Origin of the sequence: Streptomyces sp. NBC_01622, assembly GCF_045209635.1 — a bacterium.
Taxonomy (GTDB): Bacteria; Actinomycetota; Actinomycetes; order Streptomycetales; family Streptomycetaceae; genus Streptomyces.
On the sequence record NZ_CP109293.1, the window covers coordinates 4,296,826 to 4,352,204 of the forward strand.

Annotated in this window: 58 protein-coding genes and 3 pseudogenes (2 of these 61 only partly in view); 17 read left to right on the top strand and 44 right to left on the bottom strand. The window is 69.1% G+C overall.

Annotated elements, in window-relative coordinates:
• The 3 genes in view from OH768_RS19210 to OH768_RS19220 are tightly spaced (at most 54 nt apart) and all read right to left on the bottom strand, a layout consistent with a single transcriptional unit that may run on beyond the window.
• On the bottom strand, positions 1-764 hold the 5' portion of the coding sequence (locus tag OH768_RS19210) for an LLM class flavin-dependent oxidoreductase (RefSeq protein WP_406455212.1). 109 nt of this gene lie to the left of the window's left edge; 764 of the gene's 873 nt are visible here — the first part of the coding sequence; its start codon is at positions 762-764; its stop codon lies off the left edge, out of view.
• 40 nt (positions 765-804) lie between these two features.
• The gene (locus OH768_RS19215; protein ID WP_406455214.1) at positions 805-1,377 is read right to left on the bottom strand and encodes a dihydrofolate reductase family protein; all 573 of its coding nucleotides are present in this window, start codon (positions 1,375-1,377) and stop codon (positions 805-807) included.
• 54 nt (positions 1,378-1,431) lie between these two features.
• Complete coding sequence (locus tag OH768_RS19220) at positions 1,432-2,205, bottom strand: prepilin peptidase (RefSeq protein WP_406455216.1); 774 nt, start codon at positions 2,203-2,205, stop codon at positions 1,432-1,434.
• A gap of 123 nt (positions 2,206-2,328) precedes the next feature.
• Here OH768_RS19220 and OH768_RS19225 point away from each other — a divergent pair, with 123 nt between their 5' ends.
• Positions 2,329-2,694: a DUF192 domain-containing protein gene (locus OH768_RS19225; protein ID WP_406455218.1), complete on the top strand. Its 366-nt coding sequence runs from the start codon at positions 2,329-2,331 to the stop codon at positions 2,692-2,694.
• 78 nt (positions 2,695-2,772) lie between these two features.
• Here the strand turns inward: OH768_RS19225 and OH768_RS19230 are convergent, their stop codons facing one another.
• The 8 genes from OH768_RS19230 to OH768_RS19265 form a co-directional block, all read right to left on the bottom strand.
• Positions 2,773-3,339: a hypothetical protein gene (locus tag OH768_RS19230; protein WP_406455220.1), complete on the bottom strand. Its 567-nt coding sequence runs from the start codon at positions 3,337-3,339 to the stop codon at positions 2,773-2,775.
• Between the two features lie 19 nt (positions 3,340-3,358).
• The gene (locus tag OH768_RS19235) at positions 3,359-5,236 is read right to left on the bottom strand and encodes a hypothetical protein (protein ID WP_406455222.1); all 1,878 of its coding nucleotides are present in this window, start codon (positions 5,234-5,236) and stop codon (positions 3,359-3,361) included.
• A 326-nt stretch (positions 5,237-5,562) separates the two neighbouring features.
• Positions 5,563-6,267, bottom strand: coding sequence for a hypothetical protein (locus OH768_RS19240; RefSeq protein WP_406455224.1), 705 nt, complete (start codon positions 6,265-6,267; stop codon positions 5,563-5,565).
• Between the two features lie 22 nt (positions 6,268-6,289).
• A complete protein-coding gene (locus tag OH768_RS19245; protein ID WP_406455226.1) occupies positions 6,290-6,562 on the bottom strand; it encodes a hypothetical protein in 273 nt (90 codons plus the stop codon).
• A gap of 98 nt (positions 6,563-6,660) precedes the next feature.
• A complete protein-coding gene (locus tag OH768_RS19250) occupies positions 6,661-8,871 on the bottom strand; it encodes a glycoside hydrolase domain-containing protein (protein WP_406455227.1) in 2,211 nt (736 codons plus the stop codon).
• A 129-nt stretch (positions 8,872-9,000) separates the two neighbouring features.
• Positions 9,001-9,519 carry a hypothetical protein gene (locus tag OH768_RS19255; RefSeq protein WP_406455229.1) on the bottom strand — a complete coding sequence of 173 codons (519 nt, stop codon included), beginning with the start codon at positions 9,517-9,519 and terminating at the stop codon, positions 9,001-9,003.
• Positions 9,520-10,087: 568 nt separating this feature from the next.
• The gene (locus tag OH768_RS19260) at positions 10,088-10,276 is read right to left on the bottom strand and encodes a hypothetical protein (protein ID WP_406455231.1); all 189 of its coding nucleotides are present in this window, start codon (positions 10,274-10,276) and stop codon (positions 10,088-10,090) included.
• A 95-nt stretch (positions 10,277-10,371) separates the two neighbouring features.
• The gene (locus OH768_RS19265; protein WP_406455232.1) at positions 10,372-10,866 is read right to left on the bottom strand and encodes an ATP-binding protein; all 495 of its coding nucleotides are present in this window, start codon (positions 10,864-10,866) and stop codon (positions 10,372-10,374) included.
• Between the two features lie 222 nt (positions 10,867-11,088).
• Between OH768_RS19265 and OH768_RS19270 the strand changes: the two genes are divergently transcribed.
• Both OH768_RS19270 and OH768_RS19275 read left to right on the top strand, forming a co-directional pair.
• Positions 11,089-11,940 (top strand): helix-turn-helix domain-containing protein, encoded by an 852-nt coding sequence (locus OH768_RS19270; RefSeq protein ID WP_406455234.1) that lies wholly within the window; start codon positions 11,089-11,091, stop codon positions 11,938-11,940.
• Positions 11,941-11,949: 9 nt separating this feature from the next.
• Positions 11,950-12,141, top strand: a complete 192-nt coding sequence (locus OH768_RS19275; RefSeq protein WP_406455236.1) for a hypothetical protein — start codon at positions 11,950-11,952, stop codon at positions 12,139-12,141.
• Positions 12,142-12,148: 7 nt separating this feature from the next.
• Here OH768_RS19275 and OH768_RS19280 read toward each other — a convergent pair whose 3' ends face one another.
• The 14 genes from OH768_RS19280 to OH768_RS19345 all read right to left on the bottom strand — a co-directional run bounded on the left by OH768_RS19280 (position 12,149) and on the right by OH768_RS19345 (position 23,847).
• Complete coding sequence (locus OH768_RS19280; RefSeq protein ID WP_406465335.1) at positions 12,149-12,736, bottom strand: OmpA family protein; 588 nt, start codon at positions 12,734-12,736, stop codon at positions 12,149-12,151.
• Between the two features lie 55 nt (positions 12,737-12,791).
• Positions 12,792-13,373: a hypothetical protein gene (locus OH768_RS19285; RefSeq protein ID WP_406455238.1), complete on the bottom strand. Its 582-nt coding sequence runs from the start codon at positions 13,371-13,373 to the stop codon at positions 12,792-12,794.
• A gap of 34 nt (positions 13,374-13,407) precedes the next feature.
• Positions 13,408-14,010 carry a pilus assembly protein TadG-related protein gene (locus OH768_RS19290; protein ID WP_406455240.1) on the bottom strand — a complete coding sequence of 201 codons (603 nt, stop codon included), beginning with the start codon at positions 14,008-14,010 and terminating at the stop codon, positions 13,408-13,410.
• The gene (locus tag OH768_RS19295; RefSeq protein ID WP_400978850.1) at positions 14,007-14,240 is read right to left on the bottom strand and encodes a Flp family type IVb pilin; all 234 of its coding nucleotides are present in this window, start codon (positions 14,238-14,240) and stop codon (positions 14,007-14,009) included. The genes OH768_RS19290 and OH768_RS19295 overlap by 4 nt, the downstream gene beginning before the upstream one ends.
• A gap of 211 nt (positions 14,241-14,451) precedes the next feature.
• The gene (locus OH768_RS19300) at positions 14,452-15,321 is read right to left on the bottom strand and encodes a response regulator (protein ID WP_406455242.1); all 870 of its coding nucleotides are present in this window, start codon (positions 15,319-15,321) and stop codon (positions 14,452-14,454) included.
• A gap of 54 nt (positions 15,322-15,375) precedes the next feature.
• Entirely contained in the window at positions 15,376-16,566 is a 1,191-nt protein-coding gene (locus tag OH768_RS19305; RefSeq protein ID WP_406465337.1) for a sensor histidine kinase, read from the bottom strand.
• A 389-nt stretch (positions 16,567-16,955) separates the two neighbouring features.
• Positions 16,956-17,846, bottom strand: coding sequence for a DUF5936 domain-containing protein (locus OH768_RS19310; protein WP_406455244.1), 891 nt, complete (start codon positions 17,844-17,846; stop codon positions 16,956-16,958).
• Positions 17,847-17,860: 14 nt separating this feature from the next.
• Positions 17,861-18,802, bottom strand: coding sequence for a type II secretion system F family protein (locus OH768_RS19315; protein ID WP_406455246.1), 942 nt, complete (start codon positions 18,800-18,802; stop codon positions 17,861-17,863).
• Between the two features lie 11 nt (positions 18,803-18,813).
• On the bottom strand, positions 18,814-20,154 hold the full coding sequence (locus OH768_RS19320) for a CpaF family protein (protein ID WP_019072776.1): 1,341 nt from the start codon (positions 20,152-20,154) through the stop codon (positions 18,814-18,816).
• Between the two features lie 49 nt (positions 20,155-20,203).
• On the bottom strand, positions 20,204-20,560 hold the full coding sequence (locus OH768_RS19325; RefSeq protein WP_406455248.1) for a TadE/TadG family type IV pilus assembly protein: 357 nt from the start codon (positions 20,558-20,560) through the stop codon (positions 20,204-20,206).
• A 1-nt stretch (position 20,561) separates the two neighbouring features.
• Positions 20,562-20,945: a TadE/TadG family type IV pilus assembly protein gene (locus OH768_RS19330; protein ID WP_406455250.1), complete on the bottom strand. Its 384-nt coding sequence runs from the start codon at positions 20,943-20,945 to the stop codon at positions 20,562-20,564.
• 5 nt (positions 20,946-20,950) lie between these two features.
• Positions 20,951-22,201 (bottom strand): CpaE family protein, encoded by a 1,251-nt coding sequence (locus tag OH768_RS19335; RefSeq protein ID WP_406455252.1) that lies wholly within the window; start codon positions 22,199-22,201, stop codon positions 20,951-20,953.
• 9 nt (positions 22,202-22,210) lie between these two features.
• Positions 22,211-22,924: a Flp pilus assembly protein CpaB gene (gene cpaB, locus OH768_RS19340; protein ID WP_406455254.1), complete on the bottom strand. Its 714-nt coding sequence runs from the start codon at positions 22,922-22,924 to the stop codon at positions 22,211-22,213.
• Between the two features lie 113 nt (positions 22,925-23,037).
• Positions 23,038-23,847 (bottom strand): hypothetical protein, encoded by an 810-nt coding sequence (locus tag OH768_RS19345; RefSeq protein ID WP_406465339.1) that lies wholly within the window; start codon positions 23,845-23,847, stop codon positions 23,038-23,040.
• A gap of 374 nt (positions 23,848-24,221) precedes the next feature.
• On the opposite strand from OH768_RS19345, the gene OH768_RS19350 reads away from it, so the two are divergent.
• Complete coding sequence (locus OH768_RS19350; protein ID WP_406455256.1) at positions 24,222-25,910, top strand: chitinase; 1,689 nt, start codon at positions 24,222-24,224, stop codon at positions 25,908-25,910.
• A 60-nt stretch (positions 25,911-25,970) separates the two neighbouring features.
• Here OH768_RS19350 and OH768_RS19355 read toward each other — a convergent pair whose 3' ends face one another.
• A complete protein-coding gene (locus tag OH768_RS19355) occupies positions 25,971-26,171 on the bottom strand; it encodes an antitoxin (protein WP_406455258.1) in 201 nt (66 codons plus the stop codon).
• 72 nt (positions 26,172-26,243) lie between these two features.
• Complete coding sequence (locus OH768_RS19360) at positions 26,244-26,744, bottom strand: SMI1/KNR4 family protein (protein WP_406455260.1); 501 nt, start codon at positions 26,742-26,744, stop codon at positions 26,244-26,246.
• A 152-nt stretch (positions 26,745-26,896) separates the two neighbouring features.
• On the opposite strand from OH768_RS19360, the gene OH768_RS19365 reads away from it, so the two are divergent.
• The 3 genes from OH768_RS19365 (at position 26,897) to OH768_RS19375 (ending at position 30,252) form a co-directional block, all read left to right on the top strand.
• Entirely contained in the window at positions 26,897-27,415 is a 519-nt protein-coding gene (locus OH768_RS19365) for a SigE family RNA polymerase sigma factor (RefSeq protein ID WP_406455262.1), read from the top strand.
• Between the two features lie 52 nt (positions 27,416-27,467).
• Entirely contained in the window at positions 27,468-28,712 is a 1,245-nt protein-coding gene (locus OH768_RS19370) for a hypothetical protein (protein ID WP_406455264.1), read from the top strand.
• Between the two features lie 175 nt (positions 28,713-28,887).
• The gene (locus OH768_RS19375; RefSeq protein WP_406455266.1) at positions 28,888-30,252 is read left to right on the top strand and encodes a M14 family metallopeptidase; all 1,365 of its coding nucleotides are present in this window, start codon (positions 28,888-28,890) and stop codon (positions 30,250-30,252) included.
• Between the two features lie 4 nt (positions 30,253-30,256).
• Here the strand turns inward: OH768_RS19375 and OH768_RS19380 are convergent, their stop codons facing one another.
• The 6 genes and pseudogenes from OH768_RS19380 to OH768_RS19405 form a co-directional block, all read right to left on the bottom strand.
• Positions 30,257-30,934 carry a hypothetical protein gene (locus tag OH768_RS19380; protein WP_406455268.1) on the bottom strand — a complete coding sequence of 226 codons (678 nt, stop codon included), beginning with the start codon at positions 30,932-30,934 and terminating at the stop codon, positions 30,257-30,259.
• Positions 30,935-31,009: 75 nt separating this feature from the next.
• Positions 31,010-31,206, bottom strand: a pseudogene (locus OH768_RS19385) (hypothetical protein); the annotation flags it as partial.
• Positions 31,207-31,304: 98 nt separating this feature from the next.
• Entirely contained in the window at positions 31,305-32,780 is a 1,476-nt protein-coding gene (locus OH768_RS19390; protein WP_406455270.1) for a GntP family permease, read from the bottom strand.
• A 109-nt stretch (positions 32,781-32,889) separates the two neighbouring features.
• Complete coding sequence (locus OH768_RS19395) at positions 32,890-33,294, bottom strand: RidA family protein (RefSeq protein WP_406455272.1); 405 nt, start codon at positions 33,292-33,294, stop codon at positions 32,890-32,892.
• A gap of 10 nt (positions 33,295-33,304) precedes the next feature.
• On the bottom strand, positions 33,305-34,066 hold the full coding sequence (locus tag OH768_RS19400) for an IclR family transcriptional regulator (RefSeq protein ID WP_406455274.1): 762 nt from the start codon (positions 34,064-34,066) through the stop codon (positions 33,305-33,307).
• Positions 34,063-35,109, bottom strand: a complete 1,047-nt coding sequence (locus OH768_RS19405; protein ID WP_406455276.1) for a sugar kinase — start codon at positions 35,107-35,109, stop codon at positions 34,063-34,065. Before OH768_RS19405 ends, OH768_RS19400 begins: the two co-directional genes overlap by 4 nt.
• A gap of 138 nt (positions 35,110-35,247) precedes the next feature.
• Here OH768_RS19405 and OH768_RS19410 point away from each other — a divergent pair, with 138 nt between their 5' ends.
• Together OH768_RS19410 and OH768_RS19415 are read left to right on the top strand one after the other, a co-directional pair.
• Positions 35,248-36,531, top strand: coding sequence for an amino acid deaminase (locus OH768_RS19410; RefSeq protein WP_406455278.1), 1,284 nt, complete (start codon positions 35,248-35,250; stop codon positions 36,529-36,531).
• A gap of 20 nt (positions 36,532-36,551) precedes the next feature.
• Complete coding sequence (locus tag OH768_RS19415) at positions 36,552-38,174, top strand: amidohydrolase family protein (protein WP_406455280.1); 1,623 nt, start codon at positions 36,552-36,554, stop codon at positions 38,172-38,174.
• A 1-nt stretch (position 38,175) separates the two neighbouring features.
• On the opposite strand, the gene OH768_RS19420 is transcribed toward OH768_RS19415, so the two are convergent.
• Together OH768_RS19420 and OH768_RS19425 are read right to left on the bottom strand one after the other, a co-directional pair.
• A complete protein-coding gene (locus OH768_RS19420) occupies positions 38,176-39,012 on the bottom strand; it encodes a trypsin-like serine peptidase (protein WP_406455282.1) in 837 nt (278 codons plus the stop codon).
• A gap of 162 nt (positions 39,013-39,174) precedes the next feature.
• Positions 39,175-39,810 carry a hypothetical protein gene (locus tag OH768_RS19425; protein WP_406455284.1) on the bottom strand — a complete coding sequence of 212 codons (636 nt, stop codon included), beginning with the start codon at positions 39,808-39,810 and terminating at the stop codon, positions 39,175-39,177.
• Positions 39,811-39,936: 126 nt separating this feature from the next.
• Between OH768_RS19425 and OH768_RS19430 the strand changes: the two genes are divergently transcribed.
• Complete coding sequence (locus tag OH768_RS19430; RefSeq protein WP_406455286.1) at positions 39,937-41,148, top strand: pyridoxal phosphate-dependent aminotransferase; 1,212 nt, start codon at positions 39,937-39,939, stop codon at positions 41,146-41,148.
• Between the two features lie 102 nt (positions 41,149-41,250).
• Complete coding sequence (locus OH768_RS19435) at positions 41,251-41,649, top strand: hypothetical protein (RefSeq protein ID WP_406465340.1); 399 nt, start codon at positions 41,251-41,253, stop codon at positions 41,647-41,649.
• A 192-nt stretch (positions 41,650-41,841) separates the two neighbouring features.
• Here OH768_RS19435 and OH768_RS19440 read toward each other — a convergent pair.
• Positions 41,842-43,011 (bottom strand): annotated as a pseudogene (locus OH768_RS19440) (RNA-guided endonuclease InsQ/TnpB family protein); the annotation flags it as partial.
• Between the two features lie 143 nt (positions 43,012-43,154).
• Here OH768_RS19440 and OH768_RS19445 point away from each other — a divergent pair.
• Positions 43,155-43,502 (top strand): annotated as a pseudogene (locus OH768_RS19445) (hypothetical protein); the annotation flags it as partial.
• A gap of 6 nt (positions 43,503-43,508) precedes the next feature.
• Here OH768_RS19445 and OH768_RS19450 read toward each other — a convergent pair.
• The 7 genes from OH768_RS19450 to OH768_RS19480 form a co-directional block, all read right to left on the bottom strand.
• Entirely contained in the window at positions 43,509-44,678 is a 1,170-nt protein-coding gene (locus OH768_RS19450; RefSeq protein WP_406455288.1) for a hypothetical protein, read from the bottom strand.
• Complete coding sequence (locus OH768_RS19455) at positions 44,675-45,466, bottom strand: PP2C family serine/threonine-protein phosphatase (protein WP_406455290.1); 792 nt, start codon at positions 45,464-45,466, stop codon at positions 44,675-44,677. The genes OH768_RS19450 and OH768_RS19455 overlap by 4 nt, the downstream gene beginning before the upstream one ends.
• Positions 45,467-45,469: 3 nt before the next feature.
• Positions 45,470-46,231, bottom strand: a complete 762-nt coding sequence (locus OH768_RS19460; protein WP_019072805.1) for a VWA domain-containing protein — start codon at positions 46,229-46,231, stop codon at positions 45,470-45,472.
• A gap of 26 nt (positions 46,232-46,257) precedes the next feature.
• Entirely contained in the window at positions 46,258-47,166 is a 909-nt protein-coding gene (locus OH768_RS19465; protein ID WP_406455292.1) for a hypothetical protein, read from the bottom strand.
• 80 nt (positions 47,167-47,246) lie between these two features.
• Complete coding sequence (locus tag OH768_RS19470; protein ID WP_406455294.1) at positions 47,247-47,708, bottom strand: hypothetical protein; 462 nt, start codon at positions 47,706-47,708, stop codon at positions 47,247-47,249.
• On the bottom strand, positions 47,695-48,678 hold the full coding sequence (locus OH768_RS19475) for a serine/threonine-protein kinase (protein WP_406455296.1): 984 nt from the start codon (positions 48,676-48,678) through the stop codon (positions 47,695-47,697). Before OH768_RS19475 ends, OH768_RS19470 begins: the two co-directional genes overlap by 14 nt.
• Before the next feature lie 216 nt (positions 48,679-48,894).
• The gene (locus OH768_RS19480) at positions 48,895-50,739 is read right to left on the bottom strand and encodes a phosphoenolpyruvate carboxykinase (GTP) (protein WP_406455298.1); all 1,845 of its coding nucleotides are present in this window, start codon (positions 50,737-50,739) and stop codon (positions 48,895-48,897) included.
• Positions 50,740-51,057: 318 nt separating this feature from the next.
• Here OH768_RS19480 and OH768_RS19485 point away from each other — a divergent pair, with 318 nt between their 5' ends.
• From OH768_RS19485 to OH768_RS19505, 5 genes are all read left to right on the top strand, one after another.
• Positions 51,058-51,771 (top strand): hemolysin III family protein, encoded by a 714-nt coding sequence (locus OH768_RS19485; protein WP_406455300.1) that lies wholly within the window; start codon positions 51,058-51,060, stop codon positions 51,769-51,771.
• Between the two features lie 113 nt (positions 51,772-51,884).
• Positions 51,885-53,465: a DHA2 family efflux MFS transporter permease subunit gene (locus tag OH768_RS19490; RefSeq protein ID WP_406455302.1), complete on the top strand. Its 1,581-nt coding sequence runs from the start codon at positions 51,885-51,887 to the stop codon at positions 53,463-53,465.
• The gene (locus OH768_RS19495; RefSeq protein ID WP_406455304.1) at positions 53,462-54,094 is read left to right on the top strand and encodes a TetR/AcrR family transcriptional regulator; all 633 of its coding nucleotides are present in this window, start codon (positions 53,462-53,464) and stop codon (positions 54,092-54,094) included. Before OH768_RS19490 ends, OH768_RS19495 begins: the two co-directional genes overlap by 4 nt.
• Positions 54,095-54,124: 30 nt before the next feature.
• Positions 54,125-54,406 carry a type II toxin-antitoxin system Phd/YefM family antitoxin gene (locus OH768_RS19500; RefSeq protein WP_359602912.1) on the top strand — a complete coding sequence of 94 codons (282 nt, stop codon included), beginning with the start codon at positions 54,125-54,127 and terminating at the stop codon, positions 54,404-54,406.
• Positions 54,407-54,410: 4 nt separating this feature from the next.
• Complete coding sequence (locus tag OH768_RS19505) at positions 54,411-54,686, top strand: type II toxin-antitoxin system RelE/ParE family toxin (protein ID WP_406455306.1); 276 nt, start codon at positions 54,411-54,413, stop codon at positions 54,684-54,686.
• 60 nt (positions 54,687-54,746) lie between these two features.
• On the opposite strand, the gene OH768_RS19510 is transcribed toward OH768_RS19505, so the two are convergent.
• On the bottom strand, positions 54,747-55,379 hold the 3' portion of the coding sequence (locus OH768_RS19510; RefSeq protein WP_406455308.1) for a galactose oxidase-like domain-containing protein. The gene runs 1,782 nt beyond the window's last position; 633 of the gene's 2,415 nt are visible here — the last part of the coding sequence; its start codon lies beyond the right edge, outside the window; it ends in the stop codon at positions 54,747-54,749.

Here is a 55,379-nt window from a genome sequence, read left to right on the forward strand (position 1 = left end):
AGGCGCTGGACGGCCTTCGCGACGGCGTCCGCGTCACCGGCGACACCGAGGTCGGGTACCGACTCCAGGCCCTCTTCGGCGAGTTCGGCGCGGAGTCGGGCGGCGGCGCCCGGTCCGGTCGCGGTGAGGAGATAGACGACGACCTTGTGCACTTCGGTACGACCCGCCGACTCCCGTCCCTCGTCGATGAGTTGGCGGGCCCGTCGGACGCCGTCCGGGGCGGTGGACGCGGTCAGGACCGTGCCGTCCGCCGCCGCGCCGGAGAGGCGGAGGGTGCGCGGGCCGCCGGCGCCGGCGAGGATCTCGACGGGACCCGCCGGCGGCCAGTCGAGGCCGACGTCGTCGAGCCTGACGTAGCGTCCCTGAGTCGTGAGCCGCTCCCCGCGCAACAGGGCGCGCAGCGCGTCGAGATGCTCGCGCAGCAGGGTCACCGGGGACTCGGCGCGTGCGCCGACCTGGCCCATCCAGTCCTGTACGCCGTGTCCGACGGCGAGGACCGGGCGCCCCGGGAACAGCCGGTACAGCGTGGCGGCTTCCATCGCGGTGATGGCCACGTTCCGCAGCGGGACCGGGAGCAGTCCGACCCCGATCCGCACCCGCTCGCTCCAGGCGAGCGCCGCCGCGGCGGCCGAGATCCCGCCCTCGCGGAAGCAGTCCTCCCACAGCCAGAGCTCTTCGAGCCCCGAGGCGTCGGCGAGTTCGACCACCGCACGGAGTCGCTCGGGGGGCAGTTGGGGACGGAACACCGCGCCGAGTCCAGTCATGGGTTCTTCCTATCCGGTGAGAGCACGGCGGACAACGGATTTACGGGGCGGCCCGCTCGTAGCGCAGCAGGACGACCCCGTTGCCGAAGGTGTGGGTCTCGACGAGGCGGAGCGCGGTGTGGGTGTCGGCCTCGGGGAACATGCGTTTGCCGCGGCCGATGAGGACCGGGTGGACGTACACCTTGATCTCGTCGACGAGGTCGAGCCGGAAGAAGGTGGCGGCGAGATCGGCGCCGCCGAGGCAGAGGTCGCCGCCGGGCTGTTCCTTGAGGGCGCGCAGCTCCTCGGGGACCACCTCGGACACGATGGTCGTGTTCCACTCGGCGGGACCGCCGGGCAGGGTCCGCGAGTACACGATCTTCGGCTTGTCCCGCCAGATGGCGGCGAACTCGGCGGTGACCGCGGAGGCGTCCGGGTCGGCGTCGGCGGTGGGCCAGAAGGCGGCCATCAGTTCGTGGGTGACCCGGCCGTCGACGAAGGCGCCCATGGGCCTGAGGGTGTCGTTCATGTGCTGGTGGAGTTCGTCGTCGACCAGATGCCAGCTGATGTCCCGGTCGGGGCCCTCCAGGAAACCGTCGAGAGACACGGACATCATGTAGGAGATCTTCCGCACGGGTACGTCACCTCGTTCGTCGCCGGCCCCCTGGCTCCCGGGTTCACCACCGTCTCACGCCACCGCGAACGCTCCCAGCACCACACCCGTGAACGCGCCGCCGAGCATGAACGGCCCCAGCGGAATCGCCGTCTTACGGCCCGCCCGGCGCAGCGCGACCATGCCGAGGCCGTACAGCGCGCCGTACAGCACCCCCGCGAAGGCCCCCGTGACGAGCACCGGCCAGCCGTACCAGCCGAGGGCCGCGCCGAGGGCGAGGGCGAGCTTCACATCGCCGAAGCCCATGCCGGCGGGGTTGATGAGATACAGCGCCAAGTACCCGGCGCCGAGGGCGAGTCCACCGAGCAGGGCGGTGAGCCAGGAGCCGGCGCCGGCGGGCAGCAGGGCCGCGACGCCGAGGAGAGCGAGGGTGGCGGCGCCGAGGGGGAGGGTGAGGACGTCGGGGAGGCGGTGCACCCGGTGGTCGACGAGCGCGAGCAGAACGGCCACGGGGGCGGCGAGCAGCCAGACGACGAGTTCGGGGTGGGGGCCGGTGGCCGCGGCGAGGGTCGCGCAGACGAGGGCGGTGGCGGTGGATACGGCGGGGGTGCTGGGGCCGTAGGGGCCGCACCGGCGTGAGCCGTTGATGTCGGTGTCGGTGTCGGCGGTCTCGGTGCAGCGGGCGCGGCCCAGCCAGCCGTCGGAAGGGCCCGTGATCGGGTGGCCGTCGGGGCAACGCCCGTTCCAGGGTTCCTCGGCCTCGACGGAGAGGCGGTGGGCGGCGCGGGGCACCAGCAGGCCCGACCACGCGCCCCACAGGGCACCTACGACGATCAGAATCAGGCGCACGCGGGGACGATATCCGGATGGCGGCGGGCGCGGCATGGGTCCGTGGGCCCATGTGGGGCCCAGTCCGGGGTGGATACGGTCGGTCGGCATCGGATCCGGAGTGGTGCAGGAGGGTGACCTGGCATGGGACGACGTTGGAGTGACGGGCGGGGGAAGCTGGTCGTGCGGGGGACCGCGGGCGCGGTCGCCGTTCCGCTGGAGTTCGCGACCTCCTACCGGGCGCGGACGAAGGGGCTGCTCGGCCGGGACGGGATCGACGGGGCGATGCTGCTCTCGCCGGCGAGCAGTGTGCACACGTTCCGGATGCGCTTCCCGATCGATGTGGCTTACCTGAACCGGAAGTTGGAGGTCGTCGCCGTCCACACGATGAAGCCGGGGCGGCTGGGCCTGCCGCGGATCCGGTCCCGGCATGTGCTGGAGGCGGAGGCGGGGGTCATGGCGGAGTGGGGGGTGGGGGTGGGGGTTCGGGTGACGCTGGAGACGGAGTAGCGGGAGCAAGGGAAGCAGGGGGCAGGTCCGGCAACGGGTGTTCTCCCGGCTCCTCCAACTTCCGCTTCCTTTCCCGGGTCAGGTCGTTCCGGGGTGGCGGGTCCCCGCGTTCCGGCCGGAGTGCTCCCCGTACTCCGACTCCCAGCGGCGCATGTCCTCGGCGTTGCCGACTCTGATGCCGAACGGCCACGTCGGATCGAAGAAGAGCCAGTAGCGGGACTCCAGTTCGAGGGCGAGGCACTTGACCACACCCGCCTCGGGGTTCGAGCCGGCGTCCGTGAAGGGGCGGACCGCCGTGCAGCGGAGGCGGTCCCAGCTGTCGCCGAAGAGCTGTTCGCCCTGGGAGGCCAGGGCGAGTTCGTCCCCTTCCTCCTCGATGGCCGCGAAGAGGTCGACGCCGGCCAGGGTGACCCTGTCCACCACCCGGACCTCCAACTGGCCGTAGCCGCCGACCGATTCCAGACGCAGGGCCCCGTCGTCGAGGAGGACGAAGACGACGAGCGGCTGGGGGACGAACCGGGACATCGTCTCGTCCCGGTCGATCCGGCCCGGCACCAGGACGTCCGTGACGCGGCGCCGGCGGAGCACGTCCTCCGCGGTGCTCCAGGGAGTCGGGCCCGAAGGGGACGGGCTTGCAGGCGGCACAGCTGCTCCTGTCATTCGGTCACTCGGCCTTCTTGGTGATCTGGAGGGACGTGTCCAGGCCCTCGCCGGACTTCAGGACGGTCCAGAAGTCGCCGTTCTCGTGCAGGACGACGGTCACGCCCTTGCCACGGTAGATGAGGCCCTCCGCCTCACCCTTCTTCAGCGTGCCCTTGCCGACGAGCTTGAACGTGCCGTTCTTGATGTTGGCCTCGATGTCCTGCAGGAAGCGCGGGCCGTCCTCCTTGAGCTTCTTGTACTTGGTGCCCAGCGCGTCCTCCAGCAGCTTCTTGTGGCGCAGGAAGTGGTCCTTGAACTTCTTTGGGTCGCCCTGCCGCACGGTCGGCTTCTTGGCCGCCTCCACCTCTTCCTTGGTCATCCGCCCGGCCGCCTCGTCGGCCTCGTCCGCCTGTTTCCGGGCCTCCTCGGCCTCCTTCTCGGCGTCCTCGTCGCAGTCCTCGCCCTGAGCGAGTACGACATACGGCGAGCTGCCGGCGGCCAGGACCGTGGTGCCGGTGCCGCTGCCTCCGAACGTGGGGCCACCGCTGTCGCCGTACGGGATGCGGCGGCCGGGCGCGCCGACCAGGCAGCCGGTCTGCCGGGCCTTCTTCTCCGTTGCCCCGGCCGCTTCGTCGGCCTCCTTGGCCGCCCTCTCGGCGCCTGCCACGTCCCCGGCCTTGGCCGCCTTCTTCGCGTCCTCCGCCGCCTTGGCCGCCTTTTCGGCGAGTTCGCCGAGCTTCCCCAGCTTGCCGATCTTGCCGAGGTCGCCGACCTTCTCGACGATCTTGGCGCCGTCGTAGCCCGGGATGAAGAGGGAGCCGACGTTCCACAGGACGTGGGTGACGGCGCGGGTCTTGTCGCCGTTGTTCCAGTCCTTGGCGACGTCATCGCCGATGAACAGGTCGTAGAGGACCGTGCCGCCCGTCTTGACGGAAGCGCCGGTCCAGTCCCACAGGGCGCCGCCGTAGTCGCCGTCGGACCACTTCTTTCCGGCGTCCTTGGAGTTCTTGGACCAGTCGTCGCCGAGCTGTTTGCCGTAGTCGCCGATGCCCTTCACGGTGTCGATGGGGTGGCGGACCATGCCGTAGATGCCGGTGAGGTCGCCCCAGACGCCGTCGACGAAGAGGCCCTGGCCGACCTGCTTGACCTGGTCACCGGCGCAGCCGAAGAAGGCGCCTACGCCGGAGAAGCAGCCGTCGTTGTCGCCTGCCTGGTCGTCTGTCTGGCCGTCCGTCTTGCCATTTGTCTTGTTGTCGGCGGGGGCGGGCTCGTTGTCGGCGGGGGTGGGCTTGTCGGCGCCCGTTGTGCCGGTCTCGGTGGTGGTAGTGGTCGTGCCGGTACCGCAGGCCATGCCGGTGACCTTGCAGACCTCCGACTGGATGCCGCCGAAGATCTGGGTGCCGAGGCCGGTGACCAGCAGGGCGGTGATGATGGCGGCGACGATGGCGATGAATCCGGCGTACTCGACCGCCGTCTGTCCCTCGTCCCGGCGCCAACGGATCAGCCGGGCAAGGGAGAACGGGCGGCGCTCGACGCGTTCCAGTCCGGCGAGGCCGTACCACTGACGGCTCTCCGGGCGGAACAGGAGGAAGAGGATGACGATCGGGAGGAAGAGCTGGAGGCCGCCGCGGGCGGACCCCGAGACGAGGTTGACGACACCGCCGAGGATCAACCAGCCCTGTACGGCGACGAGTCCGAGCCGGACCCGGGTCCCGCCCTCCCAGCTCCGCCGGGCCAGCCACCAGCCGAGGACGCCCGGCGCGGCGGCGTAGGCGACGAGGGCGACGACCTGGCCGTCGAGCGTGTCGTACGACGCGGCGGTCAACAGCACGCCGAGCCCGCCGACGACGGTGACCGCGAACAGGATGTGCACCAGCGTCAGTGCGGTGGCGAGCGGCACGGGCAGCTCCCGCCGCCCGCTCGGCCCGCTGCCTGGCCCACCAACTCCCCCGCCTGTTCCCCCGATCGAGGCCATGTTTCCCCGTCCCCCGCTGTCTGTCGCTCAACACCACTGGAGCTTCCAGAGGTTAGGGACGAGGCGGATGCCCGAGATGGGCCCGTGGGCCCAAATCGATACCCAGACTCCTGGTGGGCCCGGCTCAGTACGACGCTGTCGGCGGCCGAAGGGGCCCGGAGCCGCACGAGCGAGTGCGGCTCCGAGCCCCTTCCTGTCATCACCTCAGCGAGAGGCCACCTTGTGAGAGCCCGGTCGGCTCAGGTTCGGGTTCAGGCCGCGGTCTCCTGTTGGCGGCTCTCCAGTGCCTTCGCGGCCTTCCGCCTCCCGGAGGCCCGGACGTCGACCGGAGTGCCGGCGCCCTTGCCCGGGGTGTCCTTCCAGACACGGATCTTCTCGACGACCGCGGTGAGACGCGCGTCCCCGGGTTTCACGTCGATGGAGAACAGCGACTCGTCCGGCCTGCTGTCGTCGCCGCCCCATCGGACCACACCGTCGAGTTCGGCCAGGATGTCGCGGATCACCATGAGTTGGAGGGAGAAGAACCCGCCCTTCGACCCGGCCGGGTAGAAGCCCGGGCGGATCTGTACGGCCGTGCCCGAGGCCTGGTTGGACTCCGTCAGTCCCTTCTCGACCTCGCTCGGGGCGCGCCAGCCGATGACATCGCCCTTGCGCAACGCGTCGACCTCGTAGTGGAAGCGGCGGATCACGTGGACCAGGACCGCTTCCACGTCCCCGACGCAGACGTCGATGGAACATTCCGTGCCGGGGACCGGGCGCGTCCACACCGTGGAGATGTCGTTGGTCTTCTCCACCAGCTCCCACCCGTTGAGAGAGGTGGGCCGCGCGGTGTCCTCGGCGTCCGGGGCGGTCTCCTCGGCGGCGGCGGGCGCCGTCGGCAGGAGCCCGCCGGTGAAACCGGCCAGGCCCAGAACTGTCGTGCCCTTTACCGCCGTGCGTCTCGTGATGTGAGCCATCCCGCTGAATCTCCCTTTCGTTTCACTTGTTCTCGATGAAGAACATCAACGCCACCGTGGGAAGGAGGACCAGCAGTGAACTGGCCGTCCAGTAACGCCGTTTGGCGGCGTCCCGCTTTCGGCGCATCGCGAGGTTGACCGGAATCCACAGCCCCAGGAACGCCGCCCACACCGGTACCAGCACCAGCAGCCACGGCAGCATGCCGTCGTTCTCCGTGGGCTCCCGATGCGTGATTCCCAGGCCCGCGAGGGGGTAGTTCACCGCGAACAGCACGAGGGCCCAGACCGGGATCACGGCGACAATCCCCAGGAGGAGATTGACGACGACGGGGGCTGTCCAGGTCCGGCGGGCCGCAGGTGTTCGGGCGGAAGTTCCGGGAGCGGTGCGGGAGTTCATAGATTTCGCACGATCTTGTAGTACTTCTCCAGTACCTGGTACAGGCCGCCGACTTGTCTGCCGTACTCCTGGGCGGCGTCGTTGGTTCCGTTGTAGCGCGCCAGGATCGCCTGGGAATCGGCGTCGCTCGTGTCCAGGCCGGGCCGGGAGAGGCCGATCTGGTAGGCGTTGTAGATCGTCAGGTAGGCGGCCGTCTTCACGTTGTACACCGGATCGTCGTGCAGTTGGGTCCATACGTCCGTGAGGTTCCCCGCCGTTCCCGGGACCAGCAGCGTGCCGTTGATGATTCCCTGCTGAACGCAGTAGTTCCGCGCCTCGATGGCGACCCAGCCGAAGATCTGTCCCCACCCGGTGCTGCAGTCGTCCTTCAGCCCGTTCTGTACGGCGAGATCCGCGACGGGGTCCAACGGGTTGAACTTGCGCAGCTCCCAGAGCATCGGGGCCTGGATCAGTGCCTTGCGCAGTTTGAGCTGGCGGGCGAGTGAGGTGAAGAGCCAGTCCGTGCCGACGACCACATCGAACGCCTTGCTGTTGGATATTCCGCCCAGCGTCGCCCAGTCGCTGTCGGTCCAGCCGTCTCCGCCGGTTTCGGGGACCCCGATGGATTCCAGGTAACCGCGCACTTCCTGCAGCATGGCGTCGCGGTAGGTGTCGTCGAACTCGGTGTCCAGCCCGTCGGTGTACGAGCCGGGGTCGAAGGTGTTCTGGCCCGTGTCCCGGCCGGACGCGACGTTCTTGTCGATCTCGATATAGCCGGTTCCCGATCCGACGCCGACGGTGGCGATCTGGTCGAAAGCCCAGTTGTTGGACAAGGGGTAACCCAGGTTCCCCGAGAAACCGCTCGACATGTCCGAGACGAAGCTGGCGTCGGCGTAGCCCGCCACCATGGCTCGTGAACACACGTTCCGCGGACCGTAGATGCCGACCAGGTACCGGGAGTTCTCCTGGATCACCCGGTAGATCCCGCGGAAGTGCGGAAGGACGTAGTCGGTCACGTCGGCGTCGAGCGCGTCGTAGTCGACGGCGAAGTAGATGCGGGTCCCGTCCTTGAAGCCGTGGTACTTCGCCCACTCGATCGCGTCGTAGGCGTCGTACGTCCCCTGCGGATAGTTGAAGTACGCGTTGCTGCCGCCCCAGGTCTGGTAGATCGGGAAGCAGCTCAGCCCGGCGTCGGCGATGGTCGCCAGTTCGCCGGGCTTGATCACCTTGTCCACGGTCGTGTTGGGAACGTTGGACAGGTAACGGCCGACGTATGTGTAGCCGGCCGCTTTGAGCGCCGCCGCTCTCTCGGCGGTGACGGTGGTGATGCAGTCGCAGGCGGTGCCAGGACGGGACTGGTCACCGTAGGAGACCAGCAGGGACGCCCAGGTGGGGAAGTCGGCGTTTCCGGTCCGGGGAAGACCGACGTAGGCCTGGAAACTCGTCGACTCCGCCGCCAGCGCGGAGGTGTACGAACTTGAGAACACGACACTGGTGCGCTGGTTGAGGATCAGGGCGGCCGAATAGAGGGACACCCAGGCACCCGAGCTTCCCACCGTCAGTGTGTGGGTCTTGATACCCGCCTGGGTCGCCGGGCCGAAGACCCCGTTGGCCACTCCGTCCGCCAGGCCGATCTCGTACTGGATCGCGTACAGCATGGACTTCGCGACATCTCGGGAGTGATGGCCGTCGCAGGGGATGATGAAGAAGTCCGCGCGGTTGACGTAGCGCCCGTTCAGCCACTGCTGGATCGAACGGATACCGGCGCTGCCCACGCTGTCCCCGTAGTCCACCAGCACATAGGGGTCCATGTTGAGCAACGCCTTGAACACCTTCGGCGTCACGTCGCTTCCGGTGTAGACCCCGTCCACACCCATGTCGGCCTTCAGCTTCGTCACGGCGGCCTCGACGCGCGAGTTGTAGGTGCCGTCGATCTCACCGCCGTCGTAGCCCTTGCAGTAGAGGCCAGACTGGATGATCCGGCAGAAGTTGGCGGAAGGGACCGTCGAGGCGTTCAGTTTCGGATACTTCGACGTGAGCGTGCTCAGAGTGGTGGGACCGAAAGTGTCGGACAGTGCGGTGATTCCCAGCTCGTACTGGAGCGCCCGCGTGAGGGCGTACATCGTGTTCCAGCCGGTCTTGCCGTCCTCGTCGACCGTCATGCCGATGACGCTGCCGTACGTTTCGTTCACGAATCTCTGCGCGCGCTCCACTAATTCGTCAGCCATGAGTCCACTTCTCCTGTGGTCGCTTCTGCGATGGGGCAACAAAAGGAGAGGCGTAAGCCGCACGTTCGCTGTGGCCGTTCGACCGCTTTGAACGAGATCGGCTCACGCCTCGTTTCGGTACAGCCGGCGCTAGCAGCTGTAGCTTTCCTTGCCGTTGACGAGATAGCCGGTTTCGGCCTCGGTCTCCAGCAGATACGCCACGGTGAAGCACCCACCCGAGCCGGTCGTTATGTACACAGGGCCGGCATACGAGCTGAAGGTTCCGGAGTCATAGCCGCAGGCGGTGCTGGTCGTGGTGCCCGGACAGGCCTGCAGATACATCCAGTTGGCGCCGCCGGGAGTCTGGTTGTAGAAGACGATGCAGAGGTACCCGCCGCCCACGTAGGCGGCCATGCTGCCGCTGACCGCCCCCGTGTCGCCGGGCAGGGAGGCGTCGATGTAGGCCAGGGTGTTGTAACTCCCGCCGCACACCGTCGAAGCGGCGGCGACGGCCTGCGGGTTCGACGCGGCGGCCTCGGCGGTGGCGGTGTCGGCCCCCGCCGCCAGCCGGACCGCGACGCCGTCGCTGCGGGTCGCGACGGCGGAACCCGTCGGTCCGGGGCTCTGGGCCAGCGAAGCCTGAGTGGTCAGGCCCAAAAGAACCAGCACCGCGAAGGACACGGTCGCTAAACGCCGTATCATGAACAGGGAACGCACAGATTCCACTCCTGTCGTGTTCCACCGCGCGGCATCCCGGTTATACGGTTGGTAGCCTGGGCCGGGATGCCCGCAGTTGAGGTGATATCGCATTCGGAGATCTTGATGTCATCCGTGGGAGTACCGGCGGATGATTTTCTCAGGCGGTAAGGGAACGGACCAAGTCCGGTGCGCGCCGAAACATCCCGATTAGTTCGTTGCAAGCGGTTACTTGGAACGCACTCGTGATTGCATCGGTATGAAATTCGTGCACAACCAAAAGCGGCGTTCAAGCGTCTCGGGGCAGTTTCTTCGGCGGTGTACGCGCGCTGTCTACCAGAGCTGTTTCAAAGTCCGGTCGGTCAGGTGAAGTTCAGAACCGGAGCCTCGATGTGCCGTCAGCCTGTCACCCTCCGCCTCGTCAAGTCGCCTGTGCCGGCCGGGCGTTCGGGCTGTCGCCGGCGGAGAGGCCGGTCGGGCTGCCGGACCCGCGCCATCGCCGGAGCGTGCGTCACCCGCTCCTGGCTCCGCGTCCGGATCGTCAGCGGTTCAGATCCATGACACCCACTCCGAGCCCGTCATAGGCCTCGGGAGCGACAGTTGCCACCAATGCGCCCTCGGGCAGCGCCAGGTTCGGCCGCGCGACATGTATGGCTGCCGCGATGCCGAAGGCAACACCGTCGCGACAGAGTTCGGCGACCGTCCCGGGGCGCTCGCACTCGGCCTCCAAGGGCACAGGACAGGCACCCACAGACATACGTCGTCACCGGCCGCCGCCGCATGGATGAGCGCGGAAACCTGCTTGTTGCCGCACGCCGGGCACCTTCACCCGTACGTCCGCCCGCCCGCCGGATACGCACAGGCCCCCTCACGCGGCAGCATCGCCCACATCCGTGTTCCGCCACCGGGTTCGCGCGCGTCACCGAAGCCCCACTCGCCGACACAGGCCCGGACCACACAGGACAGGACCCGCAGGTTGGCGCGACGGCGGGTGTCGCAGGCGGCTGCGAGGCGGGGGTTGGTGTGGCGGGGGTGCGCGTCGTAAAGAATCACCCGGAGGGCGCCGTCGCGGTAGCGGAGCGATACGTAGACCTCGGCGGCGGGGGTGAAACGGCAGGCACAGGCGGCCAGTTCGCTCACTGTCTGCACGGCCGCGTCCGTCATGTCGGCGAGGCCGTGCGCCTGGAGGATCGTTCGGGTCGCCGCGCGGGCGACGGCTGGGCTCTGCGGGGCCGCGGGGAGGGTGAGGCTGTACGAGAGGGTTTCGGGGGCGGGGGGTACGGGTGGCGGGTCGGCGAGGGTCGGGGTCGAGCAGGTCATGGCAACTCCCTTGGTCAGAGGGCGAGTCGGGCTCCGCGCGGTGGCCTGTCCCACGCCGGGATGCACTTCCGCGGGGCGGAGGGGTCGTAGTCGATCCGTCACTGACGGTAGAGCAGAAAGTGACACTCGTGCCACCCAGTCATGAATATTGCCTCCGACGAGTTGGACCAGTGGGGCGAACGCGAGGCAGACTGATCCCGATCGAACGGGGAGGAAGGTGCGATGCCGACACGGCCCACGCCGACGGAGCGTCAGCAGCGCCTGGGTGCCGAGTTGCGGAAGATGCGGCTCGCAGCGGGCAGGACCACGGAGTACGCCGCTGGACTGCTCGGGCTGGACCGCACGAAGGTGTCGAACATGGAGTCGGGCATTCGCGCGACGTCACCCGAGCGCATCCGGATACTCGCCAGCAACTACGACTGCGCGGACCAGGCCTACGTCGAGGGACTGGTGGCCATGGCCGACTTCCGGAAGCGGGGCTGGTGGGAACAGTACCGAGGAAACCTTCCCCAACGGCTCCTGGATGTCGCCGAACTGGAGTGGTTCGCCACTCGGTTGCAGACACTGCAGACCGTGCATGTCCCCGGGCTGCTCCAGTTGAGCGGATACGCTCGCGCGATCTTCGACGCCGCGTTGCCCGCGCTGCCCAAGTCGGAGGTCGAGTTGCGGGTGGCCCAGCGCGCCCAGCGGCAACAGGTCCTGGAGCGCGAGAACCCCGTCGAGTACTTGGCATACGTCCACGAGCTGGCTCTGCGTATGCAGTTCGGCGGACCACGGGCGACCCGAGAGCAACTCCAGTACGTCTGCAAGATGTCCGAGCGCGAGAACATCGACGTCCGGGTCCTCACCGTCGAGGTCGGCGCCTTCCCGGGAGCGGGCCACGCCGTGATGTACGCCAACGGCGCCGTGGCCGAACTCGACACCGTGCAGTTGGACTCCGCCCACGGCGGCGAGTTCACTCACTCCGAGGCCCAACTCGCCAAGTACCGGGCGCATATGGACTGGTGGCACACCAAGTCGCTGGACTCGCACGCATCACGGGACTTCATCCAGTCCATCGCCCGTCAACTCTAGGGAGCCACCATGGCTGACATCACCTGGGAAGAGCCCTTCTGCGCCGAAGGCAACAACTGCTTCCGCATAGGCACCGATGACGACGGCAACGCCTACATCGCGGTCGCCGGACAGGAGCACCAGTACCTGACCGACAGCCGCGATGCGCTCCGTACCCTCATCCGGGACATCAAGGCGGGGAAAGCGGACCACCTGTTGTGAACGTGACTCAGCTCGACGTGCGCGGGAAGGTCACCTCGACCCTGCGGTTCTTCTTGCGGCCGGCCTCCGTGGAGTTGTCGGCGATCGGGTACTGCTCGCCGTAACCGCGTACTTCGAAGGTGATGTTCGGGTCGTTCAAGTCAGCGTCCAGGACGGCCTGTACAGCGTCGGCGCGCTGCTTGGAGAGGACGTCGCCGTGGGCGGAGGAGCCGAGGTTGTCGGTGAAGCCGAAGACGCGGACCGTGGTCGCGTTCTGCTTCTTGATCTCCGCGGCGATCGCGTCGATACGGGACTTCGACGCGGCGCTCAGCTTCGCGCTGTCCTTGCTGAAGAGGACCTCGGCCTGGAGGGCGAAGGTCACGTCCGAGTTGGTGTCCTCGCGGCGTTCCTCGCCGCCCTGGTCCTCCACGACGGACTTGATGTCCAGGACCTTGGGGGCGGCGAGCGTGGCGCCTTCGGGGAGCTTCAGGTCGGGGTCGTTCGGGTCGACCTGCACCGGGGCGGAGGCGGAGACCTCGGTGCCCGGGGGGACGCTGGGGCTCGGGGTGTCGTCGGCGTGGGCCGCGACGGCGCCGACGAGGTTCGCGGCGACCATGAGGGTGGCGGCGGTGACGACGAGGGGGAGGCGGAGAGTGGTGGTCACTGTGGCCTCACCCGGAGATCTTGATGGTGCCGCTGGCGAAGGTGGGCAGTTGCAGGGTGACTTCGGACGTGCTCGACGGCGGCGCCGGGAACTGCATGAAGACCGGAAGGGTCTGACCGGCGTTGAGGGTTCCGAAGTCCGTTGTCGTCAGTGGCCGTCCGTCCGTGTCGCGCAGCACGTAGTAGCGCTTCTTCGCCGTGGAGTCCACGAGGGTCGCGCCACCGAGCGACGTGCCGTGCCGCAGGATCTCGGTCTCGTCACCCCGCAACGCCACTGGAATCACGACGGACTTGTCGCCGTCGTTCTTCATGACGCCGTTCACGGTGAGGAAACCGCCCGCATCGCGATTGGCGGAGGTGATCTGGAGCGACAGCCCGTCCGGGCCGGTGAGTTCGGCCAGAGGTGCCTCGGACTGCCCCTCCTGGGCACTCGGCTGGGATCCACCGGTCTTCGAGGGGGACGCCGAAGTGTCGGGCTTCTTGGCGTCGTTCCCGCTCCCGCCGCAACCGGCCGCACCGAGGGCCAGACCCGCCGCAACGGTCAACGCCACCATCCCCCTGCGGGCCTGCGCAGTGAACCGAATGCTCATCACTCTGCTTCCTTCGTCACTCGTCGTTCGCTTGTCAGTCGGCCAGATGGACGTCGAAGAGGTCCTCGGGTCCCGGGAGACCGGTGGGGTCGGTCGGGTCGACGTCCCACTTCCTGCCGTCCTTGCAGGTGAGTTGCGGCAGCACGGTGTTCCCGGCACCCGCGCCGGGGAGTTCGAAGGTGCAGAGCGGCTCGATGACCGCCGCGGCGGAGGCCTTCGACCTCTTGCCCGCCGTGACGGGGACGATGGACTTACCCATCGTCTTCGTGGTCTGCACATTGACGTCGTAGCGCATGTCGAAGGCGTTCGGATTGCACCCCAGCACATTGGCGTCGTTCTGGGCCGCGAGCTGGTCGGCCCGTCCGCACCCGTCGAACTCCACGCCCTTGCCGTGGAAGACGTCCTGCCACTTGGTGGGGTCGAGTATGTCGGTCACCCACTCGTCGGCGAGTTGCTTACGGGTGTCCTGTGCCGCCGCGAGCGCCGCCGCGTCGGCGGCTGTCTGGGCGCCGCTCCGGTTCACCGTGGCCTGGCCGACCGCGAAGTACGCCAACGCAAGGAAGAGCAGACCCCCCACCACCGTGATGTAGATGGGGAAGGCCTGCCCTGCGTCTCCGTACCGGCTCGGTCGTGTCAACCGCCGACCTGGTTGATCAGACCGGTGATCTTTCCGAGGATCGTCGACCCGATGCTCGTACCCGTGATGGCCAGCACGATCGCCACGACCACCGCGATGATGCCCAGGTACTCCACCGCGGTCTGCCCCTCGTCGCCGGCGCGGCGCCGAACGGCCGCGACGGTCGTGTTCTTCCAACTGTTCACGCGGACCTTGGTCGCGACGGCGGTCTTCAGCATCAGGTCGCTCATGGTGTTCCCCTCCGAGTGACGCGTTACCGGCTTCCTCGTCGCCGGTGGCGCTTTCGACAGGAGAACGGTATGCCTCAACGGCCCCCGTGTCAGAGGGTCCCAGGGCCCAATCCCGGGCCCAATCGGAGTCCCAACCGTCGCACTGGGCCCGTTGGTTGTCTCGTCCGGCCCGCAGGCCCAAGACGTGGGTCCCCCGTCGCGTCGCCACAGCTCACCCCAGCCCTCGCGCTGAACCCGGCGCCGTACCAAGCCACTTGGCGGCGGCCTCGGAGCGGCTCGTGCTGTGGAGTTTGGCGAAGATGCGGTTGATGTGGTTCTTGACGGTCTTCTCGGAGATGAAGCAGGTGGCGGCGATCTGCTGATTGGTCATGCCGGACGCGATGTGGTCCATGATCTCCGCCTCCCTCGCGCTGAGTTGGAACCGTGACCTGTCCGACGCCAACTGTCGCACATTCGGTTGCAATTGCGAAAGCCCTTTGGATGAAGTCGGTGATGGCAAGGCCGTTGCGGGTTCCATCGCATGTGCATTTGCACTTAGTTGAGGCTCGTATGAGCCCAGGCCCTCGGGCAGTGCCGGGCCGGTCCGTTCCTGGCGCAGCTGGGCCAGGAGCGCGCCCGCAGCCGACGGCGTGAAGTGGGCCCTGCCCTGTTTGATGTCCCTTACGGCGGCCACCAGTTCGTCCGCCGTGAACTCGCCGTGAACCAGGTAGCCGCCCGCCCCTCGGCGCAGCGCCTCCTGGACGATCTCCGACTCCCTGCTGTACGTGAGCATCACGACCGGGGCGATCCCCACCAGGTACGGAAGCGCGGAGATGCCGTCCACGCCCGGCATGCGTACGTCCAGGAGGACCACGTCGGGGCGGTGCAGCCGGGCCGCCTCGTAGGCCTCGCGGCCGTCCGTCGCCTCTGCCACGACCGTGATGTCCGCGCGGCCCGACAGCAGTGCCGTGAGGCCGGCCCGGACCACCGGGTTGTCGTCGGCCACCACCACCCGAAGGGGTGAAGTCGGCGCGGGCTGCGGGAAGTTCGGGAACGGGTTCGGCTGCGGCGCGCCGGGGTGGGGCGTCGTGTGGTCCGGCATGGCTGCCTCCTCTCGGGTCGTAGTCGTAGTCGTAGTCGTGTGCGTGCGTTGTGGTTACGTCTTCGCCGTCAGGGCTTCCAGCGGGAGTTCCAGGCGGACTTCCGTGCCCTGGGGGTGGCCGCCCCGGCCGATGCGGATACGGGCGCCCACCGAGGCCGCCCGCTCCACCATGCCGACCAGGCCGAAGTGGCCCGCCCTGCGCAGCTGTTCGAGGGTCGTGCCGGGAGGGAGGCCGCGGCCGTCGTCGTAGACGCTGATGCGGAGCAGGCTGTCGTGGACTCCGGCCCGTACGTCGACCTTGGTCGGGGTCGCGTGGCGGTGGGCGTTCTCCATCGCCTCCGTCGCGATGGTGAGGAGTTGCCGCGCCACGGCGGGCGGGACCGGTGGTACGCCGTGTGCGCCGGTGGGGCGGTAGGTCGTGGGCAGTCCGGTTCTGGTGCTGAAGTCCCTTGTACGGGCGGCCAGTTCGACGAGTACGTCCGTGCCCTCGCCGGGGTCGGACTCGCGGCGCAGGTCCGCCAGGAGTTCGCGGGACTCCGCGGCGGCCCGGCGCGCCGAGCGGGCCACCAGTTCCGCCTGCTGTTTCACCAGGGCCGGGTCCATGCGGTCCGCGCCCGCCGAGCCGACCAGGCCGTCCGCCGCGAGTGCCACGCCGTGCAGGGTCTTCGCCACCGAGTCGTGCAACTCGCGGGCCAGGCGGGCCCGTTCGGCTCCTACCGCCTCTGTTACGGCGAGCCTCGCCTGGACCGTCGTCAACGCCGTCGTCGCTTCGCCGAAGCGGAGCATCAGGTTGCGCAGGGTCACTCCCACCGCGCCGGCGATCACGCACAGGCCGGGGAGGAGGGAGGCTTCCGCGACGCCCCGGTGGGCGTCGGCCGCGGCGGTCTGCGCCAGGAGCAGGATCACGGCCTGGAGACCGGCGAAGCAGCCGGCGCCGCGCCAGCCGTAGACGATGCCGGCGAGCAGGGGGGTGCAGACGCTGACGTAGGCGAGGGTGCTGGTGGGGCCGGCGGAGATGAGGAGCAGGGCGGCGAAGAGGGTGTCCAGGGCGAGGAGGGAGGGGTGGCGGAGGAGGAGGGGGCCGAAGCGTTCCCAGTCCCTGAACAGGACGTAGGAGGCCATGAAGGTGACGACTACGGCTGCGCCCACGAGGCGGGTGGCCACGCCGGGGTTGGCGTTGAGGAGGGCGGAGGGGGCGGCGAGGGCGATCATCGCGAGGCGGAAGCCGAAGACCTGCCGGCACATTGCCTGTAGGGCGCTGATCTGGATGGGGAGGGCCACTCCCCGGCCTTCGGCCGGGATCGTGCTCCCACCCGAACCACCCGCACTACCTTCGTCGTCAGGTGCGGCTGGCCCCTGCGGGGCGCCCCCGCCGTCGGCGGCCAGCCGTTCCGCCTCCGGCTGGGGTGCCGGAGCCGGCACCCCAGGCAGCCTCGCCCCCGGCTCCACCGGCGTCCACCCCGGCGGCAGAGCCGGCGTCACCGTCGTGACCGGTATGTCCGACGCCCCGGACCGGACATGGTCGGGCAGGACGGTTCCCGCCGGTGGGGTCGTGATCTCCGCCGGCTTCGGGCGTCGTCGTAGTCGTCCCGTTCGTTCCTCCGTCGTGGCCACCCGTCCCTCGCCCCCGTCCCCTACTTGCCCGTGATCGTGCTGAAGTCCGTGCCGGAGCCGAGGAGGAGGCCCGCACCGAGGAGCAGCATCGTGGCCGGGACCATGAACGTGGTGATCATCATGGTGGCCTTGGGGACCGCGCGAGCCGCCTTCCTCCGCGCGTTCTGCGCGTCCGTGCGGCGCATGTCCTTCGCCAGGGCGACCAGGGTGTCGACGATCGGCGCGCCCAGCTCCTCGCCCTGCTGCAACGCCGTGACGAACATGGCGACCTGCTCGCTGTCGTTGCGCCGGCGCAGTTCCGCGAAGGCCGCGCGGCGGCTCATGCCCAGGTCCATCTGCCTCAGCGTGATGCGGAGTTCGTCCGCCCACGGGCCCTCGTACTTCGACGCCACCCGGTCCAGCGCCTGGCGGAAGCCCAGTCCCGCGCTCACCACCACCGCCAGCACGTCCAGGAAGTCCGGCAGGGTCCGTTCGATCACGTCCCTGCGGATGCGGATCGCCGACCAGATGCCGACCTCCGTCCAGCCCGCGCCGAAGGCGAACAGGATCAGGGCGAGGAGGTAGTTGCCCTTGAGCAGGAAGATCAGGCCGCCGAAGCCGCCGAGGAAGCCGTAGACCGCCCGGCGGGCCGCGTAGCGGTCGATGGTCAGGCCGCCGGGGTTGCCCGCGAGGTCTATCTTGCGGCGGTACTTGGCGACCTGCTTGGGGCCCATCAGGCGCAGGACCGTCGGGGCGTAGCGCATGCCCAGGCGGTCCACGACGGAGTCGACCGCGCCGGTGCGGGTCGCGCCGACCTCCAGGGCGAGGACCAGGTCGGTGGGGAGTTTCGCGTCCGCGCGGTACATGCGGATGCCGGCGAAGATGCCCCACACGCTGAGGCCCATGACCAGTCCGAGGACGAGTGCCGTCATCAGGTTCCCCCCTCTCAGACGTCGATGCGGGACAGGCGGCGGATGAGGACGAAGCCGACCGCGTACAGCCCGAACGCGATGATCACGCAGGCCTGGCCGATCGGGGAGCCCGTCATCCGGTCCAGGGCGCCGGGTTTGACGCCGTTCATCAGGAAGAGGGCGCCCACGCCCATCACCGGAACGGCGTACGAGGTCATGTTGACCTGGGAGAGCTGGGTGCGGACCTCGCGGCGGGTCTCCTTGCGCTCCTCCAGGGTCTCGGTGAGGTTGCGCAGGGCGCTGACCACCTGGCCGCCGGCCCGGTTGGAGAGCACCAACGTGGTGACCAGGACGACGAGTTCGCGGGAGGGGAGCCGGTCGGCGAGTTCGCTCAGCGCTTCGTCCATCGAGGCGCCGACCGCCAACTGGTTGGCCACCTTGGCGAGTTCCTCCCCGGCCGGTGCCTCCAGCTCCTCCGCCGCCATGCTGATCGAGGTGCGCAGGGCGAGGCCGGCGTGGGTGGCGTTGGCCATGATGCGGGCCAGTTCGGGGAGTTGGTTGATGAACTTCTCGATGCGTTTCTGGCGCTGCCAGTTGAGGAACTGGATCGCCACCCCGATGCCCAACAGCCCCGCGATCGGGCCGAAGAAGGGCGCCAGGGATGCTTGGCCGATCAGCCAGAGCGCGGCCACCGTGGCCAGCATGTAGACGAAGAACTCGCCCGGAGTCATGTCCAACCCCGTTGCCGCCAGCCGCAGTTCGAGCTTGCGGCCGAGACGGGTGCGGCGCAGTCTGCGGTCCAGGCCGCGGAAGCGGCGGGCGCGGCCGAGCGGGATCTGTCCGGTCGACGACAGCCGGTCGACCAGGGCCGCGCGCTGCGCCCTGCCCGTGGCGTAGGCGTGCACGCCGGCCACACCCAGGACGCAGGTCAGCAGGGTGACGCCGGTGGTGAGCGTGACGATCGTCTGGAGATCCATGGGGTCGGTCCCTACCTACTGGCTTCTCTGAGGGCTAGGTGTTCCGTGCTCTGGGCGACGCCGAAGGCCTGCGGCAGGGGCTGGCTCGCCATGTAGAGGCGGTCGGCGGTGCGGCGCGAGAGCGGGAAGTACTCGAAGACGCCGTAGATCCGGCCGTCGGCCGCGATGGGCTGCGGGCTGAAGCGGGCGACCGTCGCCAGGCGGTACGGCTCGCTGCCGTGGCTGTCGAGGAGGGCGATCTCGGTGATCCGGCGGGCGCCGTCGGCGAAGCGGGTGAGCTGGATGATGACATCGATGGCGCTGTTGATCTGGTCGTGCAGCGCCTCGAAGGGGATCTCCACCTCGGACATGGACGCCAGGGTCTTGAGGCGCATCAGCGCGTCCTCCGCGCTGTTGGCGTGGACGGTGGCGAGGGAGCCGTCGTGGCCCGTGGACATCGCCTGGAGCATGTCGAGGGACTCGCCGCCGCGGACCTCTCCTACGACGATGCGGTCGGGGCGCATCCGCAGGGAGTTGCGGACGAGGTCGCGGATGGTGACCTGGCCCTTGCCCTCGACGTTCGGGGGGCGGGCCTCCAGCCGGATCACGTGCGACTGCTGGAGCTGGAGTTCGGCGGAGTCCTCGATGGTGATGATGCGTTCCGTCTCCGGGATCAGGCCGGAGAGGGCGTTGAGGAGGGTGGTCTTCCCGGTGCCGGTGGCGCCGGACACGATGATGTTGAACTTGGCGTGCACCAGGCCCGCGAGGAGATACAGCATGTGCTCGTCCAGCGAGCCGAAGCCGACCATCTCCTGGAGCGTGAAGGAGCGTGGGAAGCGGCGGATGGTGAGCGTGGCGCCGGTCAACGACAGGGGCGGAATGATGACGTTGACGCGTTCGCCGGACGGCAGTCGCGCGTCGACCATCGGATTCGACTCGTCCACGCGGCGGTTGACGGTCGACACGATCCGCTCGATCGTCTGCATCAGCTGGTCGTGGGAGGGGAAGCGCAGCGGCAACTGCTCGACGCGGCCGCCGCGTTCGACGAAGATCGCGTCCGGGCCGTTCACCATGATCTCGGTGATCGACGCGTCCTCCAGGAGCGGTTCGAGGATGCCGAGGCCGAGCGCCTCGTCGACGACCCGGCGGATCAGCTGCGAGCGCTCGACCGTCGAGAGAACCGGGCCCTCACGGCTGATGATGTGCCCGAGCACCCGCTCCAGGCGGGCCCGTCGCTCGGCGGCGGCCAGCGCGCTCATCTCCGCGAGGTCGATCTCCTCCAGGAGTTTGGCGCGGTACGAGGCGACCATGTGGCCTTCCTCGCCCCGATGGCCGTTCTCCTCGGGATGGTTGACGCGTTCCCGCAGACCCATGAGTGCTGTGCTCCTCGCTCCTTGTTCAGTCGAGCCCTGTTGTTCGGTGTCAGTGGTCGAGCGGCATGGTGGCGGTCTTGCTGGCGTTGCCGAAGCCGTCGTAGCCGGGGATGACGGACGGGATGTGGATGGAGGCGGTGACGGTGACCGTGTCGCCGCCGAACGTGGCCGGACAGCCGGTGACCGTGAGCCGGGCGCTGACCGCGTCGCTGCAGGCCGGCTGGGCACCCTGGCGGAGCGAGGCGCTGCGCGCGCCCGCCCGGGCCGCCGTCCCCGCCTGCTCCGCGGTGTAGGCGATCAGCCCGAGCTGTACGGCGGCCAGGGTGACGAGGATCAGGATCGGGATGAACCCGAGGTATTCGATGGCGACTTGACCGCGGTCGCGCGCTCTGTGGCCGTAGAACATCTCAGTTCGTCGCCTCCTCTACGGCGCCCGCGTGGGCGTGGACCGTGAAGGGGAAGGCGATCGAGCCGGGGAAGAGGATGGGCACGTCGAGCGTGACGTCGGCCGTGACGAACCCCGTGCCCCCACACCTCACTTCGGCCCCGTCCCTCCACGCGGCGGACAGCTTGCTGAGGCCCGCCTGCTCGCAGGCGGCCTGGCGTTCGCCCCGTGTGGCCGCCGTCCCCGCCCGTACCGCCTCGTCGGCAGCATTCCCCGCGAGCGTGTAGGTGTACCCCACCAGCACGAACTGCCACATCAGCACCAGCGTCAGAATGATCAGCGGGGTCATGCCGAGGAACTCGATGGTGACCTGGCCCCGGTCTCTCCTCAGGACGGACATACGCATCCCCCTCACTCCCTACGGCGCCGGAAGCTCACCGAGCCGCGATCGCCGCCGCCCCGCGACCGGCCGCCCTTCTGGGCGCCTTCGGGGACCTTGACCAGTCCGAGTTCGCCCGCGAGACCCCAGAGGGCCTGTTTGACCACGCTCTTGTTGTCGAGTTCGTGGAGGCGGCCGGCGTCCACCGCGCCCTGGAGTTCCCTGAAGTTGGCGGGGATCGCGGTGGCGGCGACCGCCGTGCCGGTGATCCGCTGGATGAGGGCGGGCTGTATCTCCGTACCGCGGGTGTGCCGGTTGACGACGATGGTCGTCTCCTCGGCCTTGCGGATCTGCAGCCGGTCCCACATGCGGACGGTGCGCTTCGCGGCGCGTACGGCGACCACGTCCGGGGTGGTGAACAGCAGTGCCGTGTCGGCCATTTCGACGGCCGCCGCGCTCGCGCCGCTCATCTGGGCGCCGCAGTCGATGACGACGACCTCGTAGCGGGAGCGCAGGGCGCTGACGATCTGGCGGGCGGCCCGGTCGGTGACCTCCTCGCCGCGTTCGCCCTCGCCGGGGGCGAGCAGCAGCGCCATCCCGGTGTCGTGCCGGAACACGGCGTCGGCCAGGACGCGCGGCGAGATGTCGGTGATCGCGGCGAGGTCGACGACCGAGCGCCGGAACTGGACGTCCAGGTAGGAGGCGACGTCGCCGGTCTGGAGGTCCATGTCGACGAGCGCGGTGGTACGGCCCGACGTCTGGGCGGCGAGGGCGAGTTGGATCGCGGCGAGGGTGGCGCCGACCCCGCCCTTGGCGCCGCTGACCGTGACGACGGTGCCGCCGACGCCGGTGAACACGTCGCCGCCGTGGCCCAGATGGCGGCGCACGCCCACGGACCAGGCGGCGACGGCCTGGACCCGGGTGGCCAGCTCCTCGTAGCTCAGCGGCAGGGCGATGAGGCCGCGGGCGCCGGAGTCCATGGCGGCCTGGAAGAGGCCGGGGCTGGCGTCCGTGGTGACGAGGATGACGCCCACCGCCGGGAAGCGCAGGGCGACTTCACGGACCAGCTCCAACGCCGGGACGGGACCTATGCGTTCATGCACCACCACGACCTCGGGCAGCTCGTCGACGGACTCGGCGGCGAGCCGGGCCAGGGTGTCGACGAGCTGCGTCGAGTCGGCCACCGGGGCCACCGGGTCGGCGTCCGGGAGCTGGCTGAGCAGGGTCGTGATGGCGCGGATGGCGTCCGCGTCACCGACCGCCGGAAGAATCCTGGTGGGCATGCGGGCCTCTCACTTGTCCTTCGCGAGTTCGTACGTCCGGTCCTGCTCGGGCACGGTCGTATCGGTGCCGGGCGCCACCAGGGCCAGCCGCACCCGCTCGGCGAACGACTCGGCGTAGGTGATGCGCTGGGCGTCCAGCGTGGAGAGCGCGAAGGTGATCGGGACGGCGTTGGTGGACTGCTGCTGGTTCTTGTCGCTGTTGCTGCCCGGGTCGAGGGCGGTGATGTGGCCGACGTCGATGACCTTCGCGTTGGTCACGATGATCTTCGACTGGTCGGGGTCGCCCTCTTTCGCGCCCGCGAAGGTGGCGTAGACGTTGACCGTGGAGCCCGGGTAGATCTTGCCGGCGACGCCGGTGGCCGCGTCGATCATGATGGCGACCTCCTGCTGCCCGGGCCGCAGGGCCGGCTGGTCGACGATCATGTCGGTCTGCAGCAGGGAGCCCCCGCGCAGGGTGGTCACCGCGATCTTGCCCTGGATCTGCCGGAGATCGGTCACGGCGTTGTCCGACAGCCACCGCTTGGGCATCTCGATCTTCTTGAACTGGGCGGCGGTGAGGGTCGTGTAGGGCGCCACGTCGTCCTTGACCTGGTAGGCGGCGACTTCGGGGCCGACCTTGGACTTCACGTCGCTGATGACGGAGAGGACGCCGGCGAACGCGCCGAGGGCGCAGAGGACCGACAGGAGCAGGAGTATCACGCCGCGGCGCTGACGGGAGTTCATGAACCGTACAACCTCATTGGGGATATCGGTCGAGCGGAAATGAGCGGATCGAGCCGGGTCGAGCGGGGTCGAGCGAGACCAGGTGCTGTAAGCGTGTCCTGTGAAGGGATGACTTATCCGCTGGGCGTTTGGTTCTCGTGAACGGGCGGTGTTGCCGAGCAGAAGACACAACGGTCGCCGATGACGTCGATACCGCACCAATGGCACACGGACTGCCGTACCGAAGTGACCAGTTGGTACAGCACCGACAGGTCGGGCAGATATGTACAGAACTCGATCAGCTTGCCCGTGCCCCACCAACTCGCCGACTCGGCGGGCAGGGTGGCCTCGCGGAGCCCCATCGCGTTCCAGGCCGGGGCGAGGGTGGTGCCGATCCAGTCGGACTGCAGCTGGCCCTTGGCGACCAGCATCCAGGTGCCGAACTCCGGCCCGGCGAGGGCGACTCCGGGGCCGACCCTGACGAGCTGCGGCTCGGGGTGGGCGATCACCGCGAACTGGCTGCCGGGCACCCAGGACTTGGCGTGCGACTTGAGGCCGACGGGGACCCGGTCCAGCCTGGCGACCGAGCCGAGGACGGCGCCGGCGTGAATGTAGTGGGTGAGCAGCCGGCCCGCCGAGGCGAGCACCCCGGGGCTCAGGTCGCAGGACGCGAGCTGCCTCAACTGGCGGGCCAGTACGGCGAGTCCGAGTGGGGGGAGATTCGGACGGAACAGGGCGATCCGGTCGGTCTCCAGGATGGACCGGATGGTGTGCAGCCGTCGGTCGACGCCCTCGGACACGGCCTGCGAGGACACGACGACGACATGCCCGTGCTGGTCGATGAGGGTCTGCATCTCCGACAGCGCCTGGTCCAGCGGTCGTTGATCCAGGTCCCGCAGCACGACGGCGGGCACGGTTCGTTCGTCCTGTGGCGGCAGCGCCATGTCGGCGCTGGTCACGGCAATGGCAGTTGGCACGCGCAGCTCCCCGTCTCACGCCTGTCGGCTTCCCGGTATTACTCCGGTACGCCGAGTCGACTTCACTGCGTGACTACCTCAGCACTGTATCCACGCCCCTGTGACCGGAGAACAGCGTTTCGGTAGCTGTGCCGCAACTGTCATTGCGCACAACACGCCAAAACGGGGCAGGTCGAGCAGCTGATCGCGGCCGGGGTGCCGAATCCGCCGCCGGAGAAGTTGGTCTGGACCTCTTGACAGCAGATTGGTCTGGACCAACTCTTGAACTCCAGCGGTGGCCACCGTCGTCACAGTCCCCTCCAACTCCCCCACCGGAGGCATCAGTGGACCGCGCACCAGGCATGCCCGTACTCAGGAACAGACGTCTGTGGGCCGGGGTCGCCATGGCCGCCCTGGCCCTCTCCTTCGCGGGCACCGGCCAGGCGTCCGCCGCCGACATCAACAACGCCAAGAACGCCGGCTTCGAATCGGGCCTCACCAACTGGACCTGTACGGCGGGCAGCGGCACGACCGTCTCCTCCCCGGTGCACAGCGGCGCGGCGGCCCTCAAGGCCACACCCGCCGGGCAGGACAACGCCCAGTGCAGCGAGTCGGTCGCGGTCAAGCCCAACTCGACGTACACGCTGAGCGCCTGGGTCCAGGGCGGCTACTCCTACCTCGGCGTGACGGGCACCGGCACCACGGACGTGTCGACCTGGACCCCGGACACGACGGCCTGGAAGCAGTTGTCGACGACGTTCACGACGGGCGCCTCGACCACCTCCGTCTCCGTGTACACCCACGGCTGGTACGGACAGGCCGCGTACTACGCGGACGACATCTCCGTCTACGGCCCCGACGGCGGCGGTGGCAGCGACCCGGCCCCGACGGTCCCGGCGACACCGACGGGCGTGACGGTCTCCTCGACGACCTCTTCAGCCGTCTCCCTCGCGTGGAGCGCGGTGTCGGGAGCCACGGGCTACAACGTCTACCAGAGCGGCACGAAGATCACGGCGGTGACGGGAACGTCCGCCACGGTGACGGGACTTGCGGCCTCCACGTCGTACTCCTTCCAGGTCACGGCGACCAACTCGGCCGGTGAGTCAGGGAAGTCGACAGCGGTGACGGGCACGACGACGGCGACCGGCGGAGGTGGCGGCGGCACCCTGCCCAAGCACGCGGTGACCGGCTACTGGCAGAACTTCAACAACGGCGCGACCGTCCAGAAGCTCTCGGCCGTCTCCTCCCAGTACGACATCATCGCGGTGGCCTTCGCGGACGCGACCTCGACTCCGGGCGCGGTCTCCTTCACGCTCGACTCGTCCGGCCTCGGCGGCTACACGGTCGACCAGTTCAAGGCGGACATCGCCGCCAAGCACGCGGCCGGCAAGAAGGTGATCATCTCGATCGGCGGCCAGAACGGCACGATCTCGGTCAGCGACTCGACGTCGGCGGCGAACTTCGCCAACTCGGTCTACTCCCTGATGCAGACGTACGGCTTCGACGGCGTCGACATCGACCTGGAGAACGGGATCAACGCGACCTACATGACACAGGCGTTGAGGTCGCTGTCGTCGAAGGCGGGCTCCTCGCTCGTCATCACGATGGCGCCGCAGACGATCGACATGCAGTCGACGTCGAACGCGTACTTCCAGACCGCGCTGAACGTGAAGGACATCCTCACGGTCGTCAACATGCAGTACTACAACAGCGGCACGATGCTGGGCTGCGACGGCAAGGTCTACGGCCAGGGCACGGTCGACTTCCTGACAGCCCTCGCCTGCATCCAGCTCCAGGGCGGCCTCTCCCCGTCCCAGGTGGGCCTGGGCCTCCCGGCCTCCACCAGCGCGGCCGGCAGCGGCTACGTCTCCCCCACCATCGTGAACAACGCCCTCGACTGCCTGACCGCCGGCACCAACTGCGGCACCTTCAAGCCGTCGAAGACCTACCCCGACCTCCGGGGCGCGATGACCTGGTCGACGAACTGGGACGCCGCGGCGGGCAGTTCATGGTCGAACTCGGTGGGAGCGCACGTACACGCGCTGCCGTAGCGGATCGTGTGGAACGAGGGGTGCGACCGGGCTGCCCGGTCGCACCCCTCCGCGTTGCGCCTACTCCGCCGGCCGCTCCTTGCCGTCGGCGTTCCCCGCACTCTCGGCGAGCCTGTCCAGCAGCCCCTGCGCCTTGTCGACCGCGCTGTCGATCTGCTCGCTGTGCTGGCCGCCCGTCTTCTCGTCGACGAGCTCACCGGCCTTCTCCAGCCCGTCGGAGATCGTGTCCCCATGCTCCTCACGACAGCCCCCACAGAACAAGGTGGCCCCAGCGCAACCGCCCCGGCGGGCGGGGGTGCGGGGCGGGAGTGTTCGGGGCGCACTCGTCCCGCGTCAGCGTTCCGTGCAGTACGGCCCGGCGGGCGCCTTCGGAAAGGCCGCGGTCCCGTCCAGCCACCCTTGAAGCCGTTCGGCCAGGGTGAGGTCTTCGGGGAACAGCGCCTCTCCGTGCACCGGGCACCGGGCGTTGGGGTCCCAGCCCCACATCCGGCCCTCGGGGGTGCTGAAGTCGACGAGGGACCAGATCGCACAGCCCCACGTCAACAGCGGCACGACGGAAGGCGGGTGGCCGGGTGCTCCACGCCGGCCCAGGTACTCCTCCACCAGCCGTTCGCCGTCGCTGTACCTGAACTCCGTTTCGGTGAGGGACAGAGCCTCGCCCCGGCGGCCGAACCCGCCGTCGGCGACTTCGAGATGGATCCGCTTGAGGAGCGGCGGCATGGGATACCCGACCACGGCCTCCAACTCGGCCACGGCCTCCGGCGGGGCGGTCGGCGGCCGTTCACCTGCCGGATACCGCTCTCGTACCGCCCGGATGATCTCGTCCTCCGTCATACCGGCATTCGTAGCAGCCGCCACTGACAATGAACGGCGAGCCGACCGTACGCGCAACCGACCGGCCCCACCTGAAACATTTCTGTGGGTCCGCCGCATCAATGAAGTGAGGGCGGTGCGGGCAACAGCCCGCGGGGGCAGGGGGAAACGGTATGAGACGACAGGGACGCGCCGACGAGTACGCGGAGTTCGCCGCCGCACGCGCCGGGCATCTCTATCGGTCCGCCTGTCTGCTGACCGCCGGGGACACGCATCTGGCCGAGGACCTGGTGCAGGAGACCCTGGGCAAGCTGTACGTCGGCTGGGGGCGGATGTCCCGGATCGGCAACCCCGCGGGGTACGCGCAGACCGTCCTCACCCGTACGTTCCTCGCACATCAGCGGCGCCGCAGCAGCACCGAACGCGCCACCGACGTACTGCCCGACCGGCCCGACCCCGGCGGCTCCGCCGGTGACACCCCCCTGCGGCTGACCCTGCTCCAGGCCCTGTCCCGGCTGCCCGCCAAGGACCGGGCCGTGGTCGTCCTGCGGTACTGGGAAGACCGGTCCGTCGAGGAGACCGCCGACGTCATGCACGTCAGCTCGGCCGCCGTACGCACCCGCTGCGTCCGCGCGCTGGGCCGGCTGCGGGAACTCCTCGGCGAGAACCTCGACGAGTACGCCCGCCCCTGATCGCCCCGCACACCCATCCCGCCAACTCCCCTATGCGAAACGGTGGTTCGCCATGCCCGACGCACACTCCAGCGACAGCGCCGACCCCTTCGAGACCCGGCTCGCCGCCGGCCTCCGGGACGCGGGCGACGCCTTCGAGACCGACCGGGCCGCGCTCGTCACCACGGGTGCCCTCAAGGGACGACGGCGGCTGCTACGACGCCGGAACGCGGCCGTCATGAGCGGCGCCGCCGGTATCGCCCTCGTCGGCGTCGGCACGGCACTGCTCCTGCCGAGCGGCTCCCCCGACGCGCAGGGTTCCCCGGCCACCTCCACCCACGCCTCCGCCACCTCCTCCGCCCCCGCTCCCGTCTCCCGCGAGGCCCTGCTCCGGACGCTCGCACGATCGCTGGGCAACGGCAGTTACTCCAAGGTCGAGGCCCGTGGCACGGACGAGGGACCGTCGCCGTACATCCATGTCGTCTTCGACGACGGCAAGGGCAAGTCGGCCGTCGAGCTCGGCCTGGGCCGGGTGGAGCCGGGGAGCGACGAGGCGCGGCAGGCCACCACGTGCCCGGCGAAGGTGTTCACGCACTACGACGCGTGCCGCACCAGCCGGCTGGCGGACGGGTCGGTGGTCATGGTCCTTCAGGGGTACGAGTATCCCGACCGCCGGGTGGACACCAAGTGGTGGAGCGCCGAACTCGTCACCCCGCAGGGGCAGCACGTGAGCGTGAGCGAGTGGAACGCAGCCGCCGAGAAGGACTCACCGATCACCAGGAGTCAACCGCCGCTGTCCCCCGCCCAGCTGACGAAACTCGTGGCTTCGGAAGTGTGGCGGAAGGCCATCGACGCGATTCCCGAGCAGACGCCGACAGCGACCCCGGCACCGAGCGACACCGCTTTCGGCGCCCCCGTCGCCCCGACCCTCAGGAGCCTGCTGCCGAAGGGACTCACTGTCTCCGACAGCAGCGGTGACGACACCGGGTTCGGCTATCTCGTCGTCGACGACGGCAAGGGCAGGAGCCTGGTCCAGGTGAACGTCCAGGCGAACATGTCGGACGTCGAGGGCGACCTCTTCGGCTCGGACGCCGAGGTCCTCTCCGACGGCACGAAGGTCGCCACACACCAGGGGCCGGGTGAGAAGGGCGGCGCGGGTGTCGTGATGTGGACCGTCGACACCATCCGCACCGACGGCACGCGCGTGGTGATCAGCGCCTTCAACTCCGGCGCCCAGGACACTCCTTCGACCCGCCCGACCCCGGCCCTGACGATGAAACAGCTCCGGGAGATCGCCCTGAGCCCGAAGTGGCGGTAATCCGGCCACCCACTTTGGACGCCCTTGACCTGACCATGCCAACACATCAACATAGGCGCCACACAGGAAAACCCATGGGAAGACCCGCGAGAACATCCGAGGGAACACCCCACCCGCACGTCATACTCCACGCACGTCGCACTGAAACACCCCCCAACTCCAGCAAGGAGATTTCATGCGACTTCGCACACGCGGCTCAGGCGCCCGAAGCGGCAGACGCACCGCCGCGCTCGCCGCCCTGATGGCCCTCGCCCTCGCCGCCCCCGTCGCGGAGACGGCCACCGCGGCGAAGGCCACCGCCGACAGCGCACGGCAGGCCTCCCCGGCCGCGGACGACATCCGCCAGTACGAGATCCACGTCGACCACAACACCCCGGTCACGCGTACCGCCATCGCGGCGGCCGGCGTCACCGTGGACGAGTCCGACGAGGAGACCGTGGTCGTCTCGGGCCGCGCCGCCCAGATCAAACAGTTGCGCCAACAGGGCTACGACGTCTCGCTGCTGGGCTCCGCCCCGGACCGTTCCTCGGCCGCGGACGGAGCACGGCTCCTCGACTTCCCCTCGGCCGACTCGAAGTACCACAACTACGCCGAGGCGAACACGGAGATCGACCAGCGGCTCGCCGCCTACCCGGGCATCATGAGCAAGAAGGTGATCGGCAAGTCGTACCAGGGCCGGGACATCGTCGCCATCAAGGTCAGCGACAACGTGGCCACCGACGAGAACGAGCCCGAGGTCCTCCTCACCTTCCACCAGCACGCGCGCGAACACCTCACGGTGGAGATGGCGTTGTACCTGCTGCGCGAGCTGGGCGCGGGCTACGGCACCGACTCCCGCGTCACGAACATCGTCAACAGCCGCGAGATCTGGATCGTGCCCGATCTCAACCCGGACGGCGGCGAGTACGACATCGCGACCGGCGCCTACCGGTCCTGGCGCAAGAACCGGCAGCCCAACTCCGGTTCCTCGTACGTCGGTACGGACCTCAACCGGAACTGGAACTACAAGTGGGGCTGCTGCGGCGGCTCTTCGGGCTCGACCTCGTCCGAGACCTACCGGGGCACGTCCGCCGAGTCGGCGCCCGAGGTGAAGGTGGTCGCGGACTTCGTGCGCGGCCGGGTCGTCGGCGGGAAGCAGCAGATCACCGCGGGCATCGACTTCCACACGTACAGCGAACTGGTGCTGTGGCCCTTCGGCTACACGTACTCCGACACCGCCACCGGGATGACCGCGGACGACGCCGCCGCGTTCAAGGCGGTCGGGCAGAAGATGGCCGCGAGCAACGGCTACACAGCCGAGCAGTCCAGCGACCTGTACATCACGGACGGTTCGATCGACGACTACCTCTGGGGCACTCAGAAGATCTTCGACTACACCTTCGAGATGTACCCGACGTCCAGTTCCGCGGGCGGGTTCTACCCGCCCGACGAGGTCATCGAGCGGGAGACCTCCCGGAACCGGGACGCGGTGCTCCAACTGCTGGAGAACGCGGACTGCATGTACCGGTCCATCGGCAAAGAGGCCCAGTACTGCGGCTAGTTGGCTAGTCCTTGCGGACCTCTGCCTCCGCCTCGGCGAGCGCGGCTTCGTCCACCTCGGCGGACTCGTCGTCCGCGTCCTCGTCGCCGTCCTCGAAGTAGGCGTCGAGAACCGCGTCGAGCTGCGTCTCCCACTCGGTGAACCGGCTCCTGGCCGCCGCCTCGATCTCGATCGGGTACCAGCGGCGGTCAGGAGTGTGCACCGTGATGGTGAACCGCTTGCCGAAGCGCGGGGTCTCGGTCTCGACGGCGCCGATCTCGTCCCAGCGGAACTCGCAGCTCTGGTCGTCCAGGCGCAGTCGTACGCCCTTCTCGTCCGCGACGATCTCCGCCCGCCGGTCGGAGGCCTCGAAGACGGGACCTTCGGACTCGTCGTCGGCGTCGGAGTCCGCGTCGCCGTCATCGTCGGCCGCGTCCTCCTCGGAGTCGTCCGCGGCGGAGTCATCGGCCTCGGCGACGGCCTTCTCGGCCTCCGCCTCCTCGGCCGGCGACTCCGCGGCCGACGGCTCCTCGACCTCCGGCTCCTCCGCCTCGGTCTCCACGTCCCCCGCCTTCTTGTCCTCCGGATCGTCGGAGGACACGGCGGGTGCGGTGAGCCCGGGAATGAAGGCCGGGTCGAATCCGGCGCCCGTCACGGGCTCGCCCTTCAGGGGCTGGCTGCTCGAACCTATGCGCTGCTCCACAGCGGGCAGTATGGTCGACGATCCTGTGTCGCACACAGCCACCCCCAACTTTGTTATCAGACGCCTACAAGCGGCTTACACGAACACACTGAGCACAGCGGCCACCGCGAACCCCGCGACCGACAACACCGACTCCAGCACCGTCCACGTCCTCAACGTGTCCCGCTCCGTGATCCCGAAGTACTTCGCCACCATCCAGCCGCATCCATCAGCGCGCTCCGCGCGCGGGCCCCGTCGTCGACGTGCGAGGCGAAGACCGAGCCCACCGAGACGAACCCGCCGACCAACACACCCCACACAACGGCAGCAACCGCCGACAGCCGACCAGAAACCGATCCGGCCGACCGCGACGATCACCACTGCCCAGCGCCTACACGAACAGGCTCAGCACAGCCGCCACCGCGAACCCAGCCACCGACAACACCGACTCCAGCACCGTCCACGTCCTCAACGTGTCCCGCTCCGTGATCCCGAAGTACTTCGCCACCATCCAGAAGCCGCCGTCGTTGACGTGCGAGGCGAAGATCGAGCCTGCCGAGATCGCCATGATGACGAGAGCGACGAAGGCCTGGGAGTGGTCGCCCTCGGCGAGGAGGGGGGCCACGATGCCTGCCGTCGTCACGATCGCGACCGTCGCCGAGCCCTGGGCCACGCGCAGGACCAGCGAGATCAGGTACGACAGCACGACCACCGGCAGGCCCACGTCGTGGAACGTGTCCGAGAGGGCCTGGGCGACGCCGCTCGCCTTGAGGACGGCGCCGAAGACCCCGCCCGCGCCGACGACCAGGATGATGTTGCCGACCGGCTTGAGGGACGCGGTGGAGACGGTCTCCAGGGACTTGCGGGACCAGCCCCGGCGTAGACCCAGGAGGTAGTACGCGAGGAGGAGCGCGATGGTCAGGGCCACGAAGGGGCTGCCGAAGAACTCGACCACCGAGCGGCCGGTGGACGGGTCGAAGGCGATCGACGAGAAGGTGGCCGCGAGGATGAGGACCAAGGGCGTGCCGATGATCGCCAGGACCGTGCCCAGCGCCACCGGCTTCTCCTGCGGTACGACACCGGACTCACGCTGTTCTTCGATGACCGCCTGCTTCGCCTCGGCCGCCGCCTCGACCATGTCCTGCGGTACGGCGACGAAGATCCGCTTGCCGATCCAGGCCGCGTAGGCCCATGCGGCGAGTACGGCGGGGATGCCGACGACGATGCCCATGAGGATGACCCAGCCGAGCTGGACGTGGAGGAGACCTGCGGCCGCCACCGGGCCGGGGTGCGGCGGGAGGAACGCGTGGGTCATCGACAGGCCCGCGAGCAGCGGCAGGCAGTAGAGCAGGATCGACTTGCCGCCGCGCTTGGCGGCTGCGTACACGATCGGCGCGAGCACGAAGATGCCGACGTCGAAGAAGACCGGGATGCCGAAGATCAGGCCGGTGAGGCCCATGGCGAGGGGGGCTCTCTTCTCGCCGAACAGATTCAGCAGCCTCGACGCCAACACCTCTGCGCCGCCGCTGACTTCGAGGATCGCGCCGAGCATCGTGCCGAGGCCGATGATGATCGCGACATGGCCGAGGATGCCGCCCATACCGGACTCGATGGTGGAGACGGCGTCGGAGCGCTGGACCGTGCCGAAGAGTTCGGTGACCGACAGACCGGACAACAGGCCGACGGTTATGGAGACGGCGAGGAGGGCCACGAAGGGCTGGAGTCTGACCTTGATGATCAGGAAGAGGAGGAGCGCGATCCCGAGGGCGGCGACCGTCAACAGGCCTGCTGTGCCGTCCAGTAGGAGGAGCAGGCCTCCGGTGTGGGGTGGGGGTGTGGGGGCGGTTGCGGCGAGCGGATAGGACATTTGGGGGTCCTCTACGTAAGTACATCGGGCTTTCGGGCAGGGGGAGATCGCGGCCCGGCGCCCCTGGAGGTGCCGAACCGTTTTACGGCGTGCGGGAGTTGAGGGTGCGTCAGCTCAGAACGGCCAGCGCGTCGATCTCGATGAGCAGTCCCGCGGGCAGGCCGACGTAGACAGTCGTGCGCGCAGCGGGGACCTCTACGCGGCCCTCGAAGAACTCGTTGTAGATCGCGTTCATCTCGGCGAAGTGGTCCACGTCCGTCAGATAGACACGGATCATCACCGCGTCCTCCCAGCTCGCGCCGCCCTCCTCCAGGATCGCCTGGACGTTGGCGAGGGTCTGGAGGGTCTGCTCGCGCAGGGTCGGCCCGGCCGGCGTCGGCGGCTTGCCCTCCTCGGCCGGGAGGAAGCCGACCTGGCCGGCGACCTGGAGGATGTTCCCCTTGCGGACGCCGTGCGAGAACTTGGCGGGCGGGGCGGTGTGGGTCTTGGGCGTGAGCGCGGTCTTCTCGGTCATACGAGGTCCTTCATACGGTGTCCTTCACGGGGGTTCTGCCGGAGTACTCACCACTGATGGCGTCCGCCGTACGACGGACCAGGGGGAGCAGGGTGAGGAGTTCGTCGGCCGTGACGACGACGTTGGGCGCGGAGACCGACATCGCGGCCACCACGCGTCCGTCGGCGCCCCGGATCGGCGCGGCGACGCAGTTGATGGACTCTTCGTGGCCGCCGAGGTCGGTGGCCCAGCCCTGTTCCCGCACCTTCTCCAACTCCCGTAGGAAAGCAGGGGCGTTGGGGGTGGAGCGGGCGGTGTACATGGGGTATTCGAGCTTGTCGGCGAGGGCCCGCCGCTCGGCCTCCGGGACGTCGGCCAGGAGCAGCTTGGCCACGCCCGCGACGGTGATGGCGACCGGCTTGCCGATCCGCGAGTACATGCGCACCGGGTAGCGGCTCTCCACCTTGTCGATGTAGAGGACCTCGTTCTCCTCGTACACCGCGAGGTGGACGGTATGACCGCACTGTTCGTTGAGCCGTACGAGATGGGGGTGGGCGATCTCGCGGATGTCGAGGTTCTCCATCGCCTCCTGGGCGAGGGCGATGAGGCGGGCGCCGAGGCGGTAGCGCTGGTCGGACTGGCGGTAGACGAGGCCGTGCTCGTGCAGGGTGCGCAGCAGCCGTAGCGCGGTGGACTTGTGCACTTCGAGGCGGTCGGCGACCTGGCCGAGGTCGGCGGGGCCCTCGGCGAGCAGCGGCAGGATGCTGAGCGCGCGGTCGACGGTCTGACTCATGGCGTACGTACCTCCTCGTCGGCCCAGTCGGCGGCGTCGGTCCAGCCGGGGCCGAGTCGAAGTCTCCCCCACGCGATGTCGTCGAGGGCGACCAGGCGGTCGGCGTGGTCGCGGACCGGCGGCGCAGCGAGGTCGCCGGGGACGGTGAGGGCGGCGGCGGCCGTGAGGTGGCCGTGCCGCAGCCGGTCCCGTACGGGCAGTCCCCTCAGGGTCGCGGAGAGGAACCCGGCGGCGAAGGCGTCCCCGGCACCGACCGCGGCCACGACGTCGACGTGCGGCGCGGGCACGAAGGTGACCTGCCGCTTGTGGAAGACGGTGGCCCCCCGCCCGCCCTGCTTGACGACGAGCGTCTCGGGGTCGGGGAACGCGCCCCGTACGGCGTCGGCCCCGACCAGCCCCCAGACCTCGGCGGCCTCGTCCTCGCCGACGAACACGAGGTCGGCGCCGCGCGCCAGCTCCAGCAGCACGCCCGGCCCGTCGGCCGAACGCCCCAGCGCGGGGCGGTGGTTGACGTCGAAGGAGATCAGCGGGCGGCGGGCGCGGAGCGCGGTCAGTTCACGGACCAGGCCGAGGCAGTCGGCGGAGAGCATCGGGGTGATCCCTGACAGGTGCAGCACCCGCCCGGCCCGTACGGCGGCCAGGTCCACGTTCGCCGCGGCCATCGCGGAGGCGGCGGATCCGGCCCGGTAGTACGCCACCTCGTGCGCGTCGGTGGCCCGGTCCCCGGCGGTACGGAAGTAGATGCCGGTGGGGCGCACGGGGTCACGCTCCACGGCGGACACATCCACCCCGTACCCGCCGATGGTCTCGACGAGATGGTCCCCGAAGCCGTCCGCCCCCACCCGGCTGACCCACCGGACGGTGTGCCCGGCCGCCGCCAGCACACAGGCGACGTTGGACTCGGCGCCGCCGATGGCGCGGTCGAAGGACGGTACGTCGGCGAGGCGGCCGGGGCGGCTGGGCAGGAAGGTGACCATGGACTCGCCCAGCGCTACGACGTCGACGACGTCACGGGCGGCGGTGGACTGTCCGTCGGCGGTCACGATGGTGATGGCTCCTCGTCGGTGCACCGGTTTGCGGCGGCTCCGTTGACCCGGTGTTGGGCGAGATGTTAGACAGCGGTAAGCGATATACGCAATGAAGGTTGCAGAGATTGCAACACTCCAGCTCAGGGAGGCCTCATGGTCCGCGACTCCGGTACCGAAGCGCTCGCCCGGCTCGCCGGGGAACGCGTCGACCACCGTTTCAAGGGCCTCCCCCCGGACGCGGACGGCCTGACGCTCGCCGAGCTGGCGACCGAGCGCCGCAACCTCTTCACCGGCGGCTTCACCACCCCCGTCCTCGCCCTCTCCGCCGAGCGCCTGGAGCACAACCTCCGCCTCATGGAGACCTACGCGACCCGCCACGGCCTCGCCTTCGCCCCGCACGGCAAGACCTCCATGGCCCCCCAGCTCTTCCACCGCCAACTCGCCCACGGCGCCTGGGGCATCACCCTCGCCGTCCCCCACCAGGTCCGCGTGGCAAGGGAGTTCGGGATCGAAAGGATCTTTCTGGCGAACGAACTGGTCGACCCGGCGGCCCTGAAGTGGATCTCCTGCGAACTCGACGCCGACTCCGCCTTCCGTTTCATCTGCTACGTCGACTCCGTGCGCGGGGTCGAGTTGATGGACGCGGCCCTGCGCGGCGCCGCCCGCCCGCTGGACGTAGTCGTCGAACTGGCCGCCGGCGAGGGCGCCCGCACCGGTGTGCGCACGGAGGCGGAGTGCGCGGCCGTCGCGGACGCGGTGGCCGGCGTGGACACACTGCGGCTGGTCGGGGTCGCCGGGTACGAGGGCGAGGTGCCGCAGGCCGACCCGGAGCGGGTGCACGCGTGGCTGCGCCGACTGACCGCGCTCGCCGTGGAGTTCGACAAGGCGGGGCGGTTCGCCGGCTCCGGGCTCGACGGGATCGTGGTCAGCGCGGGCGGCAGCGCCTGGTTCGACGCGGTGGCCGACGTCCTCGCCGAGCTGCCCGAACTCTCGCTCCCCGCCCTGAAGTTGCTGCGTTCGGGCGCCTACGTCTCGCACGACGACGGCCACTACCGCAAGCTGACCCCCTTCGCCCGCGTCCCCGAAGAGGGCGCCCTGGAGCCCGCGTTCCGGCTCTGGGCGCAGATCGTCTCCCGCCCCTCCCCCGAGCAGGCCTTCGCCAACGCGGGCAAGCGGGACGCAGCCTACGACCTCGACCTCCCGCTCGCCCAGGTCGTCCGCCGGGACGGCACCGAACGCCCGGCGACCGGCGTCGAGATCACCGGCCTGTCCGACCAGCACACCTGGCTGCGGACGACGGCCGGGGCGGACCTGGAGGTGGGCGACTGGATCGGCATGGGCCTGTCCCACCCCTGCACGTCCTTCGACAAGTGGCAGCTGATCCCGGTGGCGGAGACGGACGGGACGGTCGTCGACTACATCCGTACGTTCTTCTAGAAGGCCCCGGGAGGCATCGCATGGAAGAGCTCGTCATCCGGGACGCGGACGTCGTCGACGGCAGCGGAGACCCGTCGTACCGCGCCGATGTCGTCGTCGACGGCGGCCGGATCGTCTCGATCGTGCGGGAGGCGGCGCAGGCGGGCTGTCAACGCCCCAAGGCGCGGCGGGAGTTGGACGCGGAGGGGCTGGTCCTCTCCCCCGGCTTCATCGACATGCACGCCCACAGCGACCTCGCCCTGCTCCGTGACCCGGACCACAGCGCGAAGGCCGCGCAGGGGGTGACCCTCGAAGTCGTCGGCCAGGACGGGCTGTCGTACGCCCCCGTCGACGACCGCACACTCGCGGAGGTGCGCCGGGCGATCGCCGGGTGGAACGGGTACGGCGACGACATCGACTTCGACTGGCGTTCGGTGGGCGAGTACCTGGACCGGCTGGACTCCGCTTTCGACGGCCGTGGAATCGCGGTCAACGCGGCCTACTTGATCCCCCAGGGCACGGTCCGCATGCTCGCCGTCGGCTGGGAGGACCGGGAGGCGACGCCCCAGGAGCTGGACCGGATGCGGCGGTTGGTCGCCGAGGGCATGGAGCAGGGCGCGGTCGGCATGTCGTCCGGGCTCACCTACACGCCCGGCATGTACGCCAAGGACGCCGAACTCACCGAACTCTGCCGGGTGGTGGCGTCGTACGACGGCTACTACTGCCCGCACCACCGCTCGTACGGCGCGGGCGCGCTGGAGGCCTACGGGGAGATGGTGGAGCTGACGCGGGAGGCCGGCTGCTCTCTCCATCTCGCCCACGCCACCATGAACTTCGGCGTGAACGAGGGCCGGGCACCGGAGCTGCTGACCCTCCTGGACGAGGCCCTGGCCACCGGCGCGGACATCAGCCTCGACACCTACCCCTACACGCCCGGCTGCACAACTCTCGTGGCGATGCTGCCGAGTTGGGCGAGCGAGGGCGGCCCGGAGGCGATCCTGAAGCGGCTCGCGGACGACGGGACGGCCGACCGTATCCGCCACCACCTGGAGGTGGTCGGCTCGGACGGCTGCCACGGGGTGCCGATGGAGTGGGACACGATCGAGATCTCGGGGGTCGCGGATCCCGCGCTGGCGGAGTACGTGGGCCGCCGCTTGGACAGCTGGACCACCGCCCGCCACCTCCTCCTCGCCGACCGGCTCGCCCCGTCGATCCTCCAGCACGTGGGCCACGAGGAGAACGTCCGGCAGATCATGCGGCACCGCGTCCACACCGGCGGCTCGGACGGCATCCTCCAGGGCGCCAAGCCGCATCCGCGGGCGTACGGCACGTTCCCGCAGTATCTGGGGCGGTATACAAGGGAGTTGGGCGTGCTGTCCCTGGAGGAGTGCGTGGCCCATCTGACGTCCCGCCCGGCGGCCCGCCTGCGCCTGCCCGACCGGGGTCTGGTCCGCGAGGGCTACAAGGCGGACCTGGTCCTGTTCGACCCGGAGACGGTGGCGGCGGGTTCGACGTTCGAGGAGCCGCGCAGGCTGCCGACCGGCATCCCCCACGTCCTGATCGACGGCCGTTTCGTGATCGAGGACGGCCGGCGGACGGACGTGCTGGCGGGCCGGTCGATCCGTCGCAGTCCCGTGCGACGGAACGCCAACCCCCTTACGTGAGCTACGGCTTGGGCAGCGTGCAGCCGCTCGCGCTCAGGCTGAGCACGTTGGCCGAGGTGAAGCAGGCCGGGATGTTGTAGGTCTCCTCGGCGTAGTTGATGCCCTCGCGGACCGTCACCGTGCCGTTCTCGTCGACCTCGCAGGGGTTGTTGACGGTGCAGGTCTCGCCGTCCTCGTTGCCCGTGTTGTTGACGGCGACGACCTGGCCGGTGCTGGTGTCGATGACCGGGGAGCCGGAGGTGCCGCCGATGGTGTTGCAGGCGGAGGTGTAGCGGACCGAATCCTTCCAGGTCCAGGAGCCCTCCTTCAGCCGGTACACGAACCCGTCGATGTTGCAGCTGTAGATCGTCTTCCAGTAGCCGGAGACGACCTTGATGGCGGTGCCGGCGGTCGGGTGCGTGGCGCTCACGGTGAGCGGGCTGATGCCGTACGCGCTCTTGATGGCCGCGTACGTGGTGGTGGTGCGGTAGATCGTCACGTCCGTGTCGGTCATCGTCGAGTAGACGACCTGGTTGGCGCGGAGCGTGGCGACCTTGGTGCCGGCCGAGTTCAGCAGCCCGAAGGTACGGGTGGAGGACTGACCGGTGATGACCTGGCCGGCCGCCGGGAAGCCGGTCTCCAGGCAGTGGCCGTTGGTCAGCACGAGGGCCGGGGAGGTGTCGGTCGAGTTCGGGAAGCGGATGACCGAGCCGGAGCAGTTGCTCAGCGAGACGGTGCCGGCGAAGTCGACGGTCACGGCCGCCGCCTTCGGTGCCGCCTGCGGCGCGGCGACCGCGGGCACCACTCCGGTCCCGGCGATGGCCAGGCCGAAGAGTGCGGCAAGGAGAGGCTTGTTCATGTGGGGGTCCCCTCTGGAGACGTGAGCGAACGGAGATCTTCCGGTCGCTTCTTGTCTTGTCATGTGCATTGTGATGGCGTGGATGCACGAGGGGCAAGGAACTGTTTCCGGCCGCAGGTCACAGCCGCGCGCCCAACTCGGCGACGCGGCTTGGTAGATGACTTACTTGGGGTGCTTGGTTGCTCCGCGCCCGTGACCGGCGTTGCCACGCGCGGGGGTGGCCGTGGTGGCGGTCACGGAGGGCGCGGCCGGAGCGGTGGTCGTGGACCCCGCGGTCGTGGGGGTGGCCGCGGCGGAGGCCGAGGGCCGCGCGGACACCGGCGAACCGGCGGCGGGCGCACCGGTCACGGAACCCCCGGGCGAACCGGTGGCGGACTCCCCCGCCCTCGACGTACCGGCCGTCGAACCCGTCGTGGCACTCGTCCGGTCACCCCTGCCCGGCGATCCGTCCGAGGAGGTACCGGAGACGGCGAAGCCGACAACGAGGGCGGCGACGGCTACGACCCCCAGGGCGCCGACGGCGACCACGACCCGGCGCGACCGCCTGGCCCCCTGCCTCCGCAGCTCGGCCCGGCCCACGCCCGCACCCGCACCCGCACCCGCATCCGCGACGCCGTCGTCCCGTACCGGCGGCAGCTCGCGGGTCTCGTCGTACGCGTTCTGCCAGCCGTGGGCGGCCGCCGGATCGACGTACCCCTCGTACGACGGAACCGCCGCGCCGACGTGCGGGAGGTACACGTTCGGCGGGGCCTCGGACTCGCCTGACGCGCTGTTCTCGTCGTGGATCGGGCTGGACATGGCGGCAGATTGTAGGGATGGGACCCGCGCCGGCGACAGCTACCGGCGATAACAGCCCAAACCGACGCGTCTCACGTGGTGGAAAACACGGCCCGCACGGCGTTACCGGGCCGTAAGCTCACGGACATGCAGGTGATCCAGTCGACCAAGCTCTCCAACGTCTGTTACGAGATCCGGGGCCCGGTTCTCGAAGAGGCGATGCGTCTGGAAGCGGCCGGCCACCGCATCCTGAAGCTCAACACGGGCAACCCGGCCGCGTTCGGGTTCGAGTGCCCGCCCGAGATCCTGGAGGACATCCTCCGGAACGTGTCGTCGGCGCACGGGTACGGCGACGCGAAGGGCCTGCTGGCCGCCCGCCGCGCGGTCGTCATGCACAACCAGACCCTCGGCATCGAGACGGACGTCGAGCACGTCTTCATCGGCAACGGCGTCTCCGAGCTGATCGTCATGGCGATGCAGGGCCTTCTCGACGACGGCGACGAAGTCCTTGTGCCCTCGCCCGACTACCCGCTGTGGACCGCCGCCGTCTCGCTCTCCGGCGGCACCGCCGTCCACTACCGCTGCGACGAGCAGTCCGACTGGATGCCCGATCTCGCCGACGTGGAGCGGAAGATCACCGACCGCACCAAGGCGCTCGTCATCATCAACCCGAACAACCCGACGGGCGCCGTCTACGACGAGGCGATGCTGCGCGGGCTGACCGACATCGCCCGCCGCCACAACCTCCTCGTCTGCTCCGACGAGATCTACGACAAGATCCTCTACGACGGCGCCACGCACACCCCGACCGCGAAGATCGCCCCGGACCTGCTGACGCTCACGTTCAACGGGATGTCGAAGGCGTACCGGGTGGCCGGTTACCGCGTCGGGTGGATGTCGATCTCAGGGCCGCGCGCGCACGCGGAGTCCTACATCGAGGGTCTGACGATCCTGGCCAACATGCGGCTCTGCGCCAACATGCCCGGCCAGCACGGGGTGGTCGCCGCGCTCAGCGGGCGGCAGACCATCAACGACCTGGTGCTTCCCGGCGGGCGGCTCAAGGAGCAGCGGGATGTCGCCTACGACCTGCTGACCCAGATCCCGGGCGTGACCTGCGTGAAGCCGAAGGGTGCGCTGTATCTGTTCCCGCGGCTCGATCCGCAGGTCTTCAAGATCAAGGACGACCGGCAGATGGTGCTCGACCTGCTGCGCCGCGAGAAGATCATGGTCGTCCACGGCACCGGGTTCAACTGGTCCGAGCCCGACCACTTCCGGGTCGTGACGCTGCCGACGGTCGGGGATCTGCGGGACGCGGTGACCCGGATCGGGACCTTCCTGGACGGGTACAGCCAGCCGTAAACCTCGTGGACCTGGTTTCTTCCGGCGAATTTTTCGGCCAGCACAACTTTAGACGCAATCTAAGCTAGGATGGTTTCCTGTCTGAGCACAGGAGACCATGCCATGTACGAACCGATCCGCACGAAGTCAGTCCACAGCACGGTGGCCCGCCCTTCCTCCGACTTTCCTCATCGGTCGCGTGAGGAGGAACTGGATATTCAGCTTGCGGGGCACCTCGCCGCGCTGCTTGCGGTGACTGACGAACTGCGGGCGTTGGCGCCGTCGGATGAGCTGGATGTTGCTGCCGAGCGGCTTGCTGCACAGCTGAGCCGGTTGCGTGGTGGCGCCTCGCCCAGCCGGGCGGCTGCGGCTGCTTCTACGTCCCGTTTGGATGCCCTGCACCTGAAGGCCCATGCTCTTGCCGGGCGGGCGTTGGTTGTTGCGGCGTCCCGGGCGGATACTGCGGCGGCGATTCTGTCTGCCGAGCGGATGGATGCGCATGCGGTGACTGTGGTCGCCTGAGCTGTCGCGCCTCATCGCCGTTGGGGTTCCTGTTTGTAGTGCGAGTGCCAGCCCGCTGTGGCTGGTCGCGCCCACGCGGCGGAGCCGCATATCGATACAGCCCCGCGCCCCTAGCCTCGCGCTTTCACGAGCGTGCGTGTCCATGTCTTGATCAAATAAGCGGAGAGTGCTCCTGACCTGCAACGATGGGACTTGACTAGGGATACCGGCGCTCCACGAGGCATTTAGCGTCTCCGCCCGTCCGGCGGCGACGATACGGCGTCCTTCGAAGAGGACATTGCGAGCTGCGTTATAGTCCCGATCGTGCACAGTGCCGCACTCCCTGCATGTCCACTCCCGGACGTGCAGGGGCTTTGGGCCGTCCCGGAATCCGCAGGCCGAGCAGAGTTGTGAGGATGGGAAAGCACGGTCCACCTTGGCGAAGGTCCGGCCGTACTTGACCGCCTTGTACTCCAACATGCCGACGAACGCGGACCATCCCGCGTCATGCACGGACTTGGCAAGCCGGGTGCGAGCGAGGCCGGACACCGCGAGGTCTTCCACATACACCGCTTGGTTGTCGCGGATGATCTGTGTGGATGCCTTGTGGTGCCAGTCCCTGCGGCGGTCCGCCACCTTCGCGTACTGGTGCGCGACCTTGATGCGAGCCTTGGCCCGGTTCTTCGATCCCTTGGCCTTGCGGGACAGGTCCTGCTGGAGGCGCTTGAGTTTCTTCTCCGCCCGGCGCAAAAAGCGGGGACTGTCGATCTTCCGCCCGTCCGACAGGACGGCGAAGGAGGACAAACCGAGGTCGATACCGGACTCCGCCTCCAGCTCGGGGAGGATGTCCGGCTCGATGTCGACGACAAAGCTGAGGAAGTACCGGCCGGAGCTATCCTTGGTGACAGTCAGGGACGTTGGCGCCGCCGGCATCTGGCGGGACCAATTGACCTTCAGCTTGCCGGCCTTGGCCACATAAACCGTGCCGTTCCCCTGAAGGCAGAAGGCGTTGGTGTTGAGCCGGATCGACTGACGGGTGTCTTTCTTCGACTTGTACCGGGGCGGCCCGACCTTCCGGCCCTGACGCTCGCCGTTGACCGAATCGAAGAAGTTCTTGTAGGCGGTGTCCAGGTCTCGAAGTGACTGTTGCAGGACAACCGCTGACACATCGGCGAGCCAGGCGCGTTCCTCGGTCCGCTTGGCCTGAGTGATGCGAAGCCGGGACAACTCCGCCGACTTCACATACGGCAGCCCCGCTGCATGCGCTTCCTTCCGGTCACGCAGGCAGTCGTTCCACACAACTCGAGCACACCCGAACGCCCGCTCCAGCGCGCGGCGTTGGGTGTCATCCGGGTAGGCCCGATAGTTATAGCGGAGCTGCACAGCCAAGAGCCTCATACAGTTGATCTCATTGATCCGCAGAACGACAAAGGCTAGGAAGAAAGGCTGTATCGGCAACGCATGCGCACTGGGTCTTTGTGACGAAGTACCGGTGCGGAGTCTTCGACGACGCGATGATCACGTGCATCGAACTCCCGCCCGCCGCGGCCGGCCGGCTCACCGAGCTGAACCAACTCCTCGCCGGGCTGCTCGATCCGCAGGTCACACAGGATCTCGCACAGGATCCGGAGGGCGTGCACATCCTGTCGCGGGCGATCCGGCAGGACGTACCGGAGGCGGTCGACACGTTCGTACGGACGCGCTGGTGGACGCGGCTGACGCCGGGCACCGAGCCGCCGGAACGGCATCTGGAACGGCAGTTGACGGTGCTTCAGGAAGAGGCGCAGGGGCTGGCGGCGAATCTGCGTGAGGCGGAGGCGCGGCGGCAGGAGTCGCACACGCGGTATCTGGAGGACCGGGGGCGTTCCACCTGACGTGGATCAACGGTTGCCCAGCGAGATGAGCACGATGAGCACCAGGACGACGGCGAACAGCACGCCCGCCACCTTCAGCGGGCCGAACCGGTGGCTCTCCGGCGCGGCGACCGGCGGCACCGGGACCGGCACCGGCTGTCGTACCGGCGGATTGAACACGTCGTGTCCTGTCACCACGGCGCGGGTGCACCACGGGCAGGTCGGGAGGTGGGAGCCGTAGGTGTGCAGGGGGCGGGTCGGGCAGGCCTGGACGCGGGAGCGTTCCTGGTCGAGGGCGCGCAGCCAGACCTCGGCGGTGGGGCGGGCGGCGGGGGCGTGGACGCCCGGGCCGAAGGCGGTGTGGGCCAGGGTCAGGAGGCCGGGCGGGAGGACCGAGGGGTCCACGGTGCCGCGCGGGATGACGACCGCCGCGGGGCGGACGACGTAGGAGACGCTGGCGGCGATGTTGTCCTTGACCGTCGACTCGGAGGTGCTGTCGTGCGGGACGCCGCCGAAGGGGTGGTTGCCGGCCGTGAGGAGCTGGTAGATCAGCACCGCCAGCGCGAAGTTGTCGCTCTCCGGGGTGGCCGCCGCGCCCGACTGGCGTTCCGGTGAGGAGTAGTCGGTGGTGTGCATCAGGCACGGGAAGTGCTCGTCGGTGACCGGGTCGGTGAAGGCGATGGAGTCGCAGTCGAGGAACGTGACGAAGCCGTTGGCGTCGACGACGACGTTGCTCGACGAGAAGTCGCCGATGACGAGGCCGTCGTAGTGCATGCGGGCCGTCATGAAGGCGAGGTTCCAGGAGACGCCGAGCAGGAAGCGCCAGTCCGCGCGGTCCGGGAAGAGCCGCAGGCGCTGGGCGCGGGTGAACAGGCCGACCAGCTGGACGTGTTGGGGTTCGCCGAAGCGGCGCATGGCGTAGCCGAGGAAGGTGTCGTCGGGGCCGCGGGCGATGGCGGTGGGCCAGGCGAGTTCGGGCGGCTGATTGGCGTCGGTGGGGCGGGCGGCCAACGGTGACATGGTCAGCATGCGGGCCAGGCGGCGCTCCAGGTCCGGTCCCGGGCGGTCCCGGTAGAGCTTGACCACTGTCGTGTCGTCGCCCTCGACGGGGAAGACTGCCGCCTGGCCGCCGCCCTTGAGGGGGAGTTCGGCGAGGGTGACGGGCTTGCCGTCCAGGTGGACGGTGCGGCCGGTCACGGGGTCACCGCGCGCACGGCCCGCAGCAGGGTCTTGTCATCACCGTTGAGACTGGTCAGCCGGTCGGAGCGGAGGAGGGCGGCGATGTTCTCGTGCGCGCTGTCGGTCACCGGCCCCTGGGTGTCCAGGGAGCGCAACACGGCTTCCACGAAAGACGTGTTGGGCTGCGGCGGGCCGCCGCCGGGGGTGGAGAGCGCGGCCTGGGCGAGGCCGTCGGTGGACAGCAGCACCCCGTCGACGCGCGGGTCCGCCACACAGTCGGTGTGCAGTCGGCGGGGCGCGTCGGGTGAGGTGAGGAAGACGGTCTCGTTGCTGTACTCGCTGACGGCGGGCGGCTGCGGGAGGAGGTGAAACTGCCGTTCCCCGTCCTCGGTTCCGGCCCGTACGACGACGAAGCCGTCGCCGACGCTGAGATGGCCGAGCCAGCCGGGGGTGAGGACGACGACGGTGAGGGTGGTGGCGTAGTCGGGGGCGGCGGCGCCGTAGGTGTCCAGGAAGATCTTCGCCACGTCGTGGAAGGCGTCGGCGAGCAGGTCGTGGACCTCGGTGCCCGGCGGGCAGCCGGACGCGGCGGCGGCCCGGCGCCTGAAGTGTTCGGCCGCCAACTCTACGGCGTGCAGGGCGCCTTGGTCGGAGTGCGGGCGGCTGCCCGCGCCGTCCGCGACGGCGAGCACGGTCACCGATGCGGACGCCGCATAGGTGCAGGCGTCCTGGCAGGGGGTGCCGGTGCGGCGGTGGCGGTAGCCCTGGACGCTGAGGCCGTGGATGCGCCAGGGCGACGCGGCCACCGCTCAGCTCTCCCAGGCCGGGCGCTGGGTCTTGAACTGGCTGAAGATCTTCTCGAAGACCTCGTCGCCCGCGCCCTTCTGCTCGGCGTTCGCACTCGCCGACATCATCTGGAGCAGCTCGCGGAACGGGAAGCCCTGGATGCGCGCGTTGAACTTCGGCGCGAACGCCTGCAGCACCTGCTCGCCGCGGTCGGTGATGCCGCCGACGCCGATCGCGTAGAGCCGGAAGCGGCGGGCCTGTTGCTCCTCGGCGAGGACGGGCAGCAGCCGGTGCCAGGAGTCGGTCATATGGCCGGTGCCGTCGGTGGGGAGGCCGTCGGTGACCAGGCAGATCTGCGGGCGGTAGTACTGGAGTCCGGAGGCGCGCAGCTCCGCCTTGCGGGCCGCGACGACCTGCATGGCCAGCTCCAGCGCCTCCGTCATCAGGGTCACGCCGGACGCGGTGAAGCGGGGTGCCTGGAAGGCGTGCGCGGGCACGAAGGGGCTCATCGGGGTGCGCGGGTCGAGCAGTTGGGGTCCGCGCCAGGCGCCCACGCCCCGGCCGCCGAAGGTGATCACGGCGACCTCGACGCTGTAGCTGAGGGAGACGTCGTCGTGGAGTTCGCGGGTCCAGTCCGCGAGCGCGTCGTTGAGGGTCTGGATCGGCGCCCCCGCCATGGAACTCGACGTGTCGAGGCACAGCACCAGCGGCAGCCGTTGCGCGTTGTTCTCGAACTCGATGTCGGCGTACTCCGCCGGCAGCGTGGGCGGATATTCGCTGTGCATGACTTCTCCTGGCGGTAGTACGAGGGTCACGAGCTGCCGCGGGCGTGATGCCGGGCGGCGGGCGGGAAGGCGTACAGGACGTCGGAGTCGGGTTCGCGGGCGTCGGTGACCTCGACGTGCGCGCCGGGCTCGGGCGGGGTGCGGTCCGGTTCGGCCCACACCGCCCGGTACAGGACGTGGTCGAGTTCGACGTAGCCCTGTGGGTGAAGTGCCGTACGGACGACGGCCGTTCGGGACGGGCCGGTGCGGGGGCCGACCCGGCGGCCGGGGGACGGTGGCGGTGCGGGGGCGGGCGGGACGGGCCGGAGTCTGGCGGTGGTCTCCGCGGGTTCCGGGCCCACGTCCGCCGCGGCCGCGGCTGTGGCCGGGGCGCGGGAGCGGCGGACGGCGAGGAGGAGGCCGAGCAGCAGCAGGAGGAGTACGGCGGTCAGGGCGATGAAGAGGAGACGCAGGTGGTCCGTGGACTTGTGCGCGCCGAGTTCGGTGACGCCCAGCTTCTTGTCGATCAGTTGGCCGCCGGTGAGCGAGGACTTCCTGAGCAGCGTGCACAAGTCGCTTGTGCAGGTGCCGAGTTCGTTCAGCGTCCTGGTGTCCAGCCGGTCGATCCGGGCGTCCCGGTCGACGACTGCGTGGCCGGCCAGGACGATCAGCGCGGTGCCGCCCTGGCCGGTGCGCACGTCGGCCGGTACCTCCACCCGAAGGTTCTTGAGGTCCCGGCGGACGGTGGTCTGGTCGACCTTCCGACCGGCGTCGAAGGCCAGGGGCTTGTTCAGCGTGACCGTGACCTCGGCCCCGTCGTCGAGCGCGTCCTGCCAGCAGCCCAGTCGTGTCGGAAAGTTCCTGCCGCAGTCCGCGCCGGCGGCAGCCGCGGGCCCCGCCGGAATCACCGCGATCAACAAGCCGAACAGCAAGGCAGTGAACAACGTACGTCTCATGACGACCCCCCGTTGGCGCCCATAGTGGAGGCAACAGGGCCGTGGCCGAAAGGGGTTGAGTGAGAATGCTCAATTCATTTCTACAGCTGGAAAACCTGATGGCAGCGGGTGAACATCTCTCGCGCCCGTTCCACCCAATCACTGGCCAGAACATCGAAGTCGGCCTGCGAGATCCGGCAGGTCAGCGGGAGGTCGCAGACCCCGGCGAGACACGGTCCGGGTCCGCGTACGTCCCACACCGACAGCATGGGATTCAGCTGTTCGGTGTTCCACGCGTTGGACGCGGCGGCGGCGATCGCCAATTGATCCTTGCGCAGAGAATGACCGTCGGTGACAAAGGCGACGAGAAGTCTTTTCGTGGTCATGAAACGCACGGTGAGCGTGCGCCCCGATCCCTCTAGATCGAATTGCAGGGAGAGGGAATCGACCTCGCTCTCGACGTGGTAATTCCGGCGGGCGCCCCAGGTGTGCGTCAACTGCCGCCAGGACGAGGCGATGTCGTAGTCCCGGCCGGGCGGGATCGAGGCCTCAGGCGTCGCCACGGACCACCGCCCGCGTGACCATGTCGTCGGTGAGGCCCGCGTCCAGCAGGGCCTGCGCGTGCAGCAGCAGACAGGACGGCACCGGCAGACTCGTACCGCCCCCGCGCCGGGCCGCCAGCTCACTGCGGCGGACCTCGATCGTGCGGGCCACGGCCGGCGGCGGCCAGACCGCGGTGCGCGGCTGCGCCAGCAACTCCCCCAGCAGGACGTCCAGTCGGGGCCGGTCCGCGGGCCGCTTGGCCAGACACCGCGCGAGCAGCGGCCGCAGCCCCGCCGGTACGCCGTCCAGGTCGGGTTCGCGGTGCACCACCCGCAGGCTCACCGCCTCGCCCGAGCCGAACGGCGGACGGCCGGTCAGCGCGTAGACGAGGACACCGCCGAGGGAGAACACATCGGTGGGCGGGCCGACCGGCGCCGCCGTCATCTGCTCCGGCGACATGAACGGCGGGGTGCCCACCACGATTCCGGCCTGGGTGAGGCTCGGGGCGCCCTCGACGCGGGAGATGCCGAAGTCGATGACGCGGGGGCCGTCCGAGGCGAGCAGCACGTTGGCCGGCTTGAGGTCGCGGTGGACCAGGTTGGCCGCGTGGATCGCCTGCAGCGCCTCGACGAGGAACGCGCCGAGCCTGCGGACCTGGGCCTCGGGCAGCGGTCCGTCGGCGCGGACGGCCTCGGCGAGGGAGGGCCCGGGCACGTACATCGTTGCCAGCCAGGGGAGTTCGGCCTCGGTGTCCGCGTCGACGACGGCGGCCGTGTAGGCACCGCTGACCAGCCGGGCGGCGGCGACCTCGCGGGCGAAGCGCTCGCGGAACTCCGACTCCGCGGCCAGTTCGGGCCGTACGACCTTCACCGCCACCTCGCGGCCGGCCGGGGAACGGCCGAGATACACCCATCCCATACCGCCGGAGCCGAGCCGCCCGGCGATCCGGTAGGGCCCCACGCTCAGCGGATCGCTGACCGGAGTGCGCACCCCGCTCACCTCACTTCGGGGTTCGTTGCAGGTTGTCCCGAGTGTCCCCCGAAATACCGGTCTGGGCAGAGGTGATGGGAGAAATAGCGGCCAACGGGTAAGGGCCCGCACGCCGTTGTGCGGGCCCCTGCCCGTTGTGCCGTCACCGCGGCCGGCCGTGACGATCTGCTGGTCAGGGCACATTCGGTGTAACCGGCCGCGGAGCCTTACGAGGGACTAGCCCAGGCGCTCCACCAGCGCGCGGTACTCGTCCCACAGTTCCTTCGGGGTGTGGTCGCCGAAGGTGTTGAGGTGGTCGGGGACCAGGGCCGCTTCCTCGCGCCACACGTCCTTGTCGACGGTGAGCAGGAAGTCGAGGTCCGCCTCGGACAGGTCGAGGCCCTTGGTGTCGAGGGCGCCCTTGGCCGGCAGCACGCCGATCGGGGTCTCGACGCCCTCGGCGCGGCCGTCGAGACGGTCCACGATCCACTTCAGGACACGGCTGTTCTCGCCGAAGCCGGGCCACACGAACTTGCCCGCGTCGTTCTTGCGGAACCAGTTCACGTAGTAGATCTTCGGCAGCTTCGCCTGGTCGCGGCCCTTGGCCACATCGACCCAGTGGCCCATGTAGTCACCCATGTTGTAGCCGCAGAACGGCAGCATGGCGAAGGGGTCACGGCGCAGCTCGCCGACCTTGCCCTCGGCGGCGGCGGTCTTCTCGGAGGCCACGTTGGCGCCGAGGAAGACGCCGTGGTTCCAGTCGAAGGACTCCGTCACCAGTGGTACGGCGGTGGCGCGCCGGCCGCCGAACAGGATCGCCGAGATCGGCACGCCCTTGGGGTCCTCCCACTCGGGCGCGATGATCGGGCACTGCGAAGCCGGCACCGTGAAGCGGGCGTTGGGGTGCGCGGCGGGCGAAGTGGACTCCGGCGTCCAGGAGTTGCCCTTCCAGTCGGTGAGGTGGGCCGGAGTCTCCTCCGTCATGCCCTCCCACCAGATGTCGTTGTCGTCGGTCAACGCCACGTTGGTGAAGACGGAGTTGCCCCACAGCGTCTTCATCGCGTTGGCGTTGGTGTGCTCACCGGTACCGGGCGCGACGCCGAAGAAACCGGCCTCGGGGTTGATCGCGTAGAGCCGGCCGTCCTCCCCGAACCGCATCCAGGCGATGTCGTCACCGATGGTCTCGACGGTCCAGCCGGAGACGGTGGGCTCCAGCATGGCGAGGTTGGTCTTGCCGCAGGCCGAAGGGAAGGCCGCCGCCACGTACTTGGACTCCCCCTGCGGCGGGGTGAGTTTGAGGATCAGCATGTGCTCGGCGAGCCAGCCCTCGTCCCGCGCCATCACGGAGGCGATGCGCAGGGCGTAGCACTTCTTGCCGAGCAGCGCGTTGCCGCCGTAGCCGGAGCCGTAGGACCAGATCTCGCGGCTCTCGGGGAAGTGCGAGATGTACTTGGTGGAGTTGCACGGCCACGGCACGTCCGCCTCGCCCTCGGCCAGCGGTGCTCCGAGCGTGTGCACGGCACGCACGAAGAAGCCGTCGGTTCCGAGTTCGTCGAGGACGGGCTGTCCCATGCGGGTCATGGTGCGCATGGAGACGGCGACGTAGGCGGAGTCGGTGATCTCGACGCCGATCGCGGAGAGGTCCGAGCCGAGGGGGCCCATGCAGAACGGGACGACGTACATCGTCCGGCCCTTCATGGAGCCGCGGAAGATGCCCTTTTCTCCCGCGGAACCGTTTCCTTCTCCCGTAAAGATGGCCCGCATTTCCGCGGGAGCCTTCCAGTGGTTGGTCGGCCCCGCGTCCTGCTCCTGCTCGGAGCAGATGAACGTCCTGTCCTCGACCCGGGCGACATCGGTCGGGTCGGAGGCGGCGTAGTAGGAGTTGGGGCGCTTGATCGGGTCGAGCTTCTTGAAGGTGCCCTTTCGGACGAGCTCCTCGCTCAGCCGCTCGTACTCCGCTTCGGATCCGTCACACCAGACCACGCTGTCCGGCTGGGTCAGTTCTGCGATCTCGTTCACCCACGAGACCAGTTCTTTGTGCTGGGTGGGGATGACGGGGGGAGCCGCGATGTCGCGCGCCACGATTGCTCCTATGGTGAGGGATTTTGTCCTTGTTGCCCCATGGGGGCCGCGACCCGGATGCTTCACGATGGTCGATCTTGGCGCTCATCCGGTGCCGACCGCACTCATTTGATCATCCGACTAGTCCGCCCATCTGTCCAGAGGGCCTCACAGACGAGCGACGTGAGGATCGCCACGTATCGAGATGTTTTCCGTGCGTCACAGTCGCTTCACCCCGGGTACCCGCACGTCGGCTACGGATGAGAGAGTGGCCACTTCCAGCCCCTCATCCCGCCGCACTGACACGTAACTTACGGTTCCGTAGGTACGCTTGCGCGTATGACTGCGTCCGTCCCCGACGCGCCCACGGACACGCCGATCGCCGGCCACGGTCCCTCCGCGCTCTCCCTCCCCGACCATGTGAAGCCGAAGCTGCGCGGCTGGCTGCACCTCGGCATGTTCCCGGCCGTTCTCATCTCCGGTCTGGTGCTCACCGCTCTCGCCGACTCGGCCCGGGGCCGTATCGCCTGCGGGATCTTCGCCCTGACGGCCTGCCTGCTCTTCGGGGTCAGCGCGCTGTACCACCGGGGCAACTGGAGCCCGCGCATGGACGGCATCCTGCGCAGACTCGACCACGCCAACATCTTCCTGATCATCGCGGGCACCTACACACCCCTGACGATGCTGCTGCTCCCGGGCGCCAAGGGCGAGTGGCTGCTGTGGGGCATCTGGGGCGCGGCCCTGGCGGGCATCGCCTTCCGGGTCTTCTGGGTCGGCGCCCCGCGCTGGCTCTACACCCCCTGCTACATCGCGATGGGCTGGGCGGCCGTCTTCTTCCTGCCGGACTTCATGCGCACCGGCGGCATCGCCGTCCTGGTCCTGGTCGTCGTAGGCGGACTGCTCTACAGCGCGGGCGGCGTGATCTACGGCATAAAGCGCCCGAACCCGTCACCGCGCTGGTTCGGCTTCCACGAGGTCTTCCACTCCCTGACGGTGGCGGCCTTCCTCGTGCACTACGTGGGGATCTCCCTGGTGGCGTACCAGCACGGGTAGCGCCTGAGACACCTCCTGTTCATGGCCACGGCTCACAAGCCGTGGCCATTTTTCATGCCTTGAGAGTCCATCCCCATTGACATCAGCCACCTTTTGACAGTTACTCTCATTTCATGGCTACTGTCACTGTCCCGCAGAACAACGAAGTGCGGCGCGATCCGCGCCGCTGGTGGGCCCTCGGGGCCCTGGTCGCGAGCATGCTCACGCTCGGCTTCGACACGACGATCCTCAACGTCGCCCTGCCCACGATGGCGGGCGACCTCGGCGCCACCACCGGCCAGCAGCAGTGGATGGCGGACTCCTACGTCATCGTCTTCGCGGCCCTGATGCTCCCCGCCGGACTCCTCGGCGACCGCTTCGGACGGCGCCGGATGCTGATCGTGGGGCTGGGGATCTTCCTCGCCGGTTCCGTGGCCGGCGTCATGGCGAACGATGTGAACTGGGTCATCGCCGCCCGCACGGTGATGGGCGTCGGCGCGGCCCTGATCACCCCGCTCGCCCTGTCCGTGCTGCCCTCGCTCTTCGGCCCCGACGAGCGGACCAAGGCCGTCGGCATCATCTCCGCGGCCTCCTCGCTCGGCCTGCCGCTCGGCCCGATCATCGGCGGCTGGCTGCTCAACCACTTCTGGTGGGGCTCGGTCTTCCTGGTCAACATCCCGATGGCCGGGATCGGCATCGCCGCCTGCGTCTTCCTGCTCCCCGAGACCCGCGACCCCGCCTCCCCCAAGGTCGACGCCCTCTCCACCGCGTTCACCGCGGCCGGCCTCGGCGCCCTCATCTACGCCATCATCGAGGCGCCCAGCCGCGGCTGGGGCGACCCGCTGATCGTGGGCATGCTCATCGGCGCCGCCGTTCTGATCGCCGCCCTGGTGCTGCGCGAACGGCGCATGGAACGGCCCATGCTCGACATGGAACTGCTCGCGCACCGCGGCTTCCTCTTCAACACCATGGCCGCGACCCTCGTGATGTTCGTCCTGTCCGGCCTGCTGTTCGTGCTGCCGCAGTACCTCCAGGCGGTCCTCGGCAACGACGCGCTGGGCACGGGCGTCCGCCTGCTGCCCATGATGGGCGGCCTGATCATCGCGGCCCGCGCCGCGCAACCGCTCGTCGCCAAGTTCGGCTCCCGTGCCGTGGTCACCGCGGGCCTGGTGGTCCTCGCCTTCGCCGCGGTGCTCGGCAGCCGTACGACGGTCGACTCCGGGTACGGCTTCACCGCGCTGTGGCTGTCCGTCACCGGCTTCGGCTTCGGCTTCTCGATCGTCCCCGCGATGGACGGCGCCCTCGGCGCGCTGCCCCGCGACCGGGCCGGCAGCGGCGCCGGGCTCCTGATGACCATGCGCCAGGTCGGCGCCGCGATCGGCATCGCCCTGCTGGGCAGTCTGCTCGCGAGCACCTTCCGGGACCGCCTCGACGTCACCGGCCTGCCCGCGAAGGCGGCCGACACGGCCGGGGAGTCCGTGGTCGCGGCTCACATCGTCGGACGGCGGACCGGCTCGGCGGACCTGATCGCCTCGGCGAACAGCGCATACGTCCACGGGATGGGCCTGGTCCTGCTGGTGTGCGGCGCCGCGGCCCTCGTCACCGCCCTGCTGGCGGCGGCGTTCCTGCCGAACACCCCGGCCGCGCCCGCGGCGAAGGAGGAGGAAGACCCCGCCACAGCCGTGGCCGTCGCCCTGGCGGATGCCGGACAATGAACACCATGACGGCCGCACCCTCCCCCTTCAGCCCCGCCGACCGCCCCCAGCTGGGACTCCGCGAGCGCAAGAAGATCAAGACCCGCGAAGCGATCCGCACCGCGACGTACGCGCTCGTCAAGGAGCAGGGCTACGACGCGACCACGATCGAGCAGATCGCCGAGCGCGCCGAGGTGTCGCCGTCGACCGTCTTCCGCTACTTCCCGACCAAGGAAGACATCGTCATCACGGACGAGTTCGACCCGATCATCATGGACGAACTCCGGGCCCGCCCGGCCGACGAACCCTGGATGGTCACCCTCCGCTACGTGATCCAGAAGGCCATCAAGTACGGCATGAAGGAGGACGAGGAGACCTCCCGCCTCCGCACCCACCTCATGGTCCAGGTCCCGGCGGTGCGCTCCCGCATGATGGAGAGCATGTCGGTCACCGGCAACATGCTCTGCGAGGCCATCGCCACCCGCACCGGCCGGGACCCGGAGAGCCTGGAGGTCCGCGTCTACGCCATGTCCCTCGTCGGCGGCCTGATGGAAACGTCCCTGTACTGGGCGGAGAACGGCCACCGCGACGACTTCTCGGGGCTGGTCGACCGCACGATGGATGTACTGGAGCACGGGCTCTCCGAGTGAGCCTAGATGTACATCTGATACATTCATGACATGAGCGAGCCGGTGATTGAACCCATGGCCGACGTCCGCAAACACCTGGCGGATGTCATCGACCGCGCCCGTCGTGACGAGACCCCGACGATCATCACCCGGCGTGGCAAGCAGGAGGCGGTGGTCATCGACATCGACGAGTACCGGCGGCTGCGCGAACTCGAAGAGCAGGCCGAGGATTCCTGGCTGAACCGCCTGGCGGACGAGGCCGAGGCCGAGGGGCGCGACGGCTCTGTCTCCCTTGAGGAGATGGCCGCCCTGCTCCGCTCCCACCACGCCTGATCCGATGGGATACGTCACCCGATTCACGCCGCCCGCCCAGCGGGACCTGCTCAAGATTCCCCGGACCGACGCCCTGCGCATCCTCCACCGGCTCACGGAGTTGCAGAGAGCCCTCGACGCGAACGACACCTCGGCCCTCGACATCAAGGCCCTCCAGGGGCACAACGCCCGCTGGCGCCTGCGCGTCGGAGACTTCCGCGTCGTGTACACCGTCGAGGACGGCCAACTTGTCGTGTGGGTACTGTCCGCCGGCCATCGCCGCGTCTATCGAAACCTGTGAACCCGGCGAGGGCGCACACCCCCAACAGGGTGGAGCCCTCGCCGAGTTCGTAGGCGACCGCTACCCCTTCTTCTTTACGGTCTTCACGTCACCCTTCCCGCAGGCCACCCCGTCCTTGTTCGGGTCGAGCCGCAGCGGATCGTCCTTGCCGTTGACCTTCAGGCGGCCGTAGGAGTTCTGCTGGAGCCAGGAACAGCGGGCCGCGGTCGTCGACTTGACCTCGGGCGGGAAGACCGTGGGCACGCAGACGTTGATCGTGCCGTAGTGGCGGTCGCAGCCGGAGATGGTCGCGGAGACCTTCTGCGAGGTCCGCTTCTTGCCGGGCTCGGTGACCTTGCCGGTCAGGGAGTCGGCGAAGGAGTGGACGTGGGCCGAGGCCGTGTCCGTCGTCAGGGCCGAAGGGCCTTGCAGGTGGACCCACTTGGCGACTGACGGAACGCCGTTGGCGTCGACCGCGAAGAGCATGTACCAGCCAGGCGGCGCCAGGCTGGGGTTGCTCGTCACGTTCAGGTCGACCGTGTTGCCGTTCACGGAGAGCGGCAGGTCCACGAACCGCTGGTTGGGGTCCGAGGAGTGTGTGACCGCCGCCGGGCGGATCAACTCCGCCTTGGCGATGGGCCGGTCGACGGTGATCGTCTGGGTGTCGCCGTACTCCCACTCGTTGTCGATCACCGAAGTGATCGTCGGCCGCGT

What these genes read in the sequence shown, in the direction of transcription:
- OH768_RS19495 (WP_406455304.1), top strand. Translation starts at nt 53,462, where the DNA reads ATGAACACCATGACGGCCGCACCCTCCCCCTTCAGCCCCGCCGACCGC.
- cpaB (WP_406455254.1), bottom strand. Translation starts at nt 22,924, where the DNA reads ATGAACTCCCGTCAGCGCCGCGGCGTGATACTCCTGCTCCTGTCGGTC.
- OH768_RS19375 (WP_406455266.1), top strand. Translation starts at nt 28,888, where the DNA reads ATGCGACTTCGCACACGCGGCTCAGGCGCCCGAAGCGGCAGACGCACC.
- OH768_RS19225 (WP_406455218.1), top strand. Translation starts at nt 2,329, where the DNA reads ATGGGACGACGTTGGAGTGACGGGCGGGGGAAGCTGGTCGTGCGGGGG.
- OH768_RS19280 (WP_406465335.1), bottom strand. Translation starts at nt 12,736, where the DNA reads ATGGTCGCCGCGAACCTCGTCGGCGCCGTCGCGGCCCACGCCGACGAC.
- OH768_RS19420 (WP_406455282.1), bottom strand. Translation starts at nt 39,012, where the DNA reads ATGAACAAGCCTCTCCTTGCCGCACTCTTCGGCCTGGCCATCGCCGGG.
- OH768_RS19360 (WP_406455260.1), bottom strand. Translation starts at nt 26,744, where the DNA reads ATGACGGAGGACGAGATCATCCGGGCGGTACGAGAGCGGTATCCGGCA.
- OH768_RS19275 (WP_406455236.1), top strand. Translation starts at nt 11,950, where the DNA reads ATGGCTGACATCACCTGGGAAGAGCCCTTCTGCGCCGAAGGCAACAAC.
- OH768_RS19430 (WP_406455286.1), top strand. Translation starts at nt 39,937, where the DNA reads ATGCAGGTGATCCAGTCGACCAAGCTCTCCAACGTCTGTTACGAGATC.
- OH768_RS19295 (WP_400978850.1), bottom strand. Translation starts at nt 14,240, where the DNA reads ATGAGCGACCTGATGCTGAAGACCGCCGTCGCGACCAAGGTCCGCGTG.
- OH768_RS19300 (WP_406455242.1), bottom strand. Translation starts at nt 15,321, where the DNA reads ATGCCGGACCACACGACGCCCCACCCCGGCGCGCCGCAGCCGAACCCG.
- OH768_RS19250 (WP_406455227.1), bottom strand. Translation starts at nt 8,871, where the DNA reads ATGGCTGACGAATTAGTGGAGCGCGCGCAGAGATTCGTGAACGAAACG.
- OH768_RS19265 (WP_406455232.1), bottom strand. Translation starts at nt 10,866, where the DNA reads ATGACCTGCTCGACCCCGACCCTCGCCGACCCGCCACCCGTACCCCCC.
- OH768_RS19285 (WP_406455238.1), bottom strand. Translation starts at nt 13,373, where the DNA reads ATGAGCATTCGGTTCACTGCGCAGGCCCGCAGGGGGATGGTGGCGTTG.
- OH768_RS19400 (WP_406455274.1), bottom strand. Translation starts at nt 34,066, where the DNA reads ATGAGTCAGACCGTCGACCGCGCGCTCAGCATCCTGCCGCTGCTCGCC.
- OH768_RS19485 (WP_406455300.1), top strand. Translation starts at nt 51,058, where the DNA reads ATGACTGCGTCCGTCCCCGACGCGCCCACGGACACGCCGATCGCCGGC.
- OH768_RS19350 (WP_406455256.1), top strand. Translation starts at nt 24,222, where the DNA reads ATGCCCGTACTCAGGAACAGACGTCTGTGGGCCGGGGTCGCCATGGCC.
- OH768_RS19305 (WP_406465337.1), bottom strand. Translation starts at nt 16,566, where the DNA reads ATGTGCCGGCAGGTCTTCGGCTTCCGCCTCGCGATGATCGCCCTCGCC.
- OH768_RS19395 (WP_406455272.1), bottom strand. Translation starts at nt 33,294, where the DNA reads ATGACCGAGAAGACCGCGCTCACGCCCAAGACCCACACCGCCCCGCCC.
- OH768_RS19335 (WP_406455252.1), bottom strand. Translation starts at nt 22,201, where the DNA reads ATGCCCACCAGGATTCTTCCGGCGGTCGGTGACGCGGACGCCATCCGC.
- OH768_RS19490 (WP_406455302.1), top strand. Translation starts at nt 51,885, where the DNA reads ATGGCTACTGTCACTGTCCCGCAGAACAACGAAGTGCGGCGCGATCCG.
- OH768_RS19370 (WP_406455264.1), top strand. Translation starts at nt 27,468, where the DNA reads ATGCCCGACGCACACTCCAGCGACAGCGCCGACCCCTTCGAGACCCGG.
- OH768_RS19270 (WP_406455234.1), top strand. Translation starts at nt 11,089, where the DNA reads ATGCCGACACGGCCCACGCCGACGGAGCGTCAGCAGCGCCTGGGTGCC.
- OH768_RS19315 (WP_406455246.1), bottom strand. Translation starts at nt 18,802, where the DNA reads ATGGATCTCCAGACGATCGTCACGCTCACCACCGGCGTCACCCTGCTG.
- OH768_RS19415 (WP_406455280.1), top strand. Translation starts at nt 36,552, where the DNA reads ATGGAAGAGCTCGTCATCCGGGACGCGGACGTCGTCGACGGCAGCGGA.
- OH768_RS19435 (WP_406465340.1), top strand. Translation starts at nt 41,251, where the DNA reads ATGTACGAACCGATCCGCACGAAGTCAGTCCACAGCACGGTGGCCCGC.
- OH768_RS19365 (WP_406455262.1), top strand. Translation starts at nt 26,897, where the DNA reads ATGAGACGACAGGGACGCGCCGACGAGTACGCGGAGTTCGCCGCCGCA.
- OH768_RS19345 (WP_406465339.1), bottom strand. Translation starts at nt 23,847, where the DNA reads ATGGCGCTGCCGCCACAGGACGAACGAACCGTGCCCGCCGTCGTGCTG.
- OH768_RS19325 (WP_406455248.1), bottom strand. Translation starts at nt 20,560, where the DNA reads ATGTTCTACGGCCACAGAGCGCGCGACCGCGGTCAAGTCGCCATCGAA.
- OH768_RS19310 (WP_406455244.1), bottom strand. Translation starts at nt 17,846, where the DNA reads ATGACGGCACTCGTCCTCGGACTGGTCATGGGCCTCAGCGTGTGGGGC.
- OH768_RS19410 (WP_406455278.1), top strand. Translation starts at nt 35,248, where the DNA reads ATGGTCCGCGACTCCGGTACCGAAGCGCTCGCCCGGCTCGCCGGGGAA.
- OH768_RS19505 (WP_406455306.1), top strand. Translation starts at nt 54,411, where the DNA reads ATGGGATACGTCACCCGATTCACGCCGCCCGCCCAGCGGGACCTGCTC.
- OH768_RS19425 (WP_406455284.1), bottom strand. Translation starts at nt 39,810, where the DNA reads ATGTCCAGCCCGATCCACGACGAGAACAGCGCGTCAGGCGAGTCCGAG.
- OH768_RS19240 (WP_406455224.1), bottom strand. Translation starts at nt 6,267, where the DNA reads ATGGCTCACATCACGAGACGCACGGCGGTAAAGGGCACGACAGTTCTG.
- OH768_RS19390 (WP_406455270.1), bottom strand. Translation starts at nt 32,780, where the DNA reads ATGTCCTATCCGCTCGCCGCAACCGCCCCCACACCCCCACCCCACACC.
- OH768_RS19460 (WP_019072805.1), bottom strand. Translation starts at nt 46,231, where the DNA reads ATGCACAGCGAATATCCGCCCACGCTGCCGGCGGAGTACGCCGACATC.
- OH768_RS19465 (WP_406455292.1), bottom strand. Translation starts at nt 47,166, where the DNA reads ATGAGACGTACGTTGTTCACTGCCTTGCTGTTCGGCTTGTTGATCGCG.
- OH768_RS19330 (WP_406455250.1), bottom strand. Translation starts at nt 20,945, where the DNA reads ATGCGTATGTCCGTCCTGAGGAGAGACCGGGGCCAGGTCACCATCGAG.
- OH768_RS19320 (WP_019072776.1), bottom strand. Translation starts at nt 20,154, where the DNA reads ATGGGTCTGCGGGAACGCGTCAACCATCCCGAGGAGAACGGCCATCGG.
- OH768_RS19500 (WP_359602912.1), top strand. Translation starts at nt 54,125, where the DNA reads ATGAGCGAGCCGGTGATTGAACCCATGGCCGACGTCCGCAAACACCTG.